Annotated in this window: 46 protein-coding genes (1 of these 46 only partly in view); 25 read left to right on the top strand and 21 right to left on the bottom strand. The window is 74.7% G+C overall.

The genetic code is table 11. The annotated features are described in order from the left end of the window. On the bottom strand, positions 1 to 116 hold a 116-nt coding region (locus EPD83_RS02640), incomplete at its 3' end, for a serine dehydratase beta chain (RefSeq protein ID WP_164896331.1). An 82-nt stretch (positions 117 to 198) separates the two neighbouring features. Here EPD83_RS02640 and EPD83_RS02635 point away from each other — a divergent pair. Next, positions 199 to 1053: a RecB family exonuclease gene (locus tag EPD83_RS02635; RefSeq protein ID WP_235950305.1), complete on the top strand. Its 855-nt coding sequence runs from the start codon at positions 199 to 201 to the stop codon at positions 1051 to 1053. Between the two features lie 22 nt (positions 1054 to 1075). Here the strand turns inward: EPD83_RS02635 and EPD83_RS02630 are convergent, their stop codons facing one another. From EPD83_RS02630 to EPD83_RS02595, 8 genes are all read right to left on the bottom strand, one after another. Then, the gene (locus EPD83_RS02630) at positions 1076 to 2032 is read right to left on the bottom strand and encodes an electron transfer flavoprotein subunit alpha/FixB family protein (protein WP_128366523.1); all 957 of its coding nucleotides are present in this window, start codon (positions 2030 to 2032) and stop codon (positions 1076 to 1078) included. Further along, entirely contained in the window at positions 2029 to 2802 is a 774-nt protein-coding gene (locus EPD83_RS02625) for an electron transfer flavoprotein subunit beta/FixA family protein (protein WP_128366522.1), read from the bottom strand. Before EPD83_RS02625 ends, EPD83_RS02630 begins: the two co-directional genes overlap by 4 nt. Continuing rightward, positions 2799 to 5324: a GcvT family protein gene (locus EPD83_RS02620; RefSeq protein ID WP_128366521.1), complete on the bottom strand. Its 2526-nt coding sequence runs from the start codon at positions 5322 to 5324 to the stop codon at positions 2799 to 2801. Before EPD83_RS02620 ends, EPD83_RS02625 begins: the two co-directional genes overlap by 4 nt. Before the next feature lie 150 nt (positions 5325 to 5474). After that, a complete protein-coding gene (locus EPD83_RS02615) occupies positions 5475 to 6257 on the bottom strand; it encodes an IclR family transcriptional regulator (RefSeq protein ID WP_128366520.1) in 783 nt (260 codons plus the stop codon). A gap of 64 nt (positions 6258 to 6321) precedes the next feature. Next, complete coding sequence (locus EPD83_RS02610) at positions 6322 to 6867, bottom strand: GNAT family N-acetyltransferase (protein ID WP_235950304.1); 546 nt, start codon at positions 6865 to 6867, stop codon at positions 6322 to 6324. A 64-nt stretch (positions 6868 to 6931) separates the two neighbouring features. After that, complete coding sequence (locus EPD83_RS02605) at positions 6932 to 7561, bottom strand: GNAT family N-acetyltransferase (RefSeq protein ID WP_165566173.1); 630 nt, start codon at positions 7559 to 7561, stop codon at positions 6932 to 6934. Positions 7562 to 7684: 123 nt separating this feature from the next. Next, positions 7685 to 8083 carry a GFA family protein gene (locus tag EPD83_RS02600; RefSeq protein ID WP_456107188.1) on the bottom strand — a complete coding sequence of 133 codons (399 nt, stop codon included), beginning with the start codon at positions 8081 to 8083 and terminating at the stop codon, positions 7685 to 7687. 70 nt (positions 8084 to 8153) lie between these two features. Continuing rightward, positions 8154 to 9593: a trimethylamine methyltransferase family protein gene (locus EPD83_RS02595; protein WP_165566171.1), complete on the bottom strand. Its 1440-nt coding sequence runs from the start codon at positions 9591 to 9593 to the stop codon at positions 8154 to 8156. Positions 9594 to 9714: 121 nt separating this feature from the next. On the opposite strand from EPD83_RS02595, the gene EPD83_RS02590 reads away from it, so the two are divergent. From EPD83_RS02590 to EPD83_RS02570, 5 genes are read left to right on the top strand one after another with little or no spacing between them, the layout of a single operon-like run. After that, positions 9715 to 10479 carry an IclR family transcriptional regulator gene (locus EPD83_RS02590; RefSeq protein WP_165566170.1) on the top strand — a complete coding sequence of 255 codons (765 nt, stop codon included), beginning with the start codon at positions 9715 to 9717 and terminating at the stop codon, positions 10477 to 10479. Beyond that, positions 10476 to 11141, top strand: coding sequence for a corrinoid protein (locus EPD83_RS02585; protein ID WP_128365868.1), 666 nt, complete (start codon positions 10476 to 10478; stop codon positions 11139 to 11141). The genes EPD83_RS02590 and EPD83_RS02585 overlap by 4 nt, the downstream gene beginning before the upstream one ends. Continuing rightward, positions 11138 to 12031, top strand: coding sequence for a dihydropteroate synthase (locus tag EPD83_RS02580; protein ID WP_128365869.1), 894 nt, complete (start codon positions 11138 to 11140; stop codon positions 12029 to 12031). Before EPD83_RS02585 ends, EPD83_RS02580 begins: the two co-directional genes overlap by 4 nt. Further along, on the top strand, positions 12028 to 14013 hold the full coding sequence (locus EPD83_RS02575) for an ASKHA domain-containing protein (protein ID WP_235950302.1): 1986 nt from the start codon (positions 12028 to 12030) through the stop codon (positions 14011 to 14013). Before EPD83_RS02580 ends, EPD83_RS02575 begins: the two co-directional genes overlap by 4 nt. Positions 14014 to 14050: 37 nt before the next feature. Continuing rightward, entirely contained in the window at positions 14051 to 14665 is a 615-nt protein-coding gene (locus EPD83_RS02570; RefSeq protein ID WP_235950301.1) for a DUF1638 domain-containing protein, read from the top strand. A gap of 15 nt (positions 14666 to 14680) precedes the next feature. Here EPD83_RS02570 and EPD83_RS02565 read toward each other — a convergent pair whose 3' ends face one another. After that, a complete protein-coding gene (locus EPD83_RS02565; RefSeq protein ID WP_205859379.1) occupies positions 14681 to 15208 on the bottom strand; it encodes a MarR family winged helix-turn-helix transcriptional regulator in 528 nt (175 codons plus the stop codon). 84 nt (positions 15209 to 15292) lie between these two features. Between EPD83_RS02565 and EPD83_RS02560 the strand changes: the two genes are divergently transcribed. Further along, positions 15293 to 15931, top strand: coding sequence for an FMN-dependent NADH-azoreductase (locus EPD83_RS02560; RefSeq protein ID WP_128365872.1), 639 nt, complete (start codon positions 15293 to 15295; stop codon positions 15929 to 15931). A gap of 36 nt (positions 15932 to 15967) precedes the next feature. Here the strand turns inward: EPD83_RS02560 and EPD83_RS02555 are convergent, their stop codons facing one another. Together EPD83_RS02555 and EPD83_RS02550 are read right to left on the bottom strand one after the other, a co-directional pair. Further along, a complete protein-coding gene (locus EPD83_RS02555) occupies positions 15968 to 16846 on the bottom strand; it encodes a homocysteine S-methyltransferase family protein (RefSeq protein WP_128365873.1) in 879 nt (292 codons plus the stop codon). A 37-nt stretch (positions 16847 to 16883) separates the two neighbouring features. Then, positions 16884 to 17750 (bottom strand): methylenetetrahydrofolate reductase, encoded by an 867-nt coding sequence (locus EPD83_RS02550; protein WP_128365874.1) that lies wholly within the window; start codon positions 17748 to 17750, stop codon positions 16884 to 16886. A 118-nt stretch (positions 17751 to 17868) separates the two neighbouring features. On the opposite strand from EPD83_RS02550, the gene EPD83_RS02545 reads away from it, so the two are divergent. Beyond that, positions 17869 to 18309 (top strand): VOC family protein, encoded by a 441-nt coding sequence (locus tag EPD83_RS02545; RefSeq protein WP_128365875.1) that lies wholly within the window; start codon positions 17869 to 17871, stop codon positions 18307 to 18309. Between the two features lie 13 nt (positions 18310 to 18322). Here EPD83_RS02545 and EPD83_RS02540 read toward each other — a convergent pair whose 3' ends face one another. Continuing rightward, positions 18323 to 18589 (bottom strand): hypothetical protein, encoded by a 267-nt coding sequence (locus EPD83_RS02540; RefSeq protein ID WP_128365876.1) that lies wholly within the window; start codon positions 18587 to 18589, stop codon positions 18323 to 18325. Positions 18590 to 18666: 77 nt separating this feature from the next. On the opposite strand from EPD83_RS02540, the gene EPD83_RS02535 reads away from it, so the two are divergent. From EPD83_RS02535 to EPD83_RS02525, 3 genes are all read left to right on the top strand, one after another. Next, entirely contained in the window at positions 18667 to 19572 is a 906-nt protein-coding gene (locus EPD83_RS02535; protein ID WP_128365877.1) for a LysR family transcriptional regulator, read from the top strand. Between the two features lie 70 nt (positions 19573 to 19642). Continuing rightward, positions 19643 to 20425 carry a ParA family protein gene (locus EPD83_RS02530; RefSeq protein WP_128365878.1) on the top strand — a complete coding sequence of 261 codons (783 nt, stop codon included), beginning with the start codon at positions 19643 to 19645 and terminating at the stop codon, positions 20423 to 20425. A 136-nt stretch (positions 20426 to 20561) separates the two neighbouring features. Further along, positions 20562 to 21617 (top strand): NAD(P)-dependent alcohol dehydrogenase, encoded by a 1056-nt coding sequence (locus tag EPD83_RS02525; protein ID WP_128365879.1) that lies wholly within the window; start codon positions 20562 to 20564, stop codon positions 21615 to 21617. A 62-nt stretch (positions 21618 to 21679) separates the two neighbouring features. Here EPD83_RS02525 and EPD83_RS02520 read toward each other — a convergent pair whose 3' ends face one another. Together EPD83_RS02520 and EPD83_RS02515 are read right to left on the bottom strand one after the other, a co-directional pair. Beyond that, a complete protein-coding gene (locus EPD83_RS02520; protein ID WP_165566169.1) occupies positions 21680 to 23347 on the bottom strand; it encodes an APC family permease in 1668 nt (555 codons plus the stop codon). 90 nt (positions 23348 to 23437) lie between these two features. After that, on the bottom strand, positions 23438 to 25009 hold the full coding sequence (locus EPD83_RS02515) for a DEAD/DEAH box helicase (RefSeq protein ID WP_165566168.1): 1572 nt from the start codon (positions 25007 to 25009) through the stop codon (positions 23438 to 23440). Positions 25010 to 25191: 182 nt separating this feature from the next. On the opposite strand from EPD83_RS02515, the gene EPD83_RS02510 reads away from it, so the two are divergent. Next, positions 25192 to 25869, top strand: coding sequence for a ferritin-like fold-containing protein (locus EPD83_RS02510; protein WP_165566167.1), 678 nt, complete (start codon positions 25192 to 25194; stop codon positions 25867 to 25869). A 129-nt stretch (positions 25870 to 25998) separates the two neighbouring features. Here the strand turns inward: EPD83_RS02510 and EPD83_RS02505 are convergent, their stop codons facing one another. The 3 genes from EPD83_RS02505 to EPD83_RS02495 all read right to left on the bottom strand — a co-directional run bounded on the left by EPD83_RS02505 (position 25999) and on the right by EPD83_RS02495 (position 27432). Then, positions 25999 to 26265 (bottom strand): GlsB/YeaQ/YmgE family stress response membrane protein, encoded by a 267-nt coding sequence (locus EPD83_RS02505; protein WP_128366280.1) that lies wholly within the window; start codon positions 26263 to 26265, stop codon positions 25999 to 26001. Between the two features lie 197 nt (positions 26266 to 26462). Beyond that, positions 26463 to 26690 (bottom strand): DUF3107 domain-containing protein, encoded by a 228-nt coding sequence (locus EPD83_RS02500; protein ID WP_128366279.1) that lies wholly within the window; start codon positions 26688 to 26690, stop codon positions 26463 to 26465. Between the two features lie 121 nt (positions 26691 to 26811). Continuing rightward, positions 26812 to 27432, bottom strand: coding sequence for a TetR/AcrR family transcriptional regulator (locus EPD83_RS02495; RefSeq protein ID WP_128366278.1), 621 nt, complete (start codon positions 27430 to 27432; stop codon positions 26812 to 26814). A gap of 114 nt (positions 27433 to 27546) precedes the next feature. Between EPD83_RS02495 and EPD83_RS02490 the strand changes: the two genes are divergently transcribed. From EPD83_RS02490 to EPD83_RS02475, 4 genes are all read left to right on the top strand, one after another. Further along, the gene (locus tag EPD83_RS02490; protein ID WP_128366277.1) at positions 27547 to 28725 is read left to right on the top strand and encodes a ThiF family adenylyltransferase; all 1179 of its coding nucleotides are present in this window, start codon (positions 27547 to 27549) and stop codon (positions 28723 to 28725) included. A gap of 139 nt (positions 28726 to 28864) precedes the next feature. Next, positions 28865 to 29323, top strand: coding sequence for a DUF1810 domain-containing protein (locus EPD83_RS02485; protein ID WP_128366276.1), 459 nt, complete (start codon positions 28865 to 28867; stop codon positions 29321 to 29323). 108 nt (positions 29324 to 29431) lie between these two features. Then, positions 29432 to 32530 (top strand): ATP-dependent helicase, encoded by a 3099-nt coding sequence (locus EPD83_RS02480; RefSeq protein WP_128366275.1) that lies wholly within the window; start codon positions 29432 to 29434, stop codon positions 32528 to 32530. Further along, the gene (locus EPD83_RS02475) at positions 32527 to 35847 is read left to right on the top strand and encodes an ATP-dependent helicase (RefSeq protein WP_165566166.1); all 3321 of its coding nucleotides are present in this window, start codon (positions 32527 to 32529) and stop codon (positions 35845 to 35847) included. Before EPD83_RS02480 ends, EPD83_RS02475 begins: the two co-directional genes overlap by 4 nt. Here EPD83_RS02475 and EPD83_RS02470 read toward each other — a convergent pair. Continuing rightward, a complete protein-coding gene (locus tag EPD83_RS02470) occupies positions 35813 to 36919 on the bottom strand; it encodes a phosphotransferase (RefSeq protein ID WP_128366874.1) in 1107 nt (368 codons plus the stop codon). The two genes, EPD83_RS02475 and EPD83_RS02470, sit on opposite strands and share 35 nt — an antisense overlap. A gap of 41 nt (positions 36920 to 36960) precedes the next feature. Between EPD83_RS02470 and nudC the strand changes: the two genes are divergently transcribed. Beyond that, on the top strand, positions 36961 to 37884 hold the full coding sequence (gene nudC / locus EPD83_RS02465) for an NAD(+) diphosphatase (protein ID WP_235950300.1): 924 nt from the start codon (positions 36961 to 36963) through the stop codon (positions 37882 to 37884). A gap of 10 nt (positions 37885 to 37894) precedes the next feature. Here nudC and EPD83_RS02460 read toward each other — a convergent pair whose 3' ends face one another. Next, positions 37895 to 38146 carry a mycoredoxin gene (locus tag EPD83_RS02460; RefSeq protein ID WP_128366876.1) on the bottom strand — a complete coding sequence of 84 codons (252 nt, stop codon included), beginning with the start codon at positions 38144 to 38146 and terminating at the stop codon, positions 37895 to 37897. A gap of 78 nt (positions 38147 to 38224) precedes the next feature. Here EPD83_RS02460 and EPD83_RS02455 point away from each other — a divergent pair, with 78 nt between their 5' ends. The 7 genes from EPD83_RS02455 to EPD83_RS02430 all read left to right on the top strand — a co-directional run bounded on the left by EPD83_RS02455 (position 38225) and on the right by EPD83_RS02430 (position 42396). Then, a complete protein-coding gene (locus EPD83_RS02455) occupies positions 38225 to 40342 on the top strand; it encodes an ATP-dependent DNA helicase UvrD2 (protein ID WP_128366877.1) in 2118 nt (705 codons plus the stop codon). 159 nt (positions 40343 to 40501) lie between these two features. Continuing rightward, positions 40502 to 40753 (top strand): hypothetical protein, encoded by a 252-nt coding sequence (locus tag EPD83_RS02450; protein ID WP_128368594.1) that lies wholly within the window; start codon positions 40502 to 40504, stop codon positions 40751 to 40753. Positions 40754 to 41002: 249 nt separating this feature from the next. Beyond that, positions 41003 to 41290, top strand: coding sequence for a WhiB family transcriptional regulator (locus EPD83_RS02445; RefSeq protein ID WP_128368595.1), 288 nt, complete (start codon positions 41003 to 41005; stop codon positions 41288 to 41290). Between the two features lie 47 nt (positions 41291 to 41337). Continuing rightward, entirely contained in the window at positions 41338 to 41469 is a 132-nt protein-coding gene (locus EPD83_RS20835) for a hypothetical protein (protein ID WP_268951186.1), read from the top strand. After that, positions 41466 to 41621, top strand: coding sequence for a hypothetical protein (locus EPD83_RS02440; protein WP_164896868.1), 156 nt, complete (start codon positions 41466 to 41468; stop codon positions 41619 to 41621). Before EPD83_RS20835 ends, EPD83_RS02440 begins: the two co-directional genes overlap by 4 nt. Continuing rightward, on the top strand, positions 41609 to 42199 hold the full coding sequence (locus EPD83_RS02435) for an HhH-GPD-type base excision DNA repair protein (RefSeq protein WP_165566165.1): 591 nt from the start codon (positions 41609 to 41611) through the stop codon (positions 42197 to 42199). The genes EPD83_RS02440 and EPD83_RS02435 overlap by 13 nt, the downstream gene beginning before the upstream one ends. Then, positions 42196 to 42396 (top strand): hypothetical protein, encoded by a 201-nt coding sequence (locus EPD83_RS02430; protein ID WP_128367496.1) that lies wholly within the window; start codon positions 42196 to 42198, stop codon positions 42394 to 42396. The genes EPD83_RS02435 and EPD83_RS02430 overlap by 4 nt, the downstream gene beginning before the upstream one ends. Positions 42397 to 42402: 6 nt before the next feature. On the opposite strand, the gene EPD83_RS02425 is transcribed toward EPD83_RS02430, so the two are convergent. Further along, positions 42403 to 43761 (bottom strand): ABC1 kinase family protein, encoded by a 1359-nt coding sequence (locus tag EPD83_RS02425; RefSeq protein WP_128367497.1) that lies wholly within the window; start codon positions 43759 to 43761, stop codon positions 42403 to 42405. Between the two features lie 177 nt (positions 43762 to 43938). On the opposite strand from EPD83_RS02425, the gene EPD83_RS02420 reads away from it, so the two are divergent. Continuing rightward, positions 43939 to 45529, top strand: partial view of a hypothetical protein gene (locus EPD83_RS02420; RefSeq protein WP_128367498.1) — the 5' portion only. Its footprint extends 335 nt past the window's final position; only the first 1591 of its 1926 coding nucleotides appear in the window; it begins with the start codon at positions 43939 to 43941; the stop codon falls past the right edge of the window.

The following is a 45529-nucleotide window of genomic DNA, read 5'->3' as shown; positions in this document are numbered from 1 at the left end:
AGTCCGTCGGACCTCAGGCCCTCGACGAAGGTGAACGCCGCCCGCATCGGGCCGACGGTGTGCGAGGAGGACGGGCCGATGCCGACCGAGAACAGGTCGAAGGAGGAGATGGCCATGGTGTCCTCGAGTCTGTCACCCGCGACGCGCCCTGTGGAGGGCTGCCCCGCGGTGTCGGATGGAGCGGTTACCGTCGGTGCGGTGACGACGACGGGGGAGCAGGCGGCGCCGCGGCAGGCGGCCCTCCCCGGCATGCCCGAGCCGCTGTGGGGCGGCAGCCCGAGCAAGCTGCTGGCCTTCCTGGACTGCCCGCGGCGCTACCGCATGCAGTACCTCGACCGGCCGAGCCCCGAGAAGCGCCGCCCGCGGGCGCACACCTCGGTCGGCATCGCCGTCCACAACGCGCTGCGCGACTGGTGGGACCTGCCGCGCCCGACGCCCGAGGACGCCGCGCGCCTGGTCGACCGCGCCTGGATCGACGTCGGCTTCCGCGACGCCGAACAGTCCCGTCGCTGGCGCGAGCGGATGCGCGAGGCCGTCACCGCCTACCTGCGCGACGCGGGCCCGGTCGCCCGCCCGGTCGGCATCGAGCGCACCGTGTCGCTGCTCAGCGACGACCTGCGCCTCCAGGGCCGGGTCGACCGGCTCGACGACCGCGACGGCGAGCTCGTCGTCGTCGACTACAAGACCTCGCGCTCGGTCCCCACCGACGACGACGCGCGCACGTCGCTGCCGCTCGCCCTCTACGCCGCCGCGGTGTGGAAGATGTTCCGCCGCCCCGTGCGCCGGGTCGAGCTGCACCACGTCCCGACCGGCACCGTCGCCGTCCACGAGCACACCGCGGAGTCCATCGGCCGGCACGTCGAGCGCGCCCGCTCGATCATGCGCGACGCCCGCAGGGCCGACGCCGACTTCGCCCGCCACGGCACGGGGTCCGAGCTGTTCCCGGTCGTCACCGGGCCGCTGTGCGGCTGGTGCGACCTGCGGGCGCACTGCCCCGAGGGGCGGGCGGCCGCCCCCGAGCGCTCCGACTGGGCCGCGCTCGAGGACGACTGAGCGCCGCCGGGGGGTCACGACGTCAGCCGAGCTCCTCGAGCACGGCCGGCAGCACCTCGTGCATGTCGCCGATGACGGCGTAGTCGGCCTTCGTGACCATCGGGGCGTCGGCGTCGGTGTTCACGGCGATGATCGTGCGGCTCGACGCGCACCCGGCCCAGTGCTGGATCGACCCGGAGATGCCGCAGGCCAGGTAGAGGTCCGGCGCGATCCGCGAGCCGGTCTGCCCGACCTGCTCGTGGTGCGGACGCCAGCCGAGCGAGGTGACGACCCGCGAGACCCCGACGGCACCGCCGAGGCGCTCGGCCAGGGCGTCGACCGCGGCGAACCCGTCCGGCCCACCGGCGCCACGACCGGCGCCGACGACGACCTTGGCCGCCTGGAGCCCGGAGGTGTCCGCGCTCTCGCGCTTCTCGAGGCGGACGACCTGCGCGCGCAGGTCCTGGGGGTCGACCGTGACCGGCAGCGGGGACACCCGGGCCTCGCCGGGCGAGTCGGCGGCGGTCGGCTCGACGGCGTGGCCGGCCATCGTCAGCAGTCGCACCCGGCTGGGCACGGTGGCCCGTTCCAGGGCCGCTCCGCCGACGACCTGCCGCTGGACGACGAGAGGGTTCAGCGACTCGACGGACACGACGTTGGCCGCCATCCGCAGGCCCCGCCGGGCGGCGACGTGCGCGAGCACCTCGTTGCCGCGGCCGGTTCCGCCGGCGACGACGAGGTCGGCGCGGGCGGCGCGTCCGGCGGCCTCGACGACCGCGGCCCAGGCCGCGGCGGCGTACCGCTCCAGCGCCGGGTCGGACGCCTCGTGGACGACGGCGACGCCGGCGCCGCGGCAGTCGGTGACGACCGACTCCGACGCCGGGCCGACGACGACGGCGTGGAGGTCGCCGGCGCCCAGCGACCGGGCGAAGCTCAGGGCCTCGCGGGAGACGAGCGAGACCCGTCCCTCCTCGGTCTCGACGAGGACGAGCACGCTCATCCGTGCACCACCTTGAGCTCCTTGAGGACGGCGACGAGGCCCGGCGCGGCGGCCGGTCCCTCGCCGATGACGGTGACCTCGCTCGGCGGCGGCTCGGGGACCGTGAGCCCCTCACGCCCCGCGCCGGCCGCCGTGCCGGACCAGGTCATGGTCTCGACCGCCGCCTTCTTGGCCTTCATCCGGCCGACGACGCTCGGGTACTTCGGGGAGACCCCGCCCTCGAGGACGGTGACGACGGCGGGCAGCGGCAGCTCGTAGACCTCGGTCCCCTCCGGCCCCTCGGCGCGCACGGTGGCGGTCCCGCCGTCGGTCTCGACGGTCTGGGCGCCGGCGACCACCGGCCGCTCCAGGAGGTAGGCCAGCCGGATCCCGACCTGGAAGTCGCCGGTGTCGGCGGCGTCGTTGCCGAGCAGGACGAGGCCGTAGGTGGTCCCGGCGTCCTGCCGGGCCGCGACCGCCTCGGCGATCGCGGACGCGACGTCGACCGGGCCGAGGGCGTCGGCGTCGGCCTCGACGAGGATGCCGTCGGTGGCGCCGACGGCGATGCCGGCGCGGATCTGCTCGATGCTCTCCTGCGAGCCCACCGACAGCACGGTCACCGTGCCACCGGACGCCTCGGCCACCTGGACGGCCAGCGCGACCGCGGCCTCCTCGTGGGCGGAGGTCGTGTAGCCGGCGTACCGCCCGTCGACGCGCATCCCGTCGTCGGTGAGCACGACCTCGCCGGTGGGGTCGGGGACCCGCTTGACGCAGACGAGGACGTCGGTCATGCCCGGCCCCGGATGCAGTCGTTGCTCGGGTCGAACAGCGGCGTGGCGTCGGCCGCGGCCACCGTCACCGGGTAGAGCTCCTCCATGTAGGAGACGGCGAGCTCGGTACCGACGACGGCCTGCTCCGGCGGGAGGAAGGCCATGAGGACGTGCTTGCCCAGGCTCGGCGCCGACCCCGCGGTCGTCACGTACGGGTGGTGGCCGTGGCCGTCGGTGAGCGTCTCGCCGCTGCGGGTGAGGATCGGCTCGCCGCCGAGCATGTAGCGCTTGGTCCCCGAGGCGGAGGTGTGGTCGTCGACGGTCAGCGAGCACAGGACGGCCTTCGGGGCCTCGTCGGCCTGCGCGAGGACGGCGTCCTTGCCGATGAAGTCGGCGTCCTTCCACTTCGCCCGGGACATGCCGGTCTCGACGAGGGTGCGCTCGGTGTCCAGCTCGTAGCCGTAGGCGCGGTAGCCCTTCTCGATGCGGCCGGTCGTGCCGTAGACGCCGATGCCGACCGGGATCATCCCGAGCGGCGTGCCGGCCTCGAGCAGCCGCGCCCACAGGGCGGCGCCCGCCTCCATCGGCACGTACAGCTCCCAGCCGTACTCGCCGACGTAGGAGATGCGGGAGGCGAGGACGGACAGGGCGCCGACCTCGATCTCGCGGCAGGTGCCGAACGGGAAGCCCTCGTGCGACATGTCCGCGTCGGTGACGGCGGAGAGGATCTCGCGGGCCTTCGGGCCCCAGACGCCCATCGTCGTCCAGCCGGAGGTGTGGTCGACGACGACGGCGCCGCCGTCCTCGGGCATCCGGTCGGCGAACCACTTCTTGTCGGCCATGCCGTGCGCGCCGCCGGTGACGACCCGGAAGTGGTCGTGGGCGAGGCGCATGACGGTGAGGTCGGAGCGGAAGCCGCCGGTCTCGTCGAGGACCGGGGTGTAGACGACCCGCCCGATCCGCACGTCGGCCTGGGCGACGATGATCCGCTGGACGGCCTCGAGGGCCTTCGGGCCCACGACGTCGAAGATCGCGAACGCCGAGAGGTCGATGAGCCCGGCGGTCTCGCGCATCTGCAGGTGCTCGGCGTTGATGACCGGGGACCACCAGCGCTTGTCCCACTCGTGCTCGCGCGGCATCGTCTGCTCGGGGCCGAACTTCTCGACCAGGCCGGCGTTGCTCTCGTACCAGTGCGGGCGCTCCCAGCCGGCGGCCTCGTAGAACACCGCGCCGAGGTCCTTCTGCGAGGCGTGCATCGGGGCCAGGCGCACGTTGCGGTTGCTGCTCCACTGCTCGCCCGGGTGGACGATGCCGTAGGTCTTGTTGAACGCCTCGGAGGTGCGGGCCTTGACGTGGGCGCGGGTGCGCTGGAAGTCGTAGAACCGGGCGATGTCGCTGTGGCCGAGGTCGATCTCGGGGTTGCCGTGGGTCATCCACTCCGCGACGGCGCGGGCGGTTCCGGGGCCCTCCTTGATCCAGACGGCGGCCGCGGACCACAGGCCCTTGACCTCGGGGGTCTCGCCGAGGATCGGGTAGCCGTCCGGGGTGAGGGAGAGCAGGCCGTTGATGGCGTAGCGGATCTCGGCCCGCTCGTCGCCGAGCAGCTCGGGCATGAGCTCGAGGGCCTGCTCCAGCTGCGGGTCGAAGTCGTCCTCGGTGAAGGGCATCTCGGTGGGGGAGAGCTTGGACTGCTCGATGGACGGGATGTCCTCGGGGTCCCAGAGGATCGCGCGGTGGGCGTAGGAGCCGACCTCCATGTCCGAGCCGTGCTGGCGCTCGTAGCAGAAGGTGTCCATGTCACGGATGATCGGGAAGGTGATCTCGCCGGGCCGCTCGGCGAGGACCTCGCAGGGGCCGACCGAGATCATCTGGTGCACCGCGGGCGTCAGCGGGATGCGGGCGCCGGCCATCCGGGCGATCTTCGGGCTCCACACGCCGCAGGCGATGACGACGGTCTCGGCCTCGATGGTGCCCTGGTCGGTCTCGACGGCGGTGATCCGGCCGTTCTCGACGCGCATGCCGGTGACCTCGACGTTCGGCACGGTCGTCAGCGCGCCCTTCTCGACCGCCCGCTCGCGCATTATCGTCCCGGCCCGCAGGCTGTCGACGACGCCGACGGTGGGGAACCAGGCGGCGCCGATGATGACGTCCTTGTCGAGGAAGGGCACCTTCTCGGCGACCTGCTCGGGGGTGACGAGCTCGGCGGGGATGCCCCACGCCTTGGCGCTGCTCATCCGGCGGCGCAGCTCCTCCATCCGCTCCTCGGTGCGGGCGCACTCGAAGCCGCCGGACTCGGTGAAGACGCCGAGCTCCTTGTACTGGCGGACCGAGTCCAGGGTGATGTCGGCGAACTCGCGGGAGTGGTCGACGGGGAAGATGAAGTTGCTCGCGTGGCCGGTCGAGCCGCCCGGGTTGGGCAGCGGACCCTTGTCGATCTGGACGATGTCGGTCCAGCCGAGCTCGGCGAGGTGGTAGGCGAGGGAGTTCCCGACGATGCCGGCCCCGATGACGACGCAGCGGGCGGAGGAGGGGAGAGCGGCCATTCTGGGGTTCCTTCCGGGTCGCGGTGCTGGTGCGAATGACGCAACGCGACGCTCATCGTGCAACAGGTCCCGCCAGTATGACCCACGGCGGGCCTGCTGCCAACCGCTGTCCGCAGGGTGTCGGGGCTCCGGCGCGTCGGCGCCGCCCGGTCAGTGCGGGACCGGCTGGTGGGCCAGGTGCCCGTTGATCTCCTCGGTGGCGGCGAGCAGCAGGGGCACGATCTGGTCGACCCGCTCGGGGCCGAACCGGAACGTCGGACCCGACACGCTCACGGACGCGACGACGTCGCGGTGCGCGTCGCGGACGGCGGCGGCGACGGCGGTGAGCCCGACGTCGAGCTCGTCGACGGCAATGGCCCAGCCGCGCTCGCGGACCTCCTCCAGCTGCTCGTCGAGCACGGCGCGGTCGGTGATGGTCGAGGGCGTGTACGCCTTGAGCTCGCCGAGCGTGCGACGCAGCTCGTGCCCGGCCATCTCGCTGACGAGCACCTTGCCGTTGCTCGTCGCGTGGATCGGGATGTGCTGGCCGACCCAGTTGTACGTCGACAGGCTCGAGGAGCCGGCCACCTGGTCGACGTAGAGGGCCGCGCCGCCGGACAGGACGGCGAGGTTGACCGTCTCCCCGGTCTCGGCCGCGAGCCGTCGCACGACCGGCCGCGCCTCCTTGGCCAGGTCGAGGCGGGCGTTCGTCGCCCCGGCCAGCTTGAGCACCCCGACGCCGAGCCGGTAGCGCCCCCGCTCCTCGACCTGCTCGACGAGGCGGCGCCGCTCCAGGGCGGACACGAGCCGGCTGGCCGTCGACTTGTGCACGTCGAGCTCGCGCGCCAGCTGGGTGATCCCGGCCTCGCCGTGGAGGGCGAGGAGCTCGAGGATGGTGACGGCCCGGTCGACGGACTGGACCGTGCTCCCCCCGTCGCGGTCGTTGGTGCGCATGACGCAACCGTACCGAATGGCGCAACACCTGGCGAGGGGCGGCCCGGGTGTGGCGTGGTGGACGCTACCCGCGGTCGCGGCGGAGCAGGCCGTAGACCCAGGAGTCGGACACCTCGCCGTCGACGACGCAGTCCTCGCGCAGGGTGCCCTCGCGGACGAACCCGAGCTTCTCCAGGACCCGGGCCGAGGCCGGGTTGCGGGTGTCGACCTCGGTCTGCACCCGGTTGAGCGGCAGTGTCGCGTAGGCCCAGTCCAGGAGGGCGCCGGTGGCCTCGGTGCCGTACCCGTGGCCCCAGGCGTCGCGGGCGAGACAGTAGGTGACGCCGGCGCTGCGGAACCCCGGGTCCCAGTCGGTGAGGCCGCACCAGCCGAGGAACGTCCCGTCCGCGCGTGCGGTGACGGCGAGCCGGGTGCCGAGGTCCTCGCGTTCCATGTCCCGGCAGCCCTGGACGAAGCGCGCCGCCCGGTCGGGGTCGGTCCAGGGCGGGGCGTCCCAGTAGCGCAGCACCTCGCGGTCGCTCATCAGCGCGTAGAGGTCGTCGGTGTCGTCGTCGGCGAACGGCCGTAGACGGAGGCGGTCGGTCTCGAGCGTCGGCGTGGGGATCGGCATGCCGGTCATGCTGCCGTGCGGGCGGCTCTGCGGGCCACCGCGTTTCGTCGGCGGAGCCCGCCGGTCAGTCGCGCAGGCCGACGCAGTCGTGGGCCCAGAACGGGTCGGCGTAGACGAGCGCACCGGTCATCCAGGGCTCGTGCGTGGCCAGCAGGGCGACCTGGAACGCGGGCTCGGGGATCCGGACGCTCGGCCGGCCGAAGCCGTGGGCGGCGCCGGGCCCGAACCCCAGCCGGCCGTAGTACCCGGGCGACCCCTCGAGGAAGACGGCCGGCGCGCCGGCGGCCTCCGCCGCGACGAGCGCCGCGCGGACCAGGGCCGACCCGGTCCCGCGCCCCTGGAACCCCGGCTCGACGGACAGTGGGCTGAGCACGAGCACCTCGACGAGGCGGCGTGGCGCGTCGACCCAGCCGCGGGTGAGGAGGGTGTGTCCGACGACCCGGCCGTCCTGCTCCGCGACGAGCGACAGCCCGACGTGGGCGTCCGAGCCCAGCAGCGCCTCGGTGAGCGCCCGGACCCGGGCCCCCTCGCCGGGGGCGTCGGCGTCGAAGGCGCGGTCGACGACGTCGAGCACGGAGGCCCGCTCGGCGGCGTCGGACACCCGTTCGCGCCGGACAACCAGACCCTTGAAGTCGGTCGCGAGGCCGCGGTCGGGCTGCGCGTGCGCACGGGCGTCGTCGGGGTGCTCGCTCATCCCCGCGACGCTAGGCGCCGGCCGTCACCGTCCGCACCCGCCTTTCCGCCCTCTCCGACCCGGGAACGTGGGTGACGATCCGCGTCCTGACGGCGATCTTCACCCACGTCCGCGGCAGCGTGGTCACTCGTGGCGGTGCTGGACGAGCCCGGGGTCGAGGCGGTGGTAGTCGGAGGCGTCGGCGACGTACCAGGCGGTCGTCGTCGTCAGACCGGTCGGCGGGTCGAGGGTGCCCGCGGCGATCGAGGTCAGGCCGCGCGCCCCGGCCCGCCAGAACAGCGTCGACCCGCAGATCGGGCAGAACCCGTACCGCACACCGGGCGCGGCCTCCCACCACGCCACGGCGCCGGGGTCGGTGACGACGAGGGCGTCGTCGCGCACCTGGCCGGCCGCCATGAAGTGCCCCGTCACGCGCCGGCAGCGCTCGCAGTGGCAGTTCACGACGTCCCGTAGCGGCGCGGTGACCTCGTACCGGATCGCGCCGCAGGCGCACCGGCCGGTCGCTCTCGTCGCCCCGGACACCGCGGAGCGTGGGTGAAGAACGTCTTCCGGACGACGATCTCCACCCACGTTCGCGACAGGGGGAGGGCGGTCAGTCGCCGAGCTCGCGGCGCCGGCGGACGACGTACTCCTCGAGCTCGGCCCGGACGGCCTCGTCGAGGGTGGGCTGCTCGTACTCCTCGAGGCGCTTCTTCCAGATGACCGACGCCCGGGCGGCGGTGTCGAGCGCGCCGCCGCGCACCCAGCGCTCGTAGTTGTCGGAGGAGTTGAGGAAGGGCCGGTAGAAGCAGGTGCGGAACCGCTCCATCGTGTGCATCGAGCCCAGGAAGTGCCCGCCGTGCCCGACCTCCTGGTGGGCGTCGAAGGCCAGCGACCCCTCGTCGATCTCGAGCGGCGTGAACTCGTGCTGGAGCATCTCGACGATCTGGCAGTCGACGACGAACTTCTCGAAGCCGGCGACGAGGCCGCCCTCGAGCCACCCCGCGGTGTGCATGACCCAGTTGGCCCCGGCGAGGAAGGTCGGCATGAGGGTCATCAGCGCCTCGTAGCCGGCCTGCGCGTCCGGGACCTGGGAGGAGGTGAGGCCGCCGCCGGTGCGGAACGGCAGCCCGAAGTGGCGGGCGATCTGCCCCGTGCACAGCAGCCCGATGCCGGACTCCGGCGTGCCGAAGGTGGGCGACCCGGACTGCATGTCGATGTTGGAGAGGAAGGAGCCGAAGACGACGGGACAGCCGGGGCGGATGAGCTGGGCCAGCGCGATGCCGGACAGGGCCTCGGCCATCTGCTGGACGAGCGCGGCCGGGATCGTCACCGGGGACATCGCGCCCATGAGGATGAACGGGGTGAGGACGACCGGCTGGGCGGCCGCGGCGTACTCGAACAGCGCGTCGAGCATCCGGTCGTCCCAGCGCAGCGGGCTGTTGCAGTTGACGAGGCTGATCGAGACCGGCGTCCGCTCGATCGCCTCGCGGCCGCCGAAGAGGATCTCGGACATGGCGATGACGTCGCGGGCGTTCGTGCCGGAGACGACGTTGCCCATGAACACCTTGTCGGTGAGCGTCATCAGGGCGTAGGTCATGTCGAGGTGGCGCGAGTCCAGGGGGGTGTCGTTCGGCTCGCAGACGACGCCGCCCGCGGAGTCCAGCACCGAGAAGGACTGCGAGAGCCGGGCGAAGTTCTCGTAGTCGGCCATCGTCCCGTCGCGGCGGGTGTCGCCCTCGCGGACGAAGGGCGGGCCGTAGACGGCGCCGAAGGCCATCGTGTCCCCGCCGATGTGCACGCTGTGCTCGGGGTTGCGGGCCTGGAGGTCGAACTCGCGCGGCGCCTTGGCGACCTGCTCGAGGACGAACTCGGGGTCGAGGAAGACGGTGTTCTCCTCGACCCGCTGGCCGGCCTCGCGGAAGAGGTCGAGGGCGCGGTCGCTCATGAACTCGACGCCGATCTCGGTGACCAGGCGGCGCCAGCCCGCGTCGAGCTGGGCCATGGCGTCGGCCGAGAGGATCTCGTAGCGGGGCATCCGGTTGACGAACATGCGCGGTGGCCTCCCGAGGCGCGGAACGGATTGACGACGGAACGTGCGTCATCCTAGCCTCATGATGTGGGACATTGTGTTCCACATCATGAGGCACCTGTACCCGAGGGGAGGAGCGTCCGTGGGGACACCCGCCGCCACCGGCACCCAGTCCGTCGACCGCGCCGCCGACCTCGTCGCCCGGGTCGTCCGCTCCGACGTCCCCGTGCCCTTCGGCGACCTCGCCGAGGGCTCCGGCCTCGCCCGCTCGACGGCCTCACGCCTGCTCGCGGCCCTGGAGCGTGCCGACCTGCTGGCCCGCGACGACGACGGCGGCTGGGTCCCGGGGGGCCTGTTCGACGTGTACTCCGTGCGGCGCACCGACGACGAGCTGCTCGTCGAGACCGCCGTCGCGACGATGCACGCCCTCAACGAGCGCACCGGCGAGACGGTGAACCTCGGGGTGGCCCGGCGCGGCACCGTCGTCCAGATCCACCAGGTCGAGGCCGTCTTCTACCTCGGCTCGCGCGACTGGGTCGGTACCGACGTGCCGGCGCACTGCTCGGCGCTGGGGCAGGTCCTCTACGCCTACGGCGCGCTGCCCGTGCCGTCCGGTCCCCTGGAGCGGCTCACCGAGCACACCCTGCACGGGGAGGCGCAGCTGCGGGAGCGGCTCGCCGCGGTCCGGGAGGACGGGTTCGCCGTCACCGTCGACGAGCTCGAGCCCGGACTCACCGGCATCGGCGCCCCGGTGCGCCGCCGCGGCACGGTCGTCGCCGCCCTCGGCATCTCCGGGCCGACCTTCCGCCTGGCCGACGAGGCCCGCGCCACCGGCGCCCTCGTCGCCGCTCACGCCCGGGCCGTCTCGGCCCGTCTGGACCACCACCCCGAGAAAGGTGCGGCATGACCCCCGACGAGATCCTCAAGGGGCTGTACGACGAGACCCTCGTCGGCAACGGCCCCGCGGTGCTCGACCTGACCCACCAGGCCCTCGGGCAGGACATGCAGCCGGGCACGCTGCTGTTCGACGCCCTCATCCCGGCGCTCGAGGAGGTCGGGGCGCGGTTCGAGCGCGGCGACTTCTTCGTCCCCGAGATGCTCATCGCCGGCCGCGCCATGGCCGGCTCGATGGAGGTGCTGCGGCCGCTGCTGGCCGAGACCGGCGTCGAGACGATCGGCAAGTTCCTCATGGGCACGGTCAAGGGCGACGTGCACGACATCGGCAAGAACCTCGTGAACATCATGCTCGAGGGCGCCGGGTTCGAGGTCATCGACCTCGGCGTGCAGGTGGCCCCGGAGAAGTTCGTCGCCGCCATCGAGCAGCACCAGCCCGACATCGTCGGCTTCTCGGCCTTCCTCACGACGACGATGCCGATGTTCAAGGCGAACATCAACGCCCTGGAGAAGGCGGGCCTGCGAGGCGAGGTCATCGTCATGGTCGGGGGTGCCCCGGTGACCCAGGAGTACGCCGACGCCGTCGGCGCCGACGGGTACGCCGCCGACGCCTCGGCCACCGTCAAGCGGGCCAAGGCCCTCCTCGAGGCACGCCGGACGAAGGTGCTCGCATGACCGCCCCGCTGCGGCACACCGTCCTGCGCTCGGCCACCAAGGAGGTGGTCATCGGCGCCGACAAGCCGTTCTGCGTCATCGGCGAGCGGATCAACCCCACCGGCCGCCCGGTCCTCCAGGCCGCGCTGCGCGAGGGCGACCTGTCCATCGTGGCCAAGGACGTTGCGGCCCAGGTCGCGGGCGGCGCCGACGTCCTCGACATCAACATGGGCGTCCCCCTCACCGACGAGGCCGAGCTGCTCGTCAAGGCCATCCGGATGGTCCAGGAGCTCACCGACCTGCCGATCTGCATCGACTCCTCGGTCGTCGAGGCCCTCGAGGCCGGGCTCGCCGCCTACCAGGGCCGCGCGCTCGTCAACTCCATCACCGCCGAGGACGACCGGATGGCGGCCATCCTCCCGCTCGTGAAGAAGTACGACGCCGCCGTCGTCGCGCTGCCCAACGACGAGGACGAGATCCCGATGGAGGCCGAGAAGCGGATCGCCCTCACCGAGAAGATCGTCCGGGTGGCCACCGAGGAGTACGGCATCGCCGTCGAGGACATCGTCATCGACCCGCTGGCCATGCCCATCGGCGCCGACTCGACCGTCGGCGGGGTGACCCTCGACGTCATCCGGCAGATCCGCGAGCGCTGGGGCCTCAACACGACGTGCGGCGCCTCGAACGTCAGCTTCGGCATGCCCGGCCGCCACGCGATCAACGCCGCCTGGCTGCCGCTCGCGATGTCGGCCGGCATGACGAGCGCGATCATGGACGCCCGCACCCCGCAGATCGTCGACGCCGTGCGCGCCGCCGACCTGCTGCTCGGCAACGACGAGTGGGGCATGTCGTGGATCGGCACCCACCGGGCGCGGCAGGCCGCCGAGGCCGCCGCCGCCGGGACGGCGTGAGCGACGGGACGGACGCCCCGGGCACGCACCGGCCGTTCGACGACGTCCTCGACGGGCTGCGCCGCGAGGGGCTCATCGAGCCGCCCGCCGCGCTCGTCGCCGACGAGGCGACGGCGCAGCCCGACGGCCTCGGCCGGGTGACGCTGTCCTTCAGCCCGGCCGAGCGCGTCGTGCGCGTGCCGCCCGGGGTGTCGGTGTTCGACGCCGCGTCGTGGAACGGCATCGCCGTCGACTCCACGTGCGGCGGGCACGGCACCTGCCGCAAGTGCAAGGTGCGCCTCACCGCGGCCGGGGCGCCGGTCAGCCGGCACGACGTGCGGACCTTCACCTCCGAGCAGCTCGAGGACGGCTGGCGGCTCGCCTGCCTCGTCCGGGCCACCCACGACCTCGCCGTCGAGGTGCCGCCGCTCGTCACCCGGCCCAAGGCCTCGACGGTCGGGGTCGGCCGACAGGTGATCCTGCGGCCGGCGGTGCAGAAGCGCTACGTCGAGCTCACCGAGCCCACGCTCTCGGACCAGCGCACCGACCTGGCCCGGCTGCGCGACGCCGTCGACGACCTCACCCTGGAGCCCGACCTGCACGCGCTGCGGCGGCTGCCGACGGTCCTGCGGCAGAGCGACTTCAAGGCGACGGCGGTCGTCGTCGACGAGACCCTCGTCGACGTCGAGCCCGGTGACACCACCGCGCGCCGGCACGCGATCGCCTACGACCTCGGGACGACGACGGTGGTGGCGACGCTGCTGGACCTCGAGACCGGGACCCCGGTGGCGGTGGCGTCGATGCTCAACAAGCAGCAGCCCTTCGGCGGCGACGTCATCACCCGGATCAGCGCGACGATGATGGACCCCGAGGCGCTGCCGCGGCTCGCCGACCTGGCCCGGCAGACCCTGGCCGAGCTCGCCGACGAGGTGTGCGCCGAGGGCGGGGTCGACCCGGCCGAGGTCTACGAGGTGGCCCTGGCCGGCAACGCGACGATGACGGCGCTGCTGCTCGGCATCGACCCCGAGCCCCTCGGGGTCGCCCCCTTCGTGCAGTCCACCGCCGACTGGCCGGTGCTGCGGGCCGGCGACCTGGGCCTCGCGCTGCACCCCGGCGCCCGCGCCGTCGTGTTCCCGGCGCTCGGCGCGTACGTCGGCGGCGACATCGTCGCGGGCATGCTCGCGTCGGGGCTCGACCGCGACAAGCGGGTCCGGCTGTTCATCGACGTCGGGACCAACTGCGAGATCGCCCTCTCCGACGGCGAGACCATCGTCACCACCGCCGCACCGGCGGGCCCGGCCTTCGAGGGCGGCGCCATCCGCTGCGGCATGCGGGCCGCCGACGGGGCCGTCGAGACGGTGCGGCTGGACGCGAGCGCCGAGGACCCGGCGAGCGCCGTCGTGCTCGGGGTCATCGGCGACGTCGAGCCGCGCGGGCTCTGCGGCTCGGGGCTCGTCGACGCGGTCGCCGAGCTCGTCAAGGTCGGGCTGCTGGACGCCTCCGGCCGCTTCGTCCCCGACGACGCCGCCTCCTCGATCGCCCCGGCGCTCGCGGACCGGATGGCCAGCGTCCGGGACAACGAGCGGGTCTTCGTGCTCCACCGCCCGGAGCCGGGAGCGGCGGCCGAGGACTCGGTCTACCTCTCGCAGCGGGACGTGCGCGAGCTGCAGTTCGCCAAGGCGGCGATCTCGACGGGCTGGACCCTGCTCATCGAGGAGCTCGGGCTGGACCCGGGCGAGATCCAGCAGGTGCTGCTCGCGGGCTCGTTCGGGTCCTACCTCTCGCCGGGGTCGGCGGTGCGCATCGGCCTCGTGCCGAGACTGCCGGTGCTGCGGATCGTCTCGGCCGGCAACGTCGCCGGGGAGGGAGCGAAGATGGTGCTGCTCTCGGCCCGCGAGCGGGCCGGGGCCGACGCCCTGCTCGAGGAGGTGCGCTATGTCGAGCTCTCCGACCGTCCCGACTTCAACGACCGCTTCGTCGACCAGCTCGCCTTCCCCGTCTGAGCCCACCTCCCCGCCCGCGCCGGGACGCCGGGGGCGGGTGGCGCTCGTGGCGTGCGGGGCCATCGCCCGGCCGGCCGCGGAGGCGGCGGCGCGGCACGCCGAGTGGGGCCTGGACGTCCACCCCCTGCCCCCGCTGCTGCACAACCAGCCGCAGCGCATCGCCGCGGCGGTCGAGGAGCTCGTCGGCGAGCTGGCGCCGCGCTACGGCCGGGTCGCCGTCGGTTACGCGGACTGCGGGACCTACGGCGCCCTCGACGCGCTGTGCGCGCGCCTGGACCTCGAGCGGCTGCCCGGGCTCCACTGCTACGACCTCTTCGCCGGGCCGAGCGAGATCGAGACGATGGCCGAGGCCGAGCCCGGCACCTACCTGCTCACCGACTTCCTCGTGCGCTCGTTCGCCCGCACGGTGCTCCAGGAGCTGGGTCTGGACCGGTACCCCGAGCTGCGGGAGGAGTACTTCCGGCACTACACCCGCGTCGTGTGGCTCGTGCAGACCACCGACCCGGCCGAGACGGCCGAGCTGCGGGCCCTGGCCCAGGAGGCCGCCGAGCGGCTCGGGCTGCCGCTGCAGGTCCGCCCCACCGGAACCGGAGGCCTGGAGGCCGCGATCGGCGCCCTCGTCGCCCCGGGGCCCTGCGTAAGGACCGGCTGACCCGGGACGGGGTCCTCAGCAGGGGGGCGGCGGGCCGACCCGGTCGCCGTCCGCGGGGTCCAGCCCGGCGGCCCGGACCACCGTCCGCGCGGCGTGCCCGAGCGCACGGAGCTCGTCCGGGGTGAGGACGTCGACGACGAGGCGTCGCACCTCGCGGACGTGGCCGGGGGCGCAGTCCTGCAGCTTCTCCACGCCGGCCGCGGTGAGCCGCGCCTCGACCCGCGAGGGGCCGCCGCCGGTGCACCGCTCGCGGGTGAGCCAGCCGGCGTTCTCGAGCCGGGTCACGGCGTGCGAGAGGCGGGAGAGCGAGCCCCGGGACCGGCCGGCGAGGTCGGTGAGGGGCAGGGTGTGGTCCGGCGCGTCGGAGAGGGCGGCGAGGACGTGGTACTCGAAGCCGTTGAGGCCGGCGTCCCGCTTCAGCTGGGCGTCGAGCGCACTGGGGAGCCGGGTCACGAGCGCCATGAGGGAGCGCCACTCGCGCATCTGGTCGGCGTCGAGCCAGGCCACGGTGCCCTCGGGGCCGGGGTCGGACGGTGCTGCCACGACGACATCGTACCCCTGACTTGAACATTCAAGTCGAGCGTGTAGGATCGCTTGAACATTCAAGTCCAACCGTCAGGAGTCCCCGTGTCCCTCCTCCGCATCGACGCCTCCATCCAGGGCGAGCGGTCCGCCAGCAGCGCCCTCGCCGACCTCGTCCTCGAGCGGTTCACCGCCGAGCGCCCCGACGCCGCGGTCGTCCGTCGCCACCTGGGCGCCGACCCCCTCCCCGCCGACGCCTGGCCGCTCGCGGTCGGCGGGTCCTTCACCCCCGAGGGCGAGCGCACCCCGGCGCAGCGCGACGCGCTCGCCCTGGCCGCCACCGTCGCGGACGAGCTGCGACAGGCCGACGCCGCGGTGCTCGCGCTGCCGCTCTACAACTGGGGCGTCTCCCAGCACGTCAAGGCCTGGATCGACCTCGCCATCGCCGGCGCCGCACCGGGCACCCGGCTGCTCGAGGGCACGCCCGTCGTCGCCGTCGTCACCCGCGGCGGCTCCTACGCCGAGGGGACGCCCAAGGAGGGCTGGGACCACAGCACCGAGTACTACCGCCGGGTCCTCGTCGACGTCTGGGGCGCCGACCTCACCCTCGTCGAGCGCGAGCTGACCCTCGCGGGCGTCAACCCGGCCCTCGACGAGCTCCTGGAGGTCGCCACGCTCATGCGCAAGACGGCCGAGGAGGCCGCCGGTGACGCCGGGGCCGAGCTGGCCCGCCGCGTCGCCTGAGCCCGGCGCGGTCCACCGCCGCCGTCGCGTCCGTCCTCAGGCCAGGGCGGACGCGACGGCCTTGGTGTGGGCGGGGTCGGAGCCGCAGCAGGACCCGACGACGTCGATGCCGAGACCGCGCAGCTCGGCGGCGTGCGCGGCCATCTCGTCCGGACCGACGGTGTAGACGAAGCGGTCGCCGTCGAGCTCGGGCAGTCCGGCGTTGGACTGGACGACGAGCAGCACGTCGTCCGGCCGGGCGTCGACGAGCTGCTGGGCGATGACCCGCATCTCGTCCGGACCGCGCCCGCAGTTGGCGCCGACGCCGTCGGCGCCGGCCTCGGCGAGCGCGGTGACGGCGGCGGCCGGCGTGACGCCCATCATCGTGCGCAGGTTGGTGTCGAAGGACATCGTCGCGACGACCGGCAGGTCCGGCGCGACCTCGCGGACGGCGGCGATCGCGGCCCGGGTCTCGTCCAGGTCGCTCATCGTCTCGACGAGGACGAGGTCGACCCCGCCCGCGACGAGGCCGCGGACCTGCTCGGCGTACAGGGCGCGGACGTCGTCGGCGGAGAGGGTGCCGAGCGGCTCGAGGAGCTCTCCCGTGGGCCCGAGGTTGCCCGCGACGAGGGCTCCGTGCCGCGACGCCACGCCCCGGGCGATCTCGGCGGCGGCCCGGTTGACCTCCTCGGCGCGACCGGACCAGCCGTGCGCGGCGAGCCGCGGCTCGGTGGCGCCGAAGGTGTTCGTCGTGATGATCCCGGCGCCGGCCGCGGCGTACTCCTCGTGCAGGGCGGCGACGGCCTCGGGGTGGGTGACGTTCCAGGACTCGGCGCACTCGCCGGGCGGCAGGCCGCGTTCCTGGAGGAGCCAGCCGTAGCCGCCGTCGAGGACGGCGGCCCGGTCGCCGAGGAGGGTGGAGAGTCGGTTCGTCACCCCCTCACGCTAGGTCCGGGCTCCGACACCCGCCCGCTCATCCCACGGGGCGGACCCGGGCCGTCCTCGCCTCGTCGAGCATCCTGGCCCGCCAGGCCTCCATGGCCTCGACCTGGTTGAAGGTGAAGACGTGCAGGCCCTCGATCCTCAGGGCCGGGTTGGCCGACAGCGCCCCGACCCGGCTGACGAACTTGTCGGTGGAGAAGCCGGGGGCGGCGATCCGCGCGAAGACCGACTTCTGCTTGCGGAGGAAGCGCAGCGACTCCCCGACGCCGATCTTGCCGGCCATGCCCAGCAGCTTGGCGCGGTCGACCGGGCCGGGCACGCCGACGAGCAGCGGCAGGCCGACCCCGCGCCGCCGGACCCGCTCGCACCACGTGCCGAGTCCCTCGGCGTCGAACGTCATGTTCGAGACGATGTGCGTCGCGTACGTGCGCTTGTCCCACATCGACTGCACGGTGACGTCGTCGTCGATGCTCGGGTGCGACTCCGGGTACCCGGTGATGCCGACGTGCGTGAAGGGGTGCTCGAGCGTGTCCAGGTCGCGCAGGAGGTCCAGGGCCGAGGTGTAGTCGCCGGCCGGCGGGTCGGCGTCACCGCCGGGGACGAAGACCTGGGTGACCCCGGCCTCGGCGAGCCGGGCGACGACCTCGGCGAGCTCGGCGCGACCGCTCACCATGCGGGCCGCGAGGTGGGGGACCACGGTGTAGCCGGCGCCCGCGAGCTCGACCGAGGTCCACAGCGTCGCCTCCAGGCCCTTCCCCGGGGCGGCAGTGACGGTGATCGGCACCGACGCGGGGACGTGGGTCCGCACCTTGTCGACGATGGTCGGCGTCGGCATGACCTCGTAGCGGGCCCCCTCGACGAGCCGCGCCAGGGCCACCGTGGGCAGTTCGTTGCTCATTACGCACCCTGTCTCGTCATACGCACCGACAGGGTCAGCGTAGGACCGCGGGAGCCCGCGACGCCAGAGGTGTCCGCCGACGGATCCGGGTGTCGGCGCCGTCTGCCACGCTCCGGGGATGGAGCAGCGCATCTCGTTCGTCACCCTGGCCGTCGCCGACCTCGCGGCCAGCACCCGGTTCTACGCCGGCGGGCTCGGCTGGCGCCCGGAGCTCGAGGTCCCCGGGGAGGTCGTCATGTTCGCGGCGGGCGAGCGCCTCGTGCTCTCGCTGTGGGACCGCGCGGCGTTCGAGGCGGAGACCGGCGGCCCGACGACCCGGGGGCCAGGGCTCGTCCCCGTCGTCCTCAGCCACAACGTCGAGACCCCGGCCCTCGTCGATGCGGTGCTGCGGCTCGCCGCCGACGCCGGGGCGCAGGTGGGTGGTGCCCGGGACCGGGAGTGGGGCGGCTACTCGGGCTACTTCGCCGACCCGGACGGCCTCCGCTGGGAGGTCGCGTGGAACCCGGGGCCGATCGGGCTGCGGGTGGTGCCGGGGACCGACACCACGCCGCGGGCCTGAGGGGAGGCGGTCCTCAGAGACCGATGGCCTGGCGCATCGGCGCCTGGCGGGCCTCGTAGTAGCCGCGCAGGTTGTCCTGGAGGATCCCGCGGATGACCGGGGCGTCGGGCGCGAGACCGGCGGCCTCGTGGGCGTCGACCGTGGCCATGAGGTCCTCGACCTCGGTCGGCGTGCGGTAGGCGGCGAGGTCGGCGCGCAGCCGGCGGGTGGCCTCGCGGCGCTCACGGCGCTCGCGCAGCTCGTCCTTGACGGTGGTCCAGAGGTTCGTGTTCGTCGTCATGCGTCCAGTGTTCGCCTCGGAGCACCCATGCGTCCAATGAAATCGAGCCATACGACACATGCACTATCGTCATGGGTATGGACACCGATGCGCTGCGCTGGTTCCAGCTCGTCGCCGACGGCTACACCGTCACCGAGGTCAGCGACGTCTTCGGCGTCAGCCAGCCCGGGGTCTCGCGCGCCCTCGCCCGGCTGGAGGAGGAGGTCGGTACGCCGCTGCTCCGTCGCCAGGGCCGGGTCCTGCGGATGACGCACGCCGGCGCGGCGTTCAAGCGGCACGTCGACGACCTCGTCAACGCCCTCGACGACGGCCTGGCCGCCGTCACCGAGCTCGTCGACCCCGAGAGCGGCGTCGTCACCCTCGCCTACCCGCTGTCCTTCGGCAGCTGGCTCGTCCCCTCGCTCGTCGGGGCCTTCAAGGCGGCGCACCCCGGCGTCCGGGTGGTCCTGGAGCAGACCGAGGGCGGGGAGCAGGGGCGGGTGTCGACCGAGCTCGCCACCGGCCGCGCCGACCTCGAGCTCACCCCGAACCGGGTGGCCGGCCAGGGCGTGGTCTGGCAGCACATCCTCACCGAGCCGTTCGTCCTGTGCGTCGGACCGGCCCACCCGCTGGCCGGGCGGCGGCGCCTGGCGCTGCACGAGGTGGCCGCCGAGCCGTTCGTCCTGCAGTCCGCGCCCTCCCGCATGCGCGACCAGGTGCTGCGGCTGTGCCGCGCCGCCGGGTTCGAGCCGGACGTCGCCATCGAGGCCGAGGACCTGCCGACCATCCGCGGCTTCGTCGCCGCCGGCCTCGGGGTGTCGGTCGTCCCGGCCCAGGGGCTGCCCGCCCCGACGACCTTCGCCCGCACCCGGCTCGTCCCGCTCACCGACGACGACGCCCGCCGCGAGGTCGGGCTGGCCTGGCTGGAACGCCGGCCGCGGCTGCCGTCGGCCGAGGCGTTCCGCCGGTTCGTCCTCGCCGCCGACGCCGCCGGTGGCGGATGAGAGGATCGGGGAAGTCCTGCCGCCCCCATCCCCGGCCCCCGGCCGGCCCCGACGTCGGAAGGCCCTCCCGATGCCCCGGACCCCCCGGAGACCCAAGGCCACGATCGTCGCCCTCGCCAACCAGAAGGGCGGCGTCGCCAAGACCACGTCGGTCGCCTCGCTGGGCGCCGCCTTCGCCGAGGCCGGCCGCCGGGTCCTCCTCGTCGACCTCGACCCCCAGGCCTCGCTGACCTTCAGCCTCGGCATCGACCCCGACACCGTCGAGGCCTCCGTGCACGACGTCCTGCTCGGCCGGGCCGAGGTCGCCGACGTCGTCCACCACTGCGCGGACGGCGTCGACCTCGTGCCCAGCACCATCGAGCTCGCCGGCGCCGAGGCCTTCCTCCTCGGCCGGCCGGCCCGGGAGTACGTCCTGCGCGAGGCCCTGGAGCCGGTCCGGCGCGACTACGACGTCGTCCTCCTCGACTGCTCGCCGAGCCTCGGAGTCCTCACCCTCGGGGCCCTCACCGCCGCGCAGGGCCTCGTCATCCCGATGCCCTGCGAGATGCTCAGCCACCGCGGTGTCGGCCAGCTGCTGGACACCGTCGCGGACGTCACGAAGCTGCTCAACAAGAAGCTGCGCGTCCTCGGCATCCTCCCGACCCTGTACGACGGCCGCAGCACCCACGCCCGCGAGGTCCTCGACGACGTCGGGGAGCGCTACGGGCTGCCCGTCCTGTCCCCGCCGATCCCCCGGACGGTGCGCTTCGCCGAGGCGCCCGCCGTCGGGCGCTCCATCCTCGCGACGGCCCGCACGAGCAAGGGGGCCAGGGCCTACCGCGAGGTCGCCCGGCAGCTGCTGCAGGTCCTCTGACCGAGCGTGGGCGCAAGTCCACCGCGCAACCGCCGTGGGGCGCCACGCATTCCCGGCCGGGACCGTGAGATCGTTCACCGCGCGTCCGCCCGCCGCGGGTTGGACCGGGACGCCGCGGCGTTCCTAGAGTCGGGGCATGACCACGACAACCCCCGCCATCATCGTCGACGAGGCCAAGGGCCCGTTCCGCCAGGGCACCGTCGAGCGGCGTGACCTGCGCCCGGACGACGTGCGCATCGCCGTCGCCTACGCCGGCATCTGCCACAGCGACATCCACCAGGCGCGCGAGGAGTGGGGCGAGGCCCTCTTCCCCATGGTGCCGGGCCACGAGATCGCGGGCACGGTCACCGAGGTCGGCTCCGACGTCACCCGCTTCGCGGTCGGCGACGCCGTCGGGGTCGGCTGCATGGTCGACTCCTGCGGGGAGTGCGAGATGTGCCGCAGCGACCACGAGAACTTCTGCGAGAAGGGCTCGGTCCCGACGTACAACGGCGAGAACTACGACGGCGAGGTCGCCATGGGCGGCTACAGCCAGGAGATCGTCGTCAGCGAGCGGTTCACCCTGCGCATCCCCGAGGGCATCCCGCTGGACCAGGCCGCGCCGCTGCTGTGCGCCGGCGTCACGACCTTCACCCCGCTGCAGCGCTGGGTGAAGGGGCCCGAGGACAAGGTCGCCGTCGTGGGCATGGGCGGCCTCGGCCACATGGCCGTGAAGATCGCCGCCGCCATGGGCACCGAGGTCACCGTCCTGTCCCAGACGACCTCCAAGGAGGAGGACGGCAAGGCGTTCGGCGCTACCGACTACCGGGCGACGAGCGAGGACTCGACGTGGGAGGACCTCGAGGGCTCCTTCGACGTCATCGTCTGCACCGTCTCGGCCGACCTGCCCGTGGACAAGTACCTGGGCCTGCTCAAGCCGTTCGGGACCTTCGTCAACGTCGGCCTGCCGGAGAACGCGCAGTCCGTGCACTTCGGCTCGCTCATCATGGGCGACAAGACGCTGACCGGGTCGAACATCGGCGGCATCAAGGGGACCCAGGAGATGCTCGACTTCTGTGCCGAGCACGGCATCGGCGCCACCGTCGAGGTCATCGGGGCCGACGAGGTGGACCGGGCCTACGACGACGTCGTGGGCTCCAAGGTCCGCTACCGGTACGTCATCGACGTCAGCACCATCACGCCCGCCGGCTGACCCCCGCAGCGTCCGGCCGCCGGCATCCCTGGGGGGCCGGCGGCCGTCGCCGTTCCCGGGCGTCAGACCTGCGCGCCGAGCGTGCCGGTCTCCAGGGACGCCTCCTGCTCGGTCTGCTCGGCGTTGCGCACGACGGTGGCCCCGGGCAGCCGCACCCGCTCGGCGTACCAGTAGACGAGCCCGCTGAAGACGAGGACGACCGGGATCGCCGTGTCGAAGTGCAGCACCCCGACCCCGCCGTCGTAGTCACCGAGCCAGGACAGCAGCGCCAGCCCGGCCAGCCACGGCAGGTACCAGGAGCCGGCCCGCCAGGCCCAGTCGTAGGGCTGCTCGTGGTGGCTGTGCAGGGCGTACATGACGGCGAGGAGGACCAGGCCGAGGAGGACGGCGACGAAGAGCTTGGAGTTCGTCGCCCAGCCGGTCCAGTAGACGATGAGGTTGGAGGAGAAGAAGGAGAGGAACGGGATGACGTGCCCGCCCGGCACCCGGAAGGGTCGCTCCCGGTCCGGCAGCTGGCGGCGCATGGCGGCGAGTACGAGCGGACCCGAGCCGAAGGACAGCACGGTGGCCGAGGTGATGAACCCGACCAGCTGCTGCCAGCTCGGGAAGGGCAGGAAGAGGACGAGCCCGACGACGAACGCGACACCCATGCTCACGAGCGGCACGCCCCGATCCGTGGTGCGGCCGAGCGCCTGAGGGGCGTTGCCGTTGCGGGACATCGCGTAGGAGATGCGCGAGGTCACGGTGATGTAGATGAGGCCGGTGTCGGCGGGGGAGACGACGGCGTCGACGTACAGCAGCACGGCGAGCCAGGCCAGGCCGAGGAACGAGGCGATCGCCGCGAGCGGTCCGAAGTCACCGGTGAAGCTCACCCTGGCCCAGCCGTCGGCGAAGTCCTGCGGGCGCAGCGCGCCGATGAACGCGACCTGGAGGAGCACGTAGATCAGCCCGGTCGCGAGCACGGACCCGATGACCGCCAGCGGCACGTTGCGGCGCGGGTTGTCGGTCTCACCGGCGAGCTCGATGCCCTGCCGGAAGCCGAGGAAGCTGAAGACGATCCCGGACGTCGCGATGGCCGTGAACACCCCGTGCCAGCCCTCCGGCCGGAAGCCCTGCGAGGTGAAGTTCGAGCCGTGGAACGAGGTGAGGAGGAAGGCGCCGATGACGATCGTGATGATCGCGAGCTTCCACCAGACGAGGACCGTGTTGACCCGGGCGAACCACCGGACGCCGACGTAGTTGACGACGACGAACACGGCCATGAGGACGACCGCGACGACGAGCCCGAGCCCGGTGAGGGTGTGCACGGTGCTGCCACCGACGGAGTGCCTCTCGGTGAACGGCGCGTACTTCGTCGCGTACTGGAGGGCGCCCTCGACCTCGATGGGCGCGACGCTCATGCACGCGACCCACGTGATCCAGCCGGTGAGGAAGCTCGCGGTCGAGCCGAAGGCGATGTGTGGGAAGCGGACCACGCCTCCGGACAACGGGAACATCGTGCCGAGCTCGGCGTAGCAGAGCCCGATGAGGAGGATCATCACCGCGCCGAGCGCCCAGGAGATGACCGCCGCGGGGCCGGCGGTCTGGGCGGCGTTCATCGCCCCGAAGAGCCAGCCGGAGCCGATGATGGAGCCGATGCTCGCGAAGAGCAGGCCGACGGTGCCGACGTGACGCCGGAGCCCGGGGGACCCCTGCGCGGTCCGGGGGCGGTCGGCGGTGGGTGCGGACATGGGACCTCCCGGGGTCGTCGGGGACCCCTCCAGTCAGTCACCCACCGTTCACGGGCGCGCATGACATCCGTCACGCGCGCCCGGACGGGGTCAGGCCTGGCCGTCGGCGGGCTTGCCGCCGCGGGTCCGGCGCCGGTTGCGCCGCCGACGCGGACGGTCGCCGCCCTCGGCGGACTCGCCGTGCGCGGCGCCGGAGCGCTCGCCACCACGACCGCGCTCGCCCCGGTCCCCGCGCTCGCCCCGGTCCCCGCGCTCGCCCCGGTCCCCGCGGTCGCCGCCGCGCCCGCCGCCGTGGCCCCCACGGCCGCGGCCCGCGGACTTGCCGGTCTCGCCGAGGTCCTCGACGACCTCGGCCTCGAGGCCGGCGCGGGTCTGCTGCGAGCGGGGCAGCCGGCCCTTGGCCCCCTCGGGGATGCCGAGGTCGGCGTAGAAGTGCGGCGAGGAGGAGTAGGTCTCCTGCGGCTCGGGGATGCCGAGGTCAAGCGCCTTGTTGATGAGGGCCCAGCGGTGCAGGTCGTCCCAGTCGACGAAGGTGACGGCGATGCCGGTGTTGCCCGCGCGACCGGTCCGGCCGGTGCGGTGCAGGTAGGTCTTCTCGTCCTCGGGGCACTGGTAGTTGACGACGTGCGTGACGTTCGTGACGTCGATGCCGCGGGCGGCGACGTCGGTGGCGACGAGGACGTCGACCTTGCCGCTGCGGAACGCGCGCAGCGCCTGCTCGCGCGCCCCCTGGCCGAGGTCGCCGTGCAGCGGGGCGGCCGCGAACCCGCGGCTGCCGAGGTCGTCGGCCACCTTGGCCGCCGTGCGCTTGGTGCGGGTGAAGACGATGGTGAGGCCGCGGCCCTCGGCCTGCAGCATCCGGGCCAGCATCTCGACCTTGTCCATCGCGTGCGCGCGGTAGACGAGCTGCTCGATGGCGAGGACGGTGGCGCGGTCGGAGCCGTCGTCCTCGGACATCGCGCGGATGTGGGTCGGCTGGTTCATGTACCGGCGGGCCAGGGTGACGACGGCGCCGGGCATGGTCGCCGAGAAGAGCATCGTCTGCCGGGCGGCCGGGGTCATCGCGAGGATGCGCTCGACGTCGGGGAGGAACCCGAGGTCGAGCATCTCGTCGGCCTCGTCGAGGACGACGGTGCGGGCGTGCCCGAGCTGCAGGTGCCCCTGCTGGGCGAGGTCGATGAGGCGGCCCGGCGTGCCGACGACGACCTCGACGCCGCGGCGCAGCGCGTCGATCTGCGGCTCGTAGGCGCGCCCGCCGTAGACGGTGAGGACGCGGATGCCGCGGCGCGCGCCCGCCCGCTCGAGGTCGCCGGAGACCTGCACGGCGAGCTCGCGGGTCGGGGCGACGGCCAGGGCCTGCGGCTTGCCGGGCGCGGCGAGGGTCTCGAAGCCGTCGTCGCCGGGCGCGACGACCCGGTTGAGCATGGGGACGCCGAAGCCGAGCGTCTTGCCGGTGCCGGTCTTGGCCTGGCCGATGATGTCGTGGCCCCCGAGGGCGACGGGCATCGTCATCGACTGGATGGGGAACGGGGTGACGATGCCCGCGTCCGCGAGCGCGCCGACGATGTCGGGGTGCACGGGGAAGTCGGCGAAGGTCTGGGTGGGTGCCGCGGGGGCGGCCGGGGCCGTCGTGGCCTCGGGCGCGTCGGTGACGTCGGTCATGGACTCTCTTCCGGATCGGCGGCGCGCGGAGGCGCCACACGCAGGTGTGCGGGCCGATCGGGGGTCTTCGGGAGTGGGCGCCAGGCCGGTGTCGAACCGGTGGCCCACCCGTCGCGGTCTCTCACGTTCGTGCCGACCGGGCACCGTGGACAGCCTGATCGTACCCGTTAGGCTCGCTGCCCATGGAGCAGCCGTCCTCCGCCCCTCCGTCCGACCCCGGCCTGCAGGCCGCGGTCGGCGACCTGCTCGGGGTGCTCGCGTACGGCGAGCTCACGGCCTTCATCCGGATGGCGGTCGACTGCGACCTCGCCCCGACCATCGCGCTGAAGACCGCGACCGGCCAGCTGGCGACGACCGACTTCGCCCGCTACACCCAGCTCGTCGACCACATGCGCGAGCGCGGCATCGACCCCGAGGCCGCCATGGGCCCGTTCGTCGCGCCCCTCACCGCCTTCCACGAGCGGACGGCGCCGAAGGGCTGGCTCGAGGGCCTCGTCAAGGCCTACGTCGGCGACGGCATCGCCAAGGACTTCTACCGCGAGATGTCCGCGTTCGTCGACGAGGAGACCCGCTCGGTGATGCAGGCCGCCCTCGACGACGGCGGGCACGCGGAGTTCGTCGTCCAGATCGTCCGCGACGCGATCCGCACCGACGCCACGACGGCGGGACGGCTGGCCCTGTGGGGACGGCGGCTGCTCGGCGAGGCGCTGTCGCAGGCGCAGGCCGTCGCGGTGGAGCGGGACGCGATGTCCGCGCTGCTCGTCGGCGGCGGCGTCGACCTCGGCGAGGTGGGGCGGATGTTCACCCGGCTCACCGACAACCACCAGCGGCGGATGAACCGGATGGGCCTCGAGGCCTGATCCGCCGGCGGCGCCGGGTCGGACGCCTCCCGGGGACGTACGAGGGCCCCCGCCGTGGTGGCGGGGGCCCTCGCACGCTCGACCCGAGAGGTCGGTGCCGGGGATGGTCCCCGAAAGCTCAGGTGACGGTCAGTGCGTGACGCTGCGCCGCGCGGTGATCCGCTCGTAGATGACGACGAACAGCGCGGCCGCGATCACCGAGGTGATCCAGCGCAGCCAGTCGATGCTGCCGTCGTCCTTCGGGGCGCCCCAGATCCAGTAGCCCACGAGGGCGCCGAGGACGCCGAGGACGACGGTCATGAGCACGCTGATGTGCTGCTTGCCCGGCAGGACCAGGCGGGCGAGGATGCCGATGACGGCGCCGAAGATGATCGTGCCGATGATGCCGAGGATCACGGGTGTCTCCTTTCCGGGGATCCGGGCCCCGGACTCTTCATACCGGCACGACGTCCGGGCGGACGGTCGGACCGAGCGCCGGGGTGCCGGCGCCGGGACCGACGCTAGACCTTCGACGAAGATTCGTCAAACCTTGGACAAGGCAGGGGGTCCGGCGGGCGTCCCCGCAGGTCAGCGGTGGTGCTGCCCCGGCGGCGTCAGCTCATGCCGAAGCCGACCTTGCCCTTCTCGGACTCGCCCACCTGGACCCAGCCGATGGCGCGGCCGGGGACGAGGACCGTGCGGCCCTTGGAGTCGGTGAGCCGCAGGACGGACTCGGGCGAGGCGAGCGCGTCGTCGACCGCCTTGGCGACCTGCGCGGGGTCGGCGTCGGTCTCGACGGTGATCTCGCGGGCGACGTTCTGGACGCCGATGGTGACCTCCACGGGGCACGCACCTTTCGTGGTCTCCGCGGGTGCTGGCCCGCGGGTCGGGGGGGTTCGTCGCCCAGGCTAACCGTCGGGCCGGACGCGCTGTTCCGCGCCCGGGAGGGCCGGCCGGGTCGGCTCAGCCCTCGACCTTGGGGAAGGACCCCAGGCCCCGCCAGGCCAGCGTGCTGATCATCGACGCGGCCTCCTGCTCGGGGATGCCGCCGCCCTGGCTCAGCCAGTGCCGGGCCGCGACCTGCGCCATGCCGGCCAGGGCGGACCCGAGCAGCAGCGCGCGCTGCTCGTCGACGCCGGTGTCCTCGGCGATGACGTCGGCGATGCCCTCGGCGCACACCATCTCGACGGCGTCGAGCCGGGCCCGCACCTGCGGGACGCTCGTGAGGTCGGACTCGAAGACCATCCGGAACGCGGCGTCCTCGCGGGTGACGAAGTCGAAGTAGGCGGCGACGGTGGCCTGCACGCGCACCTCGTTGTCGCCCTCGGTCTCCTCGAGGGCCTTGAGGACGAGCTGCTCGAGGGTGTCGCAGTGCGTGTCGAGCAGCGCGAGGTAGAGGTCGAGCTTGCCGGGGAAGTGCTGGTAGAGCACCGGCTTGCTGACGCCGGCGTGCTCGGCGATCTCGTCCATCGCGGCGGCGTGGTAGCCGGACTGCACGAAGACGGCCTGGGCCGCCTCGAGGAGCTGCGCCCGGCGCTCGCTGCGGGGCATCCGGGTGCTGCGGGTGGCGGTCGAGCTCGTCATGGGTCCTCCGACCAGGGGCGGGGTGCGCGGGCCATCCTACGGACGGGCCGCGGCGGGGCGGGCGCTGCGCCGCGCCCGGGGCCGGGGCGGGTGCCGCGGTGTTAGGTTCCGGGCATGGCGCGACCCCCGCTGGTGCCGCTCGGTCCGGAGCTCACGGCGGCGGAGCGGACCCGCTTCGCCCGGCACCTGTTGCTGCCCGGCCTCGGGGTCGACGGGCAGCGCCGGCTGCGGGCCGCGCGGGTGCTCGTCGTCGGGGCCGGAGGGCTCGGCTCGCCGGCGCTGCTCTACCTCGCCGCCGCCGGGGTGGGGACGATCGGCGTGGTCGACGACGACGTTGTCGAGACGACGAACCTCCAGCGGCAGGTGGTGCACGGGGTCGCCGACGTCGGGCGGCCCAAGGTCGACTCGGCCGCCGAGGCCGTCGCCGCGCTCTCGCCGGACACCGTCGTCGTGCGGCACGGCTCGCGGCTCGACGCCCTGACGGCGATGGACGTCGTCGCCGACTACGACCTCGTGCTCGACGGCGCCGACAACTTCCCGACCCGCTACCTCGTCGGCGACGCCTGCGCCCGGCTCGGCGTCCCGCACGTGTGGGGGTCGGTGTACCGCTTCGACGGCCAGGCGGCGGTGTGGTGGGCGGGGGAGGGGCCCTGCTACGCCTGTGTCTTCCCGGCCCAGCCGCCGCCGGACGCCGTCCCGTCGTGCGCCGTCGGCGGGGTGCTCGGCGCGGTGTGCGCCGCCATCGGCTCGGTCATGGCCACCGAGGCGGTCAAGCTCGTCACCGGCTCGGGGGAGCCGCTCGTCGGGCGGCTGCTCGTCCACGACGCGCTGCGCCAGACCTGGGACACCGTGCCCGTGCGCCGCGACCCCGGGTGCCGGGTCTGCGGGGCCGGGGCGGACCCGGCGCGGCCGCTCGGGTGGGCGACGTCGAGGGCGGACGGTGCGGCGCCGGTGGACGCGGACGGTTCCGGCGGCGGCTCGCGGCCGTCGGTGTCGGTGGCCGAGCTCGCCGACCTGCTGCGGGAGGACGGGGTCGCGCTGCTCGACGTGCGCGAGCCGGGGGAGCGCGACGTCGCGGCCGTCCCCGGGTCAGTGCTCTTCCCCGTCGGCCGGGTGCGCGCGGGGGACCCGCTGCCGGTCGACGGCGGACGCGTCTACGTGCACTGCAAGTCCGGCGGCCGCTCGGCCGAGGCGGTCGACCTGCTGCGGGCCCGCGGGGTCGACGCCGTCGACGTCGAGGGCGGGATCCTCGCGTGGTCGCGCGAGGTCGACCCCTCCGTGCCCACGTACTGACCGCGCCCGCGGGCCCGCGTGCCTGCCGGGTTGTCGCGCGGGCCCGGCCCCGCCATCATCGGCGGATGGACCACGTGACCCCGCGGGACGGCCCACGGCTTCACGTGCGCGACCTGCCCGCCCTCGCCGGGGGTGGGGCGTGACGGCGCCGGCGGACCTGTCCCGCTTCGTCGCCGCCCAGGACGGCGGGGTGTACGAGCAGGCCCTGCGCGAGCTGCGGGCCGGGCGCAAGCAGGGGCACTGGATCTGGTTCGTGCTGCCGCAGGTCGCCGGGCTCGGGCGGTCGCCGACGTCGCAGCGGTACGCGCTGTCCGGGCTCGACGAGGCGCGCGACTACCTCGCCCACCCGGTGCTCGGACCGCGGCTGCGCGACTGCTGCGCGGCGTTGCTGGCGCTGGACGGCACGGACCCGGTGCCGGTGCTGGGCGTGGTCGACGCGGTCAAGCTGCGGTCCTCGATGACCCTCTTCGCCCGCGCGGCGGAGGCCGGTGACGATGGCGCCGGCGCGGGGGAGGGGGCGGCGTCTCGCTCGTTCCGCGAGGTGCTGGACCGGTACTTCGGTGGCGAGGAGGACCCCGCGACGCTCGCGCGGCTCTGACCCCGTCCGGGCCCGTGGGAGCCGTGGGGCGGACGGGGCGGAAGGGACCGACCGGCACGCCGGGCGGGTGGGCGGGGCCTGTCGGACCCGCGTGGTGCAATCGCTGACGTGCTGGTCCTGCGTCGCCCCGAGACCGCGACGACGGCCGCCCCGGACCTCGACCCGGCCCAGTGGGCCGCCGTCGCCGCCGGCGCACCCGTCGTCCGGGTCCTCGGCGCGCCCGGCACGGGGACGAGCACGGTGGCCGTCGAGCGGGTCGTGCGCACCGTCCACGAGGGAGCGCCGGCGGACGCCTGCCTGCTGCTCGCACCCACCCGCGTCGCCGCCGCCCGCCTGCGCGACGTCGTCACGGCGCGGCTCGGCGGCACGACGACCACCCCGCTGGCCCGCAGCCACCAGTCCTTCGGCTTCGGCCTGCTGCGCGAGGCGGCGGCGCTCGCGGGCGACCCCGCCCCCCGGCTGCTCGGCGGGCCGGAGCAGGACGTCGTCCTGCGCGAGCTCCTCGCCGGCCACGAGAGCGGTCAGACCCCCGCACCGCCGTGGCCCGCGTCCGTGCACCTCGCGCTGCCCACCCGCGGGTTCCGCTCCGAGCTGCGTGACCTGCTCATGCGCGCCCTCGAGCTCGGGCTGCACCCCGGCGACCTCGACGCCCTCGGCCGGGCGCACGACCGGCCCGAGTGGTGCGCGGCGGCGGTCGTCCTGGGCGAGTACGAGGACGTCACGGCGCTGGCCGCCCCCGGGGCCTGGGACCCCTCGACCATCCTCACCGCCGCCGCCGACCTGCTCGAGGAGGACCCCGACGCCCTCGACCGGCTGCGCGCACGGCTGCGGCTCGTCGTCGTCGACGACGCCCAGGAGCTCACCCCCGCGGCCCAGCGCCTGCTGGCCGTCGTCACCGGCGGCGGCGCCGTCCCGCTGCTGCTCGCCGGCGACCCCGACGCCGCCACCCAGACCTTCCGCGGCGCCGACCCCCGCCTCTTCCTCCGGGCCTGGCCCGACGCCGAGCAGCACGTCCTGCGCTGCGGGCACCGGTCCGGCGGGGCCCTGGCCGCCGCGGCGGCCCGGGTGGTCGGGCACGTCGGCGTCGTCGGGGGCGTCGCCCACCGGTCCCCGGACCCGGTGTCCGCCGGGCCGGCGCAGGTCGAGGCGCACCTGCTGCGCACCGCGGCCCAGGAGTCCGCCTTCGTCGCCGGCCTGCTGCGCGAGTCCCACCTGCTGCACGGCGTCCCGTGGTCGCGGATGGCCGTCGTCGTCCGCGGCGGCGCGCGCACCGCCACCCTGCGCCGGGTGCTGCGGACCTCCGGGGTGCCCTTGGCCGCGTCCGACACCGACGTGCCGGTGCGCGACGAGGTCGCCGTCCGGCCCCTGCTCGCGCTCCTGCGCTGCGCCCTCGACGTCGCCGCGGGGGCGGAGGCCCTCGACCCCGAGGTCGTCGTCGACGTCCTCGGCTCCCCGCTCGGCGGCGCCGACGCCGTCGGGCTGCGTCGCCTGCGCCGGTCCCTGCGACGCCTCGAGCTCGACGCCGGGGGCGGGCGCACCAGCGACGCCCTCCTCGCCGAGGCCGTCCTCACCCCCGCCGCCCTCGACCACGTCGGCCCCGAGGCCCACCCCGCCCGCCGTGTGCACCGCGTCCTCGCGGCGGCGCTCACAGCGCTGCGCGAGGGCGAGGGCGTCGAGGAGGTGCTGTGGGCCATGTGGAGCGCGTCCGGCCTGTCCGGGCCGTGGCGCGAGGCCGCCCTGGCCGGCGGGTCCGCCGGCTCGCGGGCCGACCGCGACCTCGACGCCGTCCTCGGCCTGTTCGACGCCGCCGCCCGCTTCGTCGACCGGCTGCCCGGCGCCCGGCCCGCCGACTTCCTCGACCACCTGCTCGGCCAGGACGTCGCCGGCGACACCCTCGCCGACCGTGCTCCCACCGGGGAGTCGGTCACCCTGCTCACCCCGGCGGCCGCCGCCGGACGCGAGTGGGACCTCGTCGTCGTCGCCGGCGTCCAGGAGGGCGTGTGGCCGGACCTGCGGCTGCGCGGCTCGCTGCTCGGGTCCGCCGACCTCGTCGACGTCGTCGCCGGCCGCGACCTCGGCCCGCGCGCCGCCCGGGCCCAGGTGGCGCACGACGAGACCCGGATGTTCCACGTCGCCGTCACCCGGGCGCGCCACCGGCTCGTCGTCACCGCCGTCCGCAGCGAGGACGAGCAGCCCTCTCCCTACCTCGACGTCGTCGACCCCCGCAGCGAGGCCCGGCCCTTCACCGACGTCCCGCGCCCGCTGACCCTCACCGGCCTCGTCGCCGAGCTGCGCCGGTCGGTCCTCGACCCCGACCCGGCGGTCCGCGGCGCGGCGGTCACGACCCTCGGCCGGCTCGCCCGGGCGGGCGTTCCGGGCGCCGACCCCGCCCGCTGGTGGGCGCTGCGCGCGACGACCGACGACCGGCCGCGCCGCGCCGACGGGGTGGCGGTGACGGTGTCGCCGTCGATGGTCGACCGCTTCGGGCAGTGCGGGCTGCAGTGGCTGCTGCGCGCCAGCGGCGGCGACGGTCCGTCGATGGGCGCCCAGGACATCGGCACCCTCGTCCACGAGGTCGCCCACGACCTCGGCGACGTCGACGCGCCGGCCTACGCCGCCGAGCTCGAGGCGCGCTGGGGCCGGCTCGGCCTGCCGCCGGGCTGGCTGTCCCGCCGCGACCTCGCCCGGGCCACGGCGATGACCGAGCGGCTCGCCACCTACCACCGCGAGGCGAGCGCGGCCGGGTGGCGCCGGGCCGGGTCCGAGGAGCGGATGCGGGTGGCCCTCGGCCGGGCCGTCGTCGCGGGCACCGTCGACCGGATCGAGGTCGGCCCGCACGGCACGGTGCGCGTCGTCGACCTCAAGACCGGCTCGCGCAAGCCGACCACGGACGAGCTCGCCCGCCACGGCCAGCTCGGCGCCTACCAGCTGGCGGTCGACGACGGCGCGTTCGCCGCGCACGGCACCGGGTCCGGCGGTGCCGCGCTGCTCCAGCTCGGCAAGGCCGCGAACTCCCGCACCACCCTCCAGGTCCAGCCGCCGCTGGCGAAGGACCCCGAGGACCCCGGCTGGGCCCGCGACCTCCTCGAGCGCACGGCCGACGGCATGGCCGCCGCGGCCTTCGTCGCCACGCCCTCGCGCGAGGTGTGCGGCACCTGCCAGGTCAAGGACTCCTGTCCGGCCCGCCCCGAGGGGAGGCGGCTGTGACCCTCACCCCGACCCGGACGCCCGCCGGCCTGCGCTGGTCCGCGGCCGACCTCGCCCGTGCGCTGGACCAGCCGCACGCCCCCACCCCCGAGCAGACCGCCGTCATCGAGGCGCCGCTGCGGCCCCTGCTCGTCGTCGCCGGCGCCGGTTCCGGCAAGACCGAGACGATGGCGGCCCGGGTCGTCTGGCTCGTCGCCAACGGCCTGGTCCGCCCGGACGAGGTGCTCGGGCTCACCTTCACCCGCAAGGCCGCCGGCGAGCTCTCCGAGCGGCTCGCGGCCCGGCTCGCCACCCTCCGCGAGGCCGGGCTCTGGCAGCCCGAGGACGAGTCCGGCGCGGCGGTGCTCGACGACACCCCCACCGTGTCCACGTACCACGCCTACGCCGGGCGCATCGTCCGCGAGCACGGCCTGCGCCTCGGGGTCGAGCCCGAGAGCCGGCTCCTCACCGAGGCCGCGGCCTGGCAGTTCGCGCACGACGCCGTCGTCGCCTGGGACGGGCCGATGGACGCCGTCGACAAGGCCGAGTCCACGGTGACCACGGCCGTCGTCGACCTCGCCGGGGAGATGGCCGAGCACCTCGTCGAGCCCGCCGACGTCGCCGCCCACCTCGCCGAGGTCGTCGAGACCCTGGACGCGCTGACGAGGCCGGACGGCTCGCGCAAGCGCACCAACCCCATGCGCGACACGGTGCAGGTCCTGCGCCAGCGCGCGGCCGTGGTCCCGCTCGTCGCGGCGTACCACGACCTCAAGCGCTCCCGCGACGCCATGGACTTCGCCGACCGGATGGCGTTCGCCGCCCGGCTCGCCACCACCGTTCCCGCGGTCGGCGCCGCCGAGCGGGCGCGGTTCCGGGCGGTCTTCCTCGACGAGTTCCAGGACACCTCCGAGGCCCAGCTCCAGCTGCTGCGGGCCCTCTTCGTCGCCCCCGGCGAGCCCGTGACGGTCACCGCGGTCGGCGACCCGCACCAGTCCATCTACGGCTGGCGCGGTGCGTCGTCGACGACGCTGGACCGCTTCCGCTCCGACTTCGTCGACCCCGAGCCCGCCCGCGTCCTGCCGCTGTCGACGAGCTGGCGCAACGACCGCGCCGTCCTCGCCGCCGCCAACGTCGTCGCCGGGCCGCTGGCCGCCACCACCCGGGTGCAGGTCCGCCCGCTCGCGGAACGCCCAGGCGCCGGCCCGGGGCACGTGGCGGTCGCCCGGCTCGACACCCTCGAGGACGAGGCGCGGCACGTCGTGCAGTGGCTCGCCGCCCGGCGCGAGCGGCCGGGCCGCCGGACCGCCGCCGTCCTCTGCCGCAAGCGCTCGCAGTTCGACCCCGTCGTCGAGGCCCTCGAGGCCGCGGGCGTCCCCTACGAGGTCGTCGGCCTCGGCGGGCTGCTGCACACCCCGGAGGTCGCCGACCTCGTCGCGCTGCTCCACGTCGTCGCCGACCCGATGCGCGGGGACCGGCTCATGCGGCTGCTCACCGGCCCCTCCTGCCGGCTCGGCGCCGCCGACCTCGACGGCCTCGGCGAGTGGGCGCGGGTCAGCGGACCGGGCCGCCGCCCGCCGCGCGGCGCCGACCTCGCCCCCGACGCCAGCGACACGGTGAGCATCGTCGAGGCCCTCGACGCGCTGCCCGCGCCGGACTGGACCGGCCGGGACGGCCAGCGGCTGTCGGCGCCCGCCCTGGAGCGGCTGCACGGCCTGGGCGCCACCGTCCGCCGGCTGCGGGCCCTCGGCGGACTCGGCCTCCCCGAGCTCGTCGCCGAGGCCGAGGTCGCCCTCGGCCTCGACATCGAGGTGCTCGCCCGGCCCGGGTACACCCCCGGGGCCGCCCGCGCCCACCTCGACGCCTTCGCCGACGTCGCCGCCACCTTCGCCGCCAGCGCCGACCGGGCCACGCTCGGTGGCTTCCTGGCCTGGCTCGAGGCCGCGGTCGACGAGGAGCGCGGTCTCGACCTCGGCTGGGTCGAGGCCCGCCCGGACGCCGTCCAGGTGATGACGGTGCACGCCGCCAAGGGGCTGGAGTGGGACGTCGTCGCGGTCCCCGGGCTCGTGGAGTCCGCCTTCCCCGCGCACTCGGCCACCCGCTCCAGCGCTGGTGAGGAGGAGTGGGGGCACTCCGCGCCCCGCGACAGGGCCTGGCTCGTGGGTCTGGCCACCCTGCCCTACGACCTGCGCGGCGACCGCGACGGCCTGCCCCGCTTCGGCTGGTCCGACGGGCTCGACTGGGAGACCGCCGCCGAGGCCCACGACCGGTTCACCGCCGCCGCGGCCGAGCACGGCGTCGCCGAGGAGCGCCGCCTCGCCTACGTGGCGCTCACCCGGGCCCGCCGGGACCTGCTGCTCACGGCGCACGTGTGGGGCACGGCCTCGACCCCGCGCATCACCTCGCGCTTCCTCGAGGAGGTGCGCTCGGCCGCCGGAGCGTCCCTCGCCCCGGGACCGTGGGCGCCGATGCCGCCGGTGCAGGACCCCGCGCCGCAGAACCCCCGGACGGCCGGGACCGCTGCGGTGACCTGGCCGACGGCCGAGCACGTCGAGCGCCGGGAGCGGCTGCTGGCCCCGGCGCGCGCCGTCGCCGAGGCCGCGGCGCGGGCCGACCGCGACGACACCGGTGCACCGGACGACGACGGTGGGCCCCGCCGGCCGGGGCCCTGGGACGCCGAGCTGACGATGCTCCTCGCCGAGCGCGCCGGCCGCCGGGACGGCGGGGCCGAGGTCGCGCTGCCTCCGCACCTGTCCACCTCGGCCCTCGTCGCCCTCGCCGAGGACCCGGACGCCTTCGCCCTCGACCTGCGCCGCCCGGTGCCCCGGCCGCCGGCGCTCGCCGCCCGCCGCGGCACGGCCTTCCACGCCTGGGTCGAGGAGCACTACGCGAGGGCGGCCATCGTCGACCTCGACGCGCTGCCCGGCTCGGCCGACGACGACGGCGGCGACGAGGACGTGTCCCGCCTCCGCGAGGCCTTCCTCGCCTCGGAGTGGGCGGGCCGCACCCCGGTCGAGGTCGAGACGAGCGTCGAGACCGTCGTCGACGGCATCGCCGTGCGCGGCCGCATCGACGCCGTGTTCGAGGACCTCGACGCGCAGGGCGAGACGGTGTGGACCGTCGTCGACTGGAAGACCGGACCTCCCGCGACGGGGGAGCGGGCGCGGGCCCGGGCCCTGCAGCTCGGCGCCTACCGGCTGGCCTGGGCCCGGCTGCGCGGGGTGGACCCCGAGCGGGTGCAGGGGGCGTTCTTCCACGCCGCCACCGGGGAGACCGTCCGCCCCGACCTGCCCGACCTCGCGGGGATCAGCCGAGTCCTGTCCGCCGCTCGTCCGCGCTGACCTCGTCCGGGCCGTCGACCTCGTCCTCGACCTCGGGGAGCACGTCGTCGTCATCGTCGTCGACGACGAGCTGCGGCGGCGGCTTCTGCCGGTCGCGGACCGTCGCCGGCGCCAGTGAGGTGCGGCGGTAGTCGTCGCTGCCGTCGTCGACGTGCACCTCGTCGTCGAGGCGGCGCAGCTGGGTGGCGAGGACCTCGACCGCGGCCGGGTCCTTGCGGGCCAGGGCGTCCATGAGCCGGGCCAGCAGCCCGAGCTCGGCCCCCAGCCGGGCCCGGACGAGGAGGTTGGCGTCCGGGCGCTCGACCCGGTGGTGCGCGTACGCCTCGAGGACGGTCTCGACGGTCTGCAGCGGCGCCTCGGACACCAGCGCCCGGAAGTCGTCGGCGGGGTCGGCGACCTTCGCGTCCTCCCACCCGGTGAGCCCCTTGACCGTGCCGGTCGCGGCGTCGCGCTGGTCGCGGAAGACGGCGAGCACCTGGTCGCCGGTGAGGTCGCCGTGCACCGGCGTCGTCGCGAACCGCCACAGGGTGACGTCCTCCAGCGCGGTCTCCCAGCGGGTGAGCAGGCTGGTCGGCACCCGGCCGGTCTCGGCGGCGCGGTCCAGCTCGGCGAGACGTCGGGTGCGGTAGGCGTCGGCGTCGTACGTCGGCATCCCGGCCTCCTCGAACAGCGCCGGGTCGATGTTGTGCAGCGCCGCCAGCGCCTGCCCGAGCCCGACGGCGAGACCGCGACCGGCCGGCAGCTCGGAGAGCTCGAGCGGGTCGCCCGGCAGGTAGGGGTAGACCGCCGCGCGGCCGCCCTCCTCCAGCTGGACGAACCCGCGCGGGACGGGGACGGCGAACGGCAGCCGCCGGGCCAGCAGCCCGAGCAGCCCGACCGCGCGGTCCATCTCGGCACCGGCGACGTCGGAGCGGGGCGCGCGCACCACCCAGCGCCGGTGCTCGGCGTCCTCGACGAACGCGACGTCGAAGGACTGGCCGGGCAGGCTCGGCAGCGCCTCGACGCTCACCGGGTCCAGCCCGGGGACCGCGGCGCTGGCGAGCGCCGCGAGGAAGGCGGGGCTGCGGTCCACTCCCCCACGGTATGCCGCGGGGCCGCCGTAGGCTGGGAGCCGTGGCCCGTGCCGAGCGATCTCTTCCCGCGGTGTCGCTGACCATCCCGGCGCTCGACCGCCGCTCGGACCTGCGCACCGTCGACCTGCTGCCCCGGCTCCTCGCCGACCCCGCCACCGCGGTGCTGCGCCTGCACGGCGACGCCGCACGGGTCACCCGTGACGGCGCCGACGCCCGCGTCGGGCTCGGGGCGCCCCGCCCGGACGACGCCTCCCGGCTCGCCTTCTACCTCGGGGAGGCCGAGGGCCGCCAGCACGTCGGCGTCGTCGACGACCCCGCGGGCGATGACGACGCCGGTCTGGACACGCTGCGCCAGGTCGGCGCCCACCTCGACCCGCTGGGGGCCTCGCTGTTCGCGACGACCCTGGCCCTGGCCAACTGGCACCGCACCCACGAGTTCTGCCCCCGCTGCGGCAGCCCCACCGTGCCGGTGCACGCGGGGTGGGTGCGCCGCTGCACCGTCGACGGCAGCGAGCACTACCCGCGCACCGACGTCGCCGTCATCATGTCCGTCGTCGACGACGCCGACCGCCTGCTGCTGGCGAACGGACGCGGCTTCCGCAGCGGCGGCATGTCGGTGCTCGCGGGCTTCGTCGAGCCGGGCGAGACCCTGGCCGCGGCGGTCGCCCGGGAGGTCGGCGAGGAGGTCGGCGTCGAGGTCGAGGACGTCGTCTACCTCGGCGACCAGCCCTGGCCCTTCCCGTCCTCGCTCATGGTCGGCTTCACCGCCCGGGCCCGCGGCACCGACCTGCGCCTGCAGGACGACGAGATCGCCGCGGCCCGCTGGTTCAGCCGGGAGGAGCTCCTCGCCGCCATCGCCGACGGCTCCGTGCACATCCCGGGGTCGGTGTCGATCGCCCGGCGGCTCGTCGAGCACTGGTACGGGGGACCGATCCAGGCCCCCGAGACGGTGTCGATGCGCTGAGGCGTCCGGACTAGCCGAGCCGGTCGACGACCTCGCCCGCGGACGGGTTCGTCGCCGTGGACCCGTCCGGGAAGACGACGGTCGGCACCGTGCGGTTGCCGCCGTTCACCGACTCCACGAACGACGCGGCGCCGTCGACCCGGTCGATGTCGACCTCGCGGTACTCGACGCCCTCCCGGTCCAGCTGGGTCTTCAGGCGGCGGCAGAAGCCGCACCACGACGTCGTGTACATCGTCAGGGTTCCGGCGGCGGGGGTGCTCATGGCGCGGTCAACGCCGCCGCCCGGCCGGCTCTTCCCGGCCGACCGGGTGTCGCCGGGGACACCTAGGATCGGGACACGATGACGAGCCTGCCCGTGCACCCCGGAGCCGACGCCGTCCTCGACGCCCTCGACCCCGAGCAGCGCGAGGTCGCGGCCCACCCCCGCGGCCCGATGTGCGTGCTCGCCGGCGCCGGCACCGGCAAGACCCGGGCCATCACCCACCGCATCGCCTACGGCGTCCTGTCCGGCGTCTACCAGCCCCAGCGGGTGCTCGCGGTGACCTTCACCGCCCGCGCCGCCGGCGAGATGCGCACCCGGCTGCGCGACCTCGGCGTCGGCGGGGTGCAGGCCCGCACCTTCCACGCCGCCGCCCTGCGCCAGCTGCACTACTTCTGGCCGCAGGCCGTCGGCGGGGCCGCCCCCGAGGTCATGCCGCACAAGGCGGGTGCGGTGGCGGAGGCCGGCGGCCGGCTCCGGCTGCGGCTGGACTCCCCGGCGGTGCGCGACCTCGCCGCCGAGATCGAGTGGGCCAAGGTCTCGATGCTCACCGCCGACACCTACGCCACGGCCGCCCGCGCGCAGCGCCGCGAGCCCCCGGCCGGGCTCGACGCCATCGCGATGGCCCGGGTCGTCGCGACCTACGAGGAGGTCAAGACCGAGCGCGGCGTCATCGACTTCGAGGACGTGCTGCTGCTCATGTCCGGCATCCTCGCCGAGCACGTCGAGGTCGCCCGGGTCGTCCGGGGGCAGTACCGCCACTTCGTCGTCGACGAGTACCAGGACGTCAACCGGCTCCAGCAGACGCTGCTCGACCAGTGGCTCGGGGACCGCGACGACGTGTGCGTCGTCGGCGACCCGGCCCAGACCATCTACTCCTTCACCGGCGCCTCGCCCCGGCACCTGCTGGCCTTCCGCGGCCGGCACCCGCAGGCGCGGGTCGTCGAGCTCGTCCGCAACTACCGCTCCACCCCGCAGGTGGTCGGCCTGGCCAACCTCGTCCTCTCGATGCCCGGCGGCGGCCGTCGCTCGGGGTCGGTCGAGCTGCGGGCCCAGCGCGGGGCGGGCGTCGACCCCGAGCTCGTCGTCGCCGACGACGACCCCGCCGAGGCCGAGCAGGTCGCCACCCGCATCGCCGGCCTCGTCGCCGACGGGCACTCGCCGGCCGAGATCGCGGTGCTGTTCCGCACCAACGGCCAGAGCGAGCTGCTGGAGTCGGCCCTCGCCCAGCGCGGCGTCCCCTATCTCGTCCGCGGCGGCGAGCGCTTCTTCTCCCGCAAGGAGGTCCGCGACGCCGTGCTCCTCCTGCGCGGCGGCGCGCGGACCGACGACGGCGAGGTGCCGCTGCCCGACCTCGTGCGCGACGTCCTGCTCGGCGCCGGGTGGACGCGGGAGCCGCCGACGTCCGGGGGAGCGGCGCGCGAGCGGTGGGAGTCCCTCGCGGCGCTCGCCGCCCTGGCCGACGACGTCTCCGCCGCGGACCCGGAGGCCCGGCTGCCCGGGTTCGTCCGCGAGCTCGACGAGCGGGCGGCCGCCCAGCACGCCCCGACGGTGCAGGGCGTCACCCTGGCCTCGCTGCACGCCGCGAAGGGCCTGGAGTGGGACACCGTCTTCCTCGTCGGCTGCTCCGACGGGCTGCTGCCCATCACGATGGCCGAGACGCCCGAGGAGATCGAGGAGGAGCGGCGGCTCCTCTACGTCGGCGTCACCCGCGCCCGCGACCGTCTCGTCCTGTCCTACGCCCGCTCGCGCACGCCCGGCGCCAAGGCCACCCGGCGCCCCTCGCGCTTCCTCGACGGCACCGGGTCAGTCCTCGGCGCGGCCGCCCGCAGCATCCCCAAGCGCCGCCGGAAGGAGGCCGCCGCCCGCACGCCGACCCGCTCGACGTGCCGCGTCTGCGGCCGCGACCTCGCGACGGCCAAGGAGCGCACCGTCGGGCGCTGCACCACCTGTCCGCCGTCGCGGGACGAGCGGCTCTTCGAGGCGCTGCGCGAGTGGCGGCTCGAGACCGCGAAGGAGAACGCCGTCCCCGCGTACGTCGTCTTCACCGACGCGACCCTCGAGGCCATCGCCGAGCGGGTACCGGCCGACACCGGCGAGCTCTCCCGGATCACAGGGGTCGGGCCGGCCAAGCTCGAGCGCTTCGGACCCGCCGTCCTGGGAATCGTCGAAGAATTTTCTGACGCCGAATCCGGCTGACGCGCAGTCGAACACACCGGGCTGCGGCACCGACGCCCCGGGTGGTCCCGGCAAATGCATTGCCCGCCGATCCAGCGGCGCAATACAGTCTCACCGCAGACACCTCGCGTGCCCCGTCCGGGGACGCGGCCGAGCGAGACCGAGTGAGGAGGGACCCCGATGGAGACCACGACGAAGACCGCCGCGGCGATGACCGCTGCCCGCGTGACGTGCGACGCCTGGTACGGGTCCAACACCGCTCACTCGGGCGATCTCTTCGCCCAGGTCCAGGGGCGCAGTGTGCCCGTCGTCGGCCTCGTGCCGATGCGTGAGCGCATCGCCGGCCTTGTCGGCGCCACGGCCGACGTCGCCGGTGTCGACGCCCCGGCCACCGGATCCGCGTACCCCCGCCTCGAGGGGCCACCCGTCTAGACGACAGGTAGCCACCACCTCGAGGCCGCGGATCCCACCGGGATCCGCGGCCTTTCTCGTGTCCGGATCTCCCACGAACCCCACCCACACCACCCGTCACGACGACACGCGAGGACCGAAGCGATGACGACCAGGAGCGAGCCGCGCGGCTGCGACCGCGACCGCCCACCCCATACCTCGTGCCTCACCGGGCGCGACGGATCGACCGAGCGCCACACCCGGCGCGCCCATCAAGGAGGTGACATCCCGATGCAGCTGACCGACCTTCTCGACCTGCACGAGACGTCCGTCGCCGACGGCGAGGGCATCCCGTGCCGAGAGAACGACGCCGAGGTGTGGTTCGCCGACACCCCCGACGGCGTCGAGTTCGCCAAGGCCCTGTGCCGCACCTGCCCGGTCCGGGAGACCTGCCTCGCGGGTGCGCTCGACCGGCGCGAGCCGTGGGGCGTCTGGGGCGGAGAGCTCTTCGTCCAGGGCGTCACCGTCGCCCGCAAGCGGCCCCGGGGCCGCCCCCGCAAGACCGACGTCGCGGCCTGACCGCGACGTGACCGACACCGCACGGACAGCACCGACAGGAGAACGACATGTACCACCGACGGATGCAGCAGGTCCGCCGCGTCGTGCACGAGCGCCGCGTCCACGAGACGCAGCGCCGCGCGCGCGAGGCCGCGAACCGAGAGCAGATGCGCGCGGTCGTCCACGCCGTCGTCCGATGAGGACCGGCAGCGACACCGCCACCCGCACCGCCCCCGGCCCCGCGTCGGGGGCGGTGCCCGCTCCGGCGCCCGCGCCGGAGCTGCGCGCCCGGGACTTCTGGCGCGCGGTCGCCGCGGACCTCGTGGCTACCCTGGTCCCGTGGCCGCGCTGACGATCGCCCAGGACCCCGCCGCCGACGAGGTGCTGAGCACCGACCCGTTCGGCCTGCTGACCGGGATGCTGCTGGACCAGCAGTTCCCGATGGAACGCGCCTTCGCCGGACCCGCGAAGATCCTCGAGCGGTTCGGCACCCTCGAGCCCGCCGCGCTCGCCGACGCCGAGCCCGAGGCGTTCGCCGACCTCTGCGCGACCCCGCCGGCCATCCACCGCTACGGCCGCTCGATGGCCGGGCGGGTGCAGTCGCTCGCGACGGTCGTCCGCGACGAGTACGGCGGGGACGCCAGCCGCATCTGGACCACGGCCGAGGACGGCCGCGAGCTCGTGCGACGCCTCAAGGCGCTGCCCGGCTTCGGGGACCAGAAGGCGCGGATCTTCGCCGCGCTGCTTGGCAAGCAGCTCGGGGTCCGGCCGGAGGGCTGGCAGGAGGCGTGCGGCGCCTACGCCGAGCCCGGCTCGTTCCGCTCGGTGGCCGACGTCGTCGACGCCGACTCGCTGCAGAAGGTCCGCGAGTTCAAGAAGGCCGCGAAGGCGGCCGCCAAGGCCGAGGCCGGGGCGACGTCCCGACCGTGACGGCGGGAGGGGAGGGGAGCGCCGCACCGACGTGCGCGTCGTGCGGCGCCACGCCGTCGGGCGAGGACGCGCTCGCCCGGGCCCGGCTCACCTGGAGCAGGGCGGTCGAGCGGGGCCGGGAGTCGTGGACCTGCCCCGACTGCAGCCGGCGCCATCTGCGGAGCATCGAGGGCAAGCTGGACCCCGCGTGGTGGTGACGACGCTCAGGCGGTGAGCGAGGGGTCCGGCGGGAGGCGGGACTCGTCGACGCCGGGGAGGTAGGCGCAGATCATCTCGCGCAGCGGCACCGTGCCGCCCACCTGGCTGAGGACGCCGATCCCGCCGAGCCACACCCGGTGGATGAGCAGGTAGCTCGGCGGCAGGTTGAGCTTGAGGCCGACGAGGAACTGCGGGCGCCGCGGGTCCTGGATCTGGTTCGCGGTGGCCCGCAGCCACTCCCGGGTGGGGGTGAACTGCTCGTGCAGCAGCGGCTCGAAGAGCGGCTCGAGGTACTCCAGCAGCCCCTGCGGGTCGATGTCGATGCTGCGCTTGATGAAGCCCTCCTGCCGCAGCAGGGTGACGAGCTCGTCCCCGTCCCCGGCGAGGGCGGCGGTGAGGAACTCGCCCATGGCCGCCGGCAGCCCCTCGGGCAGGCGGTTGACGGCCCCGAAGTCGAGGACGCCGAGCCGGCCGTCCGGGGTGATGCGGAAGTTGCCGGGGTGCGGGTCCGCGTGCAGCAGCCGGGCCCGGGTGGGGGCGCGCAGGTGGAACTCGAGGTAGAGGGTCGCGGCCTCGTCGCGCTGCTCGGGGGTGCCGTCGGCGATGATCCGCGCGAGCGGCGTCCCCTCGACCCACTCGGTGACGAGCACCTGCGGCGACTCGACGAGCACGTCGGGGACGAAGACGTCCTCGTCGTCGCGGAAGGCCCGGGCGAAGTGGCGCTGGTTGCGCGCCTCGAGCCCGTAGTCGAGCTCCTCGGACATCCGCGCGCGCAGCTCGTCCATGATCGGCTTGATGTCGATGCCGGGCACCCACGACCCCGCGACCCGGGCGACGCGCGAGATCTGGTTGAGGTCGGACAGCAGCGCCTTCCCGGCGCCGGGGTACTGGATCTTCACCGCGACCTCGCGGCCGTCGCGCCAGACCCCGCGGTGCACCTGGCCGATCGACGCCGCGGCCGCCGGGACGTCGTCGAACTCGACGAGCTTCGTGCTGGCCCACCGCGGCCCGAGCTCCTCGGCGAGGATGCGGTGCACCCGGTCGGCGCCCATCGGCGGCCCGGACTCCTGGAGCTTGGTGAGCGTGGCGCGGTAGGGACCGGCGAGCTCCTCGGGCATCGCCGCCTCCATGACCGACAGCGCCTGCCCGAACTTCATCGCGCCGCCCTTGAGCTGGCCGAGGACGGCGAACATCTGCTCGGCCGTGCGGGCCTGCAGCTCGGCGCTGACGACCTCCGCGGGCCGGCCGCCGACCCGCTTGCCGACGCCGAGGGCGGCCCGGCCGGCGTGGCCCAGCGGCAGCCCGGCCAGGCGTGCGGCGCGCGCGATCGAGGACCCGGGGATCTCTCTGTCGCGCTCGCTCACCCCTCCATTCTCACCGACGACCCGCCGTCCGCCGACACCCACCGTCGCAGGCGCGCCGCCGCCGTCCACCCCTGGCACCCGCTGGGCCCGTCGACCCAGGCGCGGCGACGCATCCGGGCCCCGGGTCGGGTGCGCGGACCCTGGGAGGGACGCCGCGGCGTTCCTAGGGTCGGTCGGGTGCCCCTGCTTCCAGGACCCGCCCACGGCCCGCGCCGTCGGGCGGTCGCCGGCGAGCGGGGCGCGGGGACGCTCGAGTACGTGGGGGTGCTCGTCCTCGTCGCCGTCGTCGTCGTGGCCCTCACCCCGCAGCGCGAGAGCGTCGTCTCGACCGCCCGGACCGCGTGGTGCCTCATCACCTCGGCCGGGGCGAGCACCGAGTGCGGTTCCGCGGCCCTCGCCCCCGCCCAGCCGGGCGGGCCCGGCGGCCCCGGCGGCCCGGGCACCGGGCCGGAGGACGCCCCGGACGACCCGACCCCGCCCACGACCGGTCCCGTCCCGCCGCCGGACCCGGAGAACCCGGACAACCCCGAGTGCCGGGACGTCCTGCCGACGAGCGGCCCGCTGGACTCCACGAGCTCGACCCGGGTGCGGGTGGGCTGCCGCGAGCTGTGGGTGCCGGAGCAGTGCGCCGAGCGGTGGCGCGCCTACGTCGGCGCCACGGCGGGGGAGGCCCGGGGTCAGCTCGCCGGACCGCTGGCCGAGTGCATCACGGCGGCGTACGACTCGATGGAGCCGACGTGCACGACGTCGTCGCGCTCCACGGTGACCCGCTCCGAGATGCGCTTCCTCTTCGTCCGCTTCGGCGGGTCCCAGGGGATGCTCGTCGAGCAGCTCGGCGACGGACGGGTGCGCATCCACCTCGTCGAGGGTGCCGAGACCGGCGGTGGCGCCTCGGGCAGCGTCGGCTCCTTCAGCTTCGACGTCGCGGGGCTCTCCGGCTACAGCACCGACTCCACCTACGAGTTCGCCGACCTGCGCGCCGCGCAGGACTGGGTCGACTGGTACGGCACCTACAGCAAGGCCAAGGCGAGGTACGACGCGGCGATGAACGCCGGGTGCCTGCGCTACTGCGGAGGCGCGCTCGGTCAGCAGCGCAAGAAGGCCAAGGAGGAGCTGGAGGCCGCGAGCAAGGACGAGCCGCCGCACCACGGCCTCGCCGAGGCGGACGCCCGCACCTCCAAGGTCACCCTCTCCGGGGGCGTCGAGCTGCCCCTGCAGAAGAAGGGGGACCGGGGCGAGGCCGGGGGAGCGCCGTCGGTGTCGGGCGACTACACAGGAGAGGTCACCGTCGAGGACCGCAGGTGGTCCGACGGCAGCCGGACCGCGACGTACACCTCCAGCGACGCCGGCGGCTTCCTCGTCGCCGCCAGCCTGGGCGGGAAGGGGCTGAAGAAGAACGACGACGAGAAGAAGAACAGCGGCGGGGGCGGCGCCGGCAAGGGTGGGGTGGGTGCGGCCTTCACCGGGAAGACGAGCACCACCGTCGCCTGGGGCAAGGACGGCGAGCTCTCCAAGCTCATCGTCGCCGTGGACGACCAGGTGCTGAAGGAGCTGTTCTCGGCTGGGGTCGACGTCGAGGCCACGCTGCCGTACGGCTTCGCCGTGAGCGGCGGCTACACCCACACCGAGAAGAAGGGCGAGGCCTCCGTCACCGAGCTCGTCCTGGACTTCACGCAGCACCCGGAGCTGCGCGAGGTGCTGGGGCCCCGCATCGACATGCTCTTCCCGCGGGACGAGGACGGGAACCTCAAGAAGAAGGACGTGCACA

Source organism: Phycicoccus flavus, assembly GCF_004025965.2.
GTDB lineage: Bacteria > Actinomycetota > Actinomycetes > Actinomycetales > Dermatophilaceae > Phycicoccus > Phycicoccus flavus.
Note: the sequence above shows the minus strand (reverse complement) of the source record. Positions and strands in the feature narration are given on the sequence as shown.

What these genes read in the sequence shown, in the direction of transcription:
- EPD83_RS02630 (WP_128366523.1), bottom strand. Translation starts at nt 2,032, where the DNA reads ATGAGCGTGCTCGTCCTCGTCGAGACCGAGGAGGGACGGGTCTCGCTC.
- EPD83_RS02625 (WP_128366522.1), bottom strand. Translation starts at nt 2,802, where the DNA reads ATGACCGACGTCCTCGTCTGCGTCAAGCGGGTCCCCGACCCCACCGGC.
- EPD83_RS02620 (WP_128366521.1), bottom strand. Translation starts at nt 5,324, where the DNA reads ATGGCCGCTCTCCCCTCCTCCGCCCGCTGCGTCGTCATCGGGGCCGGC.
- EPD83_RS02615 (WP_128366520.1), bottom strand. Translation starts at nt 6,257, where the DNA reads ATGCGCACCAACGACCGCGACGGGGGGAGCACGGTCCAGTCCGTCGAC.
- EPD83_RS02610 (WP_235950304.1), bottom strand. Translation starts at nt 6,867, where the DNA reads ATGCCGATCCCCACGCCGACGCTCGAGACCGACCGCCTCCGTCTACGG.
- EPD83_RS02605 (WP_165566173.1), bottom strand. Translation starts at nt 7,561, where the DNA reads ATGAGCGAGCACCCCGACGACGCCCGTGCGCACGCGCAGCCCGACCGC.
- EPD83_RS02595 (WP_165566171.1), bottom strand. Translation starts at nt 9,593, where the DNA reads ATGTTCGTCAACCGGATGCCCCGCTACGAGATCCTCTCGGCCGACGCC.
- EPD83_RS02585 (WP_128365868.1), top strand. Translation starts at nt 10,476, where the DNA reads ATGACCCCCGACGAGATCCTCAAGGGGCTGTACGACGAGACCCTCGTC.
- EPD83_RS02580 (WP_128365869.1), top strand. Translation starts at nt 11,138, where the DNA reads ATGACCGCCCCGCTGCGGCACACCGTCCTGCGCTCGGCCACCAAGGAG.
- EPD83_RS02550 (WP_128365874.1), bottom strand. Translation starts at nt 17,750, where the DNA reads ATGAGCAACGAACTGCCCACGGTGGCCCTGGCGCGGCTCGTCGAGGGG.
- EPD83_RS02545 (WP_128365875.1), top strand. Translation starts at nt 17,869, where the DNA reads ATGGAGCAGCGCATCTCGTTCGTCACCCTGGCCGTCGCCGACCTCGCG.
- EPD83_RS02540 (WP_128365876.1), bottom strand. Translation starts at nt 18,589, where the DNA reads ATGACGACGAACACGAACCTCTGGACCACCGTCAAGGACGAGCTGCGC.
- EPD83_RS02535 (WP_128365877.1), top strand. Translation starts at nt 18,667, where the DNA reads ATGGACACCGATGCGCTGCGCTGGTTCCAGCTCGTCGCCGACGGCTAC.
- EPD83_RS02530 (WP_128365878.1), top strand. Translation starts at nt 19,643, where the DNA reads ATGCCCCGGACCCCCCGGAGACCCAAGGCCACGATCGTCGCCCTCGCC.
- EPD83_RS02525 (WP_128365879.1), top strand. Translation starts at nt 20,562, where the DNA reads ATGACCACGACAACCCCCGCCATCATCGTCGACGAGGCCAAGGGCCCG.
- EPD83_RS02520 (WP_165566169.1), bottom strand. Translation starts at nt 23,347, where the DNA reads ATGTCCGCACCCACCGCCGACCGCCCCCGGACCGCGCAGGGGTCCCCC.
- EPD83_RS02515 (WP_165566168.1), bottom strand. Translation starts at nt 25,009, where the DNA reads ATGACCGACGTCACCGACGCGCCCGAGGCCACGACGGCCCCGGCCGCC.
- EPD83_RS02510 (WP_165566167.1), top strand. Translation starts at nt 25,192, where the DNA reads ATGGAGCAGCCGTCCTCCGCCCCTCCGTCCGACCCCGGCCTGCAGGCC.
- EPD83_RS02495 (WP_128366278.1), bottom strand. Translation starts at nt 27,432, where the DNA reads ATGACGAGCTCGACCGCCACCCGCAGCACCCGGATGCCCCGCAGCGAG.
- EPD83_RS02490 (WP_128366277.1), top strand. Translation starts at nt 27,547, where the DNA reads ATGGCGCGACCCCCGCTGGTGCCGCTCGGTCCGGAGCTCACGGCGGCG.
- EPD83_RS02460 (WP_128366876.1), bottom strand. Translation starts at nt 38,146, where the DNA reads ATGAGCACCCCCGCCGCCGGAACCCTGACGATGTACACGACGTCGTGG.
- EPD83_RS02455 (WP_128366877.1), top strand. Translation starts at nt 38,225, where the DNA reads ATGACGAGCCTGCCCGTGCACCCCGGAGCCGACGCCGTCCTCGACGCC.
- EPD83_RS02450 (WP_128368594.1), top strand. Translation starts at nt 40,502, where the DNA reads ATGGAGACCACGACGAAGACCGCCGCGGCGATGACCGCTGCCCGCGTG.
- EPD83_RS02445 (WP_128368595.1), top strand. Translation starts at nt 41,003, where the DNA reads ATGCAGCTGACCGACCTTCTCGACCTGCACGAGACGTCCGTCGCCGAC.
- EPD83_RS20835 (WP_268951186.1), top strand. Translation starts at nt 41,338, where the DNA reads ATGTACCACCGACGGATGCAGCAGGTCCGCCGCGTCGTGCACGAGCGC.
- EPD83_RS02440 (WP_164896868.1), top strand. Translation starts at nt 41,466, where the DNA reads ATGAGGACCGGCAGCGACACCGCCACCCGCACCGCCCCCGGCCCCGCG.